The following is a 57671-nucleotide window of genomic DNA, read 5'->3' as shown; positions in this document are numbered from 1 at the left end:
TCTTCACTCAGGTGCTCACCTAGCACGGGCTGGACGCCTTCGTGGTTAGAGTGCTCTGGCAGGGTGCCGACAGCTTCTGTATCTCCCTGCATGAGATCGAGAAGTTTGATAGCAAAGGTGTTCAGCAGCCGACTTTGACGGTAGACAGTGTTGATTCGCCGAGGCTTGAGGCGCGGGGAAATCCACTCAAGCTGGTCAATGCGTTTCAGGCCATGTCCGGTGATTCGCTGGTTGAAGTCACCACACGCGAAGAACGATTCGGTCGACAGGTCAGTCAGGCTTTCCATACAGGCAAGCTGAAGGGTAGAGAAGTCAGTCGCTTCATCGACCAGCACTTGGTGCAGGAACTGGTCAGAAATCTTGGCTAGCTCTGCGAAGCGCGGATCATCAAGGTATCGTCTCACGAACTCCTGCCGAATGAGTTCGCGCGCTGACCGGAGCATCAGGAGCAGGATAGCGTCCAGCTCGGTCTCGTCGATGTGCGCGGGGGTGTCAGGCTTCTGGTAGTCATAGAGTTCAAGTGCGAGGCACTCTCGGCGGAACGCGCGATAGCTCGTAGGGACTTCCAGAACGTAACGTTTCCACGCATTCCTGAACCGCCGCAGAGCGTTCTGGAAGCACATTTCGCGACCCAGCGTTTTCAGCCATTCAGCTGGCGGAACCCTATCTCCGAGCCAGTCACGAATCCGGGCTGCCCGACTCGACTTCCCAAGGCTGCCGTTTCGATACAGGGTGCGCGCGTGGCTCTGCAGGAACTGCTGATACGCCTGAAACGCCCTGCGCTCCGCAGTGTGGTTAGGTGTGCTCGTGCCATCGGTGCCAGTGTCGTCGTCGAACTCTTCACCTTCTTCGATTTCATCCTCGCTTTGCCCCAGGCTTTCGAGGACGGTAGCGAGCTCAACGAAAACAGATTTATTCCTGTTGTAGAGCAGGCTACCTTGCTGCTGGATAAGCTTGTCGGTCGTCTTGCGGCTGGTTTTGAGCAGCGGCTCGATCCTCGCCTCGATTCTGTTCCAGATCGCGTATGCACCGAGCAACCCCTCGGGACTCAGTTCATCTACCGTGGTGAGCAGCTCTTCCACGACTGGATCCGAGAGGTTCGGCGCCGAATCTTTCAGGAGGCCAGCGCCCTCCCTGAGTGAGCTGAGCAGACGGTTTTGGTGATACGCCTTAAAGTCGGCAAACCATTGACGAGGATCATCACTGACCGAAAAGCTGGAGTAGCGGCGATCCTCCTTGAGAATGCAGCTACCGCTATTGCCGGTTCTCAGAATGCCAAATGTTGACCTGGCCAGATCATGCCGACGCTTGTTCCAGGTTTTGATGTGATCGTCAGACGCGGGAACATTCTCCCGGTTGAATGCCTCTTTGACGTAGTGCTTCAACAGGTCGGAGGGTGTGAACATCATCCAGCGTTGGCGGTTTGTCGATGATCCAAGCAGCCGTTGCTCATCTGGGCTTAATGCCTGCACGTCGAGTTTCTGCCCAAGGCGTTTGACCAATGTTGTGGTTTTGCCGGTACCTGGAGGGCCGAGAATGATCAGCTGATGATCAATCGACAGCCGGAAAATTTCGTCCTGGATTTTGTCGAGAATGGCCTGGTCTCGCAAAGCCATGGCTCTGCGTATTTCATGGACTACACCCTCCCGGATTTTCTCTTCCTCAGATGCGCCGTCCAGCATCGCAAGGAATGCATTGTCGTCGACGGGCTGAACGAGCTTTCGAAGGGAAGCGATTGTCTGTGGAGTTGCACGCTGGCGGCGCCAAATGCTATCGATGGCATCCCAAACGTCGTCTCTCTTTAGAGGCTTCAGCTCCAGCTTTTCGAGAATACGATAGCCTTTCTGCTTCCCAGCAACCTCAAGCTCGACACTTTCTCCAACATCGAAGACGGCCAGGCGGCCGATAGGTGTACGGTAGCCCGCCAGCATTGTCCCTTTGACCGTGATGTTGGTCGTGCGGCAGATATAGTAGGTGACCACCTCGCCTTCGTCAGTCTCGGCAACCACACGTGAGACTGCAGGTTCGCGGACGAGGCTGAGCAACGATTTGGTTGTGGCGTCACTAATAGATGCGATTTTGGCTACCGCTGCAGTGTTGGTGAACGTGTTGATCACTGCCAGGGCGTCGGACGCCTCACCGCTACGTGCCGCTAGAAGTCGCGCTGCACCATCCTCAATCTTGTGAAAGGTTTCCAGTGCCTCAGTCGCAACGTCGTGGGCATCACTGAAACTCATTGAGGCTCTCCTTGTTTCAATTGGGCATCGCCTGGCCGGCCAGGCGTGTCACAGTCCGTGTCCTGTGCTCAGGGTGGTGATGTTCTGTGGCTGACCCAGATGCTAAATCCTGGCGGCTTGAGTTGCCAGCAGATTGCCATGATAACCAACGAATTATCGGTGAGAAGAAGGTTTGGATTTGGCGTATGAGCCATGAAAACGCGCTATGCAATCACAATCCGGTGCGCAGTGCTGAATTCAGCACGGGCCACTCCAGCCCAGCGGTTAACGTTCTGCCCTACGCGTGCTAAATCTGAATGGCATACGTGGCAAGTCCCATCCATGACGTTTCCTGGCCGACTTGAAACCTCAACATGGTTTGGCAAGTGCGGAGCGGAACGATCACCCTTTCCAAGGCTATTGATGGTCAGCAGCATGGCTGCTGATCATCGTGCGCGTGAGCCTAATGTCGTACCCGTGCTAGCAGGCGATGTCCCAGGCTGAAGAGTCTTAACCAGGCCAAGGTTGGGCCGCCGTTCAAGGAGGAGGGAAGGCCTGTTAATCCATGGGCCTGATCGCGTCCGTGCTTGACGCTAGCCGAACGCGAGGCAACGGCCTCCGTTGCGTTAACGCTACACTAGGCATCTTATTACTCCTACATGCCGGCGGCCTGAGTATGTTGCCAAAAAAACCGAGCATGTCTTTACCCGTGCTTGGTCAGTAGATAAGGTAACGAACATCGCAAATGGAAGGTCGCGGTACAGCAGGGATGGTTTTCAATATGTGCTGCTGTCGCAGCCTTACAGTACACCTCCCCTCTGATCCCCGACAGTCTTTGATTGATTTTGATGGTACCTGTCAAGACTGGTGCCAGAGGGGGTTTGGTGCATGAATGAGTTGGTTGAGGCCTTGCTGGCCGCCGTTCCCTCCGATGGCTCCAGTATTGGAAACCAGTCGTTGCTAGAGCACCTCAGGATTCAGTTTCCACAGCTAAGAGATGAGTTTTATTGGCAGACGCGTGACGCCCTGATAGGACAGGGGGTGTTGCAGGCCGGTAAAGGTCGTGGCGGCTCTGTACGGCGTACTGACATTGAGGTTCCACCGGCAAGTGATTGGGTTCAATTCCTACGTAGCTATGGGCCGTCATCGAGCAATCTGGCGATGTTCGACGAGTACGTTTCGAGGGCGTTGGCACAGGCAGGAGTAAAGCCGATTAGCCTGTCGACACCTCTATTAGAGGACATGGTGGGGCACATTGAATCCAAGGCGCCAGGATCCATTTTGATAGCTGGAACAGCTGGTGATGGTAAGACGTACCATTGCCGTGCCCTGTGGGAGCGCATTGGGGGGGACCCCAAGGCTTGGGCCGCCAAGGGCAACGTGAAAGAGTTACATCTGGCGGATGGTCGCTTGGCTGTCTTTATCAAGGATCTTTCCGAGCTCAATGGCGACGAGAGCGATCTGCCATTGCGGCGACTGGAAAGATCGGTGCTAGAAGGCGATGATTCTGAGGTAGTGATTCTTGCCGCAAACCATGGCCAAATTCTTGATCGTCTACGTGATCTAGGCCGTCGCCAGGAGCGTGATCACCCACTTCGCAAGCCGCTGCAAGAGCGCTTCTTACAGGCCGGGCCAGCTCCTGAGCGCCTGGCTGTGTTCGATCTTAGTCGCTCGACTAGCCGCAAAACGTTAGATGAGGTGGCTATGGCTGTGGCGGGGCATCCCGAGTGGGACAACTGCAAACGCTGTGCACTTCAGGCCGACGGTAAAGTTTGTCCCATCGACGAGAATCGCCGCAGGCTTTTGGGTGAGGCGGATGGTGGACAGCTCTCTCGTCGCTTGGGCGATTTGGTTGAAGTCGCCAGGCACAATGGGCTGCATCTACCTATACGCGACTTACTTGCGCTTTGTTCAAATATGATCCTCGGTTGCTCCGATGCCAAGCAGGCCAAGGACAACCTGCTGACCTGTGCCGATGTCGCGAAGATTCAGGAAGGAGGCACTCTTGGGGCGGCTAGTGTCTATGCCAACGCCTTCGGAGCCAATCTCCTTAAGCGAAGGACCTCTGACCGCCCTATCTTCAAGGCGATGTCCAGCTTTGGCGTGGGCGATGAGTCCACCAATGCTGCTGATGGGTTGCTGGTTTATGGGAAGGACGATTTGCGGCTGCAAGCCGACTTCGAGCGTTTGGTCGCGATCGATCCTATCTATGGGGCCACGACTGCCTTCCGCGCTGCCCAAAATTCCTATTTGGAAGGGTATGAGGGGGCACGCTTGGAAGGAGAGGCGGCCGAGTTCCTTACGATGCTTCAAGACCAGCGACGCAGGCTCTTCTTCACACTTCCGGATGGGGAAAGAGGTTATCCGCATTGGTCGATGACAGCATTCTGCTTTGCTGGGGACTACTTGGAAATCATCGAAGCGCTCAAGGCGCAGAAGCCCGTTAGCGAGATAGTCCGCGGGCGCCTTGCTAAGGGCCTTAACCGCGTATTAACAGGTCTCCTTCTCGAAAACGAAGATCGCATCTTCATCGCTAGTTCGGGCGGTTTCACTCAAAGCCGAGTCAGCGTGCTTTGTGACCACGAGACGTTCTCCCGCAGGCAGGGCGGCGTAGGTATGGCGATCAAGCTTGTCGAGGATACGGGCCGCCCTCGACTCGACGTTTCGCTCGCTGCGGGCCCGGGCAATTCGGTTGCTTTCGACTTGACCCCTATCCGTCATGAGTTTCTCTCGCGTGTGGCTGAGGGGGCTTTGCCAGCGAGCTTCTCCAATGAGTGCCTCGAAGATCTGCTGGCTTTCAAGGCGAAGCTCTTACGGAAGGCAGAGATCGTCAAGAAAGCCAGCCTAGCAGGAGATGATGATGAAGTAGGTAGTGAGACCGCCATGCTGACACTCAACTTCATCGATATTGAGCCAGGTGGTCGCGGCTTTTCACGTCCTGTGACGGTGAGGATCTCGGAATGAGTGGAATAATCAAGAGGCCTGAGATTAAAAGCGTCGATTTTTGCGTCGACGAGAACATTTGGGGTCATCGCCTTTATGACGAGCAGCTTCCTCACCTGACTGTTCTAGAGTTCTTGGGCGTACTCGGCTCGAATTTGGATCAGCCGCTCAGGCCTCACCAGGATCAGGGCGGCTCAGTTATGTTCAAGCCGCAGCGGCAAGTCCGTTTGCGTGGGTTACTGTTCAACAACCCATACGTCGAATCGATTGCGGAGAGCGCCGCGTCTGATGAGGAGAAGTGGAAGCAGTGGTTTGAGCGCTTTGGACAGGGAGCCACAGGTAATGGTGATGAAGACATGACCTATCTGCGCCGCTCATTCACTAGCTTTGATGACTTCGCAAAGGCTATCGAACTGCTGCGTTCCTCGTCATTCGAGTCTCGCAGTAACAAGCGTTGGAGTTCCAAGTTCGTCTTTCCTTTCGGCCCAGACGCTCTTTATGAGGACTTGGCGATCAATGCAAAAGGAAATATGAGCAACGATCGTCGCTTCTTTGCTCGTACAGGCGAGCTGCTCTATCTCATGCTCACACGGGCTAAGCGTGGAGCGGAGCTCGGTGACAGCCTTGCCAAGCGCCTATTCGATAACGAAGCAACGATGAATCGTTTGATTAGGGCTCTGCAAGGTACGCCGCAGGGTGTCGAAGAGCCCCGGCTTTCGGGTTATCTACCCGAAATTGCCAATAATCGTTTCGATCAAATCTGCGACGACTGGTTGTCGATCTTGGACAGGGATATGCCGATCTATGATGCATTGGAGCATTTGATCGCGATCACTGGCCTGAACATGCTGCTCTATTTCTTGGAACGAGCTAAGCGGGTTGCTGGTGATGACGATCCGGTCGAGATTATCTGCGAAATCGTCTCCAAGGAGCGAACGAAGGTGCGAGCGCTTTCTGGCGATAGCTATCAATTCAATCAAGGGCTGCCAGCAAAGGCGGTGCGGGCTCATGTTGAGTCGATCCGGTTGAATGTTGAATGGGCTGCAGCTGAATCTGCAGAGTTTCCGGATGCTGAGCGTGTAAAACTCATGCGTGAGTGCTTCCAGTGGCCGCCGACTGATGGTGGCGACGACGAGGACTCCACCGATAAGAGTCCAGATGAGTTGGTTACCAAACTGGCTGATAATGCTTTGGCACGCCATCAGCAGCATGTCGGCAAAATTCATGCGTCATGGTCGCGTGCTATCGGGCTCAGCTCACGCAGACTATCGAGACGCACCCGCTATGCGCCGAACGATAGGTTACTCAAGTCGATTGTGGTTTCCATCGTGGAAGACAGGATGCAGTTCGATGAGTTTCTCGCCGAAGCCAAGTGCCGATATGGCCTGGTAATTGGTGACGCAGAGGGTGCGCGCTTAGTCAGCGCCAAGTTAGTAGACCAAGAAGAACTCAGCGAGAACCGAAACAATCTTGAGGCCCGTCTCGTCAGCTTGGGCTTGGTTCGCAGGCTTTCTGACTCCTGCTCATTTGTAGAAAACCCGTTTGCGTTTCAGGGAGAAGCGGCATGCTGACTGATCGCATTATTGGGCGTGTCGGCGCGAATATTCTCGCCCAACGCATATCTAATCCTGGCCAGTCTGGTGATTTGGCTGCGCTCTTCAGGCTAGACAAGCTTTCATCCAGTCAGATCGGGGCAGTCGCACGAGCCATCCTTGCCAATCCGGACCTGCTTGCCCGGGTAGAACTCATGATCCCGGAGGCCTTGGTAGAAGGCCAAGGCCTACCGTCTGACATTCTGATTCCACATAACGCAGGCTATGTGCGCAATAACGCTTTGACCGCCAAAGCGGCGATCCTGACTGCCAATGGCAACGAGCACAACCTCGCGGACACATTGGGTCATGTCATGGCCATTGGCGCCAAGGAGATGCGGGCTGACCCTGATCCGTGGGTCGAGGCCACGCTTCATTCGGGCGGTATTGCACCAGTCCTCGACGACCGATCGGTGTTCCATTCAGCCCTAGCCGGATTGTTAGCATCCTCGGAACTTTCGTTAGTGCAGCTTGGCGAGTTTTGTTCTGCGATTGTCGAGGCTATCGCCACGCACGGGCTGCCCATCCGTGATGCTGTTGGTTACGCCTTACCATGCGCGGGACTCCCCAGAGACAGCGCCTTCTTCTCGAATGCCAAAACTTTCTCAGCATCGCGTAAACCATGGCACAAGGCTTTCACCAAACTCTTTGCTCAGCGTGCGCCGCTGCTTAAAAAACTCCGCCAGAATGGCCAGCCTCTTGACTCGGAGGAGATTAATGAGCGAGTCGAGGCTAATACTGCAGAAATTTCGGAGGGGGCCCGCCAAGCCCTTGATGCATTCGTCGCAGCTCCTGCTGGAGATCAAGAGGCATCCGATGCCCTCGCCCAATTCGAGTGGGAAAGCGATGGCGTTTATCTTGCCTTTGACAAACCGAAAGAAAAGCAACTTGGCTTAGCAGAGTCCACGATCCGTTTCTTCGATCATGAGTGTGATCAGGAGGACTCACTCGATGCCGAGGGTCGCAAGCTATTGGAGGACTTGAAGGGGCGTGAGCGTCGCTCTGACTTCACGGAGGAGGACGAAGAATTTTTCGTTAAGCAGCGAAGGCTCTTGGAGCAAGACAGCAAACTTTGCTCGCGCTGGGAAAAAGCTCTCTATGGCAAGCCCATTGACTGCAATGACTTCTTCGAAGGCTTCGCTCGAGTGGTTAATAGCTTGCATGCCGGCCTGCGTGATTCGGAAGGAGAGCGGATCCTACGTTTCACTGTGACCAAAGGCCGTAAGGAGTGGCGCGAGCGATTCAACTACGACGCCGGCAGCTACTTCTCGGCTATGTACCGCGGCTTAAAGGAGCTCATGGGCTCCAAGGTAGAGTGGAAGGTCGAGCGGTTGGGCAATGCAAACTTACCCGATCCCCTCTTCGACTATGAGGCCTTCTTCGCTAAGGAGAAGGAGCTTCGCAATGATAAGAAGAGCAAGGTTCGTCCGAACCCGTCGCTATCGCGCCTAGCCCTGCAGATCAAGTTTGACGTTGCCTTGATCCAGATCGCTAAGGACAAAGAGGCAGTGTTAGCTAAAACGCAGCTCCTTTGGAGCTACAGGCCCACGTCAATTGGCTTGTCGATGGTCGCAGACATGGGCCGCCTCTTGGAGAAGGGCGCGGTAGGTTGTACCGAAGTCCCCCGCAAGTTAGTAAGCAAGAAGGGTGGGGTACAAAACGTCTCGTTGCTCGACACCGGGACGCTGGAGGCGACTTACTCGACTGATGCGGGGTCGCTGGTTTCTTCGGCCAGCAAGCTCCAAAGCCTGCGCCATGTGATTAAGACCCGGATCAAAGAGCTCGCCGAGCAGGGTAGGCTGACGGCTCATCAGCAGAGCGAGGTAAAGGTATCGTGGGATAAGTTCGAGGAGGATTACATCAAGGCGATGGAGGACTTCGTCACGACTGGGCTACATGGCGATGCCGTTATGCGTCAAGCGGAGTCTTACGCCGAACTGTTGAACACCTTGATGGTAAATGCTCGTGGTGATGTGTGTCGCTCGCGGCTGGTCGCTGAAATACTATCGGTCGGGACGGTGCGTGTTGCCGGCGAAAACCCAGCAGTTATCATCCCGCCTTGGCATCCAGAACGAATGAAGGCTCTTGCGGTAAAGACGCGACGCGTTGCCGGTTTCGCTACACACTTGCTCTCCAGCGCTAGCATTCTCTATGGTGACCGCGAGATTTTTATGCGGGAACTTACCGACGAGATCGCTCATCCGTTCTATCCAGAGATTGCGGTTCTCAATCGGGGCGGCGCTTTGACGCTTGTCTCGGAGAGCAGCACGGTTAACGGTTATAGTCTTTTGGAGTCACCGACGCGTGGCGCTGAGGAAGCCATGACCGATGTCGATCCAACGGCTGCAGCCAAACAGGCGCGCGAGCTCTTGGAGCGTTATGTTGGGCTGCAGCCCCACGAGGCAAGCAACCTTAGCGTTGTGCTTTATAACGCAGATGCAGCTGAGTTGCCGCTGGCCACAGTGCGCGAGCTCTCCTCTATACAAGAGGATGGCAAGCTCCAATGCAGCGTTTCGGTACGCCACTCAGATCAAGGAAAGCTGCGGCGAGTCTATGGCGAGCTGGTCAACAAGGCTGGTGATGATCCCGATCTGCCAGTAGTCAGCGAAACCAGCGAAAACTTCATCTCGAAGCTGCGTATTTCTGTAATGCCCCTCTCGGCGACTCCAAGAGAGAGTGCGCTGGGTTTTAAGGCTTTCGATGTGGCTTTCCTGCATGACGTGGTCGCGCGCGAGGCCCAAACAGAATGGCTCCCAGTGCAGTGGACCAACGATCGGCCGAACTTGGATCATGCGCCTTCCCGCTGGTCTTACCGGAGCGTGTCAGGTGAGAACGAGCTGAAGTCGACCACATTCCTAGTTTGCCCATGGCAAACGGCATCAGGTTGGGCGTACGTGTCGGCTGTCGCCGCAGTTTGCCGGCAGACGGACGCTATGCCAGGGGAGCGATTACTGCCTGCACGCCGCATTTCCCTTCAAAGCCCAGCTCTGGCTGAAATAATCAGGGACGCTCACGAGTTGGCCGAATGGGTAGCCACCTACGACGAGCTTCTCGACAAGCGCCAGCTTCAGCACAACAACATTACGGTGGTGCGCTACCGTAGAGGCTCGACTAATGGCCGCAATATGATTGTTAGCTCGACCTCGGAGCTTCGGTTGTTGAGCGTGTTGGTTCGTAGACGCTTGGATGAGTTGAATCTCCAGCTCGGATCCGACGAGATTCAAATCGCTGTCGACAAGGCGAAGCGCGACGCACTTTCAGTCTCCGGAGATATCGTACTGCGTGCAGCCAAGCGAGGTGTATCTGCAGGAGAAATGCTAGGCCTTGTGCTAAGTCGTTACTTGCTTGCAGAGGAGTTCCAAGCCTCAGCGAATGGTAGGCAGGTATTGACCGCCTATTTCCTACTCGACGATTACGCAAGCTGGCTATCTCAACCTGAAAGCCGTATCGCGGATATTTTGGCGCTCAACGTTGAGGAGTACGAGGAGACTGTTCGCGTCGTCATTTCAATTGTTGAGGCAAAATATGTTGGAGCCGATGGGGTGGCTCAGGCGCGACGAGGCTCCAAGGATCAACTATTAGCAACATTAGGCATGTTCCGTGAGGCGCTGTTCGGTGATCCTGGTCGCCTTGATCGGGATATTTGGTTGGCCCGCTTGGCCGATATGCTTATAGATGCGGACATCCCGCCCGGTATGACGGATTTGATGGAGCGTGCTCGCGCCAAGTTGCGAGATGGCGATGTAGAGATTTCCCTGCGTGGGTACTCGCACGTTTACGTTCACACCTCGGACGCAGGTTCCGCCTCGGCGTCTGAGCAGGAGCTTCTTGATGAGACAGGGGGCGTTATGGCTTGGCAGGAGGTTTTCGATCGGCCGGACTTGCGAAAACTCGCCGAAGCTTATGCTAAAGGCTCTGGAGGTCACGAGGTTCGATCAGGTATTGGGGCCCAGCAGCCTTGGGAAGGGCACTGTTTTAAATTGCCCGCCCCGCGAGTGCCATGGTTGGCCGCAATAGGTCAGCTATCAAGTGGGCAGATTGATACGTTTGCTGAAGAAGCCGCTTCGTTAGGTAACGACGCCGAGATGGCTGCGCCGAGTTGTCCAGTGGTTGCGCCTCCAGTACTGACAGAGGAGCCGGTTCTTGCATCCGTAGCTATTGCAGATTCAACTTCAGATCAGCTTTCTGTTACGAGCTCCAGCTTCGGGGGCGGGTTCTCTGATCTGGTCGCGTCAAAGTTCTCCGGTGGTGCGCAAGCCGATGTCGAACGGGAGGAATGGGCTCAAGAGGTCACAAAGAGGCTTAAATCTGCGCTTAATAGCTACGGTCTCCAGGCGGCTGTTCTAGGCACTCGCTTGACTCCAAACGGCTGCCTAGTTCGTTTGGCAGGTTCTGATCGCTTGCGTGTCGAAGATATCGAGAATAAACGAACACAACTCCTTACTACTCACGCCATCAACCTAGTAACTGTCCAACCTAAGCCAGGCGAGATCGTGGTTACGGTCGCTGGCGCAAAGAGGCAGGCTGTGTCCCTTTGGGAGCTCTGGTCGCGTCGAGACCTCAATAGAAATGTTGCGGGTATCAACACCTCATTTCTACTGGGGCTCCAGGAGATTAATGGCGCGTTGCTGTATCTGAATCTGGGCGCTGAGTTTGGTGGGCTTTCATCGCATGAACCGCACTCATTGGTGGCTGGAGGTACGGGCAGCGGCAAATCGGTGCTCATCCAGGCCCTTATATTAGATATCGCTGCGACCAATCCTAAGGAGCTAGCCCAAATCATCTTGATTGATCCTAAGATGGGGGTTGACTACGCGCCATTGGCCGACTTGCCGCACATGCGGGATGAAATCGTAACCACCAAGGAGAAAGCATCCGAGGTTCTTGACGCTCTGGTTGAGGAGATGGAGGACCGCTACCGCGCTTTTGCGAAAGCCAGAGCTCGCGATTTACCGACCTATAACTCGAAAGTATCGACCGAAGAGCGACTGCCAATGGTCTTCCTGATCCACGACGAATTTGCAGACTGGATGCTCGACGATGCTTATAAATCCGCAGTCGGTACGGCAGTTCAGAGGCTGGGCGTAAAGGCACGTGCGGCAGGTATTCATTTGATCTTCGCGGCACAGCGTCCAGACAAGGATGTGATGCCGATGCAACTGCGAGAAAATTTGGGCAATCGGCTGATCTTGAAGGTCTCCAGCGAGGCCACATCCAAGATTGCGCTCGACCGGCCAGGAGCTGAATTGTTGCTGGGCCGAGGGCATCTGGCCGCCAAGCTCAACGGCGAGCAGGGCCTTGTTTTCGCGCAGGCTCCTTTTTTGTCAGATCAAGATATCGAGGCGGCTGTGGCCGCAATCCGAGCTGATAACTCAAGCCAGTAACTTAGGAATTTATTTGTGGCGCAACCTTTCAAACACGATGCAGCTAGCCTTTACGACTTCTTCTCCCAGGGAGGGCGCGGCTTTTACGTTCCTTACTATCAGCGCAACTACTCATGGGACGAGGAGAACGCTACGAAGCTCATTGAAGACATTTTCTCGAGCATCAAACGCACATTGACAAAGCCCGAAAATAGCATCTTTCTGGGGACGGTCATTCTTCATGAAGAGAAGAATGTGCAGACAGGCATCCACTCCGACACTCCAAATTTGTTGACTAAGGTGGCTAACGTTGTCGATGGTCAGCAACGCATCACCTCGATCTCTATTCTCGCTTGCGCTATCGAAGAACAGATCAATCAGATGGTGCCTAAGCTCAAGGCGCTTGCAGGTTCCGCGCCGGAGTTCACTACGCTGGCCACCGAGTTGACTGATGAGCTTCCGAACATTCGCCCGTTTTACGCAGTTGAAATCACGAAGACCGGTGCGCAGCCGAAGTTGAAGCCGAAGATTATTAGAGCAGGCGACATCTCCTCGAATCCGGTTTCGGATCAATGGACTCTCTGCGGAGACATCAACCATTACTATCGGTCCAATACATCGAGTTTCCTCTCGAGTTTCATCGCAGGTATAGCTATCGATTCGATCTCGACAGACGAGCGGGTACGATCGGTATCGGAGGTTTTTCGACAGAAAATCAGCGAAGAGATCAAGGCGGCGGACGCATCGCTTGCAACTGGGTTGTTTTCGGCGAATTGTGTCACCGATGGAAGTCTGTCCAACTTTATGGCTTATCCCCCTATCTGGGCGAATATCCACACCCTTCCGCCAGATGAGCAATCTCTCTACTACGGTGGGATGTTGTTATTGGCAGTCTGTTCGTTCCTGAAGAATTCATGCCATCTGGTTGTGATCGAGTGTTTGGATCTTGGCTTGGCTTTCGACATGTTCCAGTCGCTGAATGCTACAGGTACTCCGCTGACCGCATTCGAAGTGTTCAAACCGCAGATTGTTAAAGCCTGGGACGCAGGTTACGCCACAGTTATCAAGCCGCAGGTAGATCGCATCGAGAGGGTGTTTGAGACCGAGAGCAATTCGTCAGACAAAGAGGAGCTGACCGACAAGGTTATCGTGTCCTCAGCCTTGGTATTTAATGGGATGGAGCGAAGCCGGCGCTTTAGTGAAGAGCGTGACTGGCTGACCGACACACTTGAAGGGTCTCTTGCCGCAGGCGTGCCGACGCAGAAGTCGGTCGATTTCATAACATCTATCGCGGATCAGGCAGAGTACTTCCTAACCTTCGTTAAGCCGCGGAGGTCTCCAAAAAACTCTGCCACATTCGGCTTGTGTAACCACTTGTTGACCATGGGGCTATCGCCACAGCAGGCTGACCGTGCTGCACTTTGTGTGTTCTATCTCAAAGACGCCGGTCATCAGTTCGCGCACGCTGTGCTGAGCGTCTTTTATTCCAAGCTGCTGCGCGCGCAGGCCAGTGCGGCCGCTAAGGTAGCTGCTGCGACTGAGTTCGTAACGGTGTGCGAGGCAACGGCTGCTTTCTTCACGCTCTACATGGGGGCGCAGCAGGGACGCTTCCCTGACTCAGATTACCGAGCCTTGTTCCAGTCGACCGCAGGGAACATCTCGTTCGCAAATGGCGCATCGAATCAGACGGCCGCTTTCGTTAAAGCAGGGTTCAGGCAGGCATTGGGAAATCAGAAGGTCTATGACGCAGCGGACCCAGTCGCAGCTCGTAAAATCTGGGTGGACCTGGCTAAAGAGAACGCCTGGTATTCTCGAAAGGCGGTTTGCCGGTTTGCGCTGTTTGTTTCAGCTCATGACGCTGCACCAGATCTTACGGCCGCTAACGAGGGGCTCTTCACCAATGGGATGCCGAACTCCGCCGATTTGATTAATTGTCGAGTCTGGCATTCTAGCGAATATGAGGTTATCGAGCACGTTGCTACTCGCGAGCGGCCATCGTTGATCAAGTTCCCTGCACACTTCTTTGCCACGATTTATCCTGGCAACTATTCTATCGTCGATAAAATCGGCAACCTGACCCTCCTCTCTGGGCCGGTAAATTCGTCAATCTATTCCGAGTGGCCCGACAAGGCATTCTATTACTGGAATCTCACAACACCAGGATCGACGGCAGCAGGCACCACAGGAGTCTCTCTCGCTGCCTCACTCGGAATTGGCAGCGTACCTCCAGCCCTTTCGTCTTTGGTCGGTGCTTCGAACTACCTCTCACACTTAGCTCCTCTTGCGTTGAGAGGACAGCATGGCCTCCATTGGGATGACGCTTTCATTGCGACGCGCTCCGAGCACTTGTGTCAGCGTGTGTTCGACAAGCTTGACGCCTGGTTGCGTTAAACCATCCCGGGGTTGCGCAGCACTCGGCTCGACCGCTAGTCATCATCGTCTTCATCGCGCTCGTGGTCGTAAAGGTCTTTGTGAAGAGCGAACTCGCTCTTCACATGAAGATCTTGGACGTATTCGAGCGTGCAGTTAGCTATAAAGCGATCGAACTCTTTGGCATAGGGTAACCGTCCGGCCAACACACCTTCCTGACGCCGTCGCATGAGGCGATGGTGTCCACCTAAATTTAAGTGGACACCATTTTTAGCCTTTTAAGCGGACGCCCATGCCACAAGAACGCCGTTCCTATTCCAAGTCCTTCAAGGCCCAGGTCATTGCCGAGTGCGCACAGGCTGACACCTCGATTGCCAATGTCGCCTTGACCCATAACCTCAACGCCAACCTTGTCCATAAATGGATTCGGGTGCATGCGCAGAAAAACCTGGCACTGCAAACCGCCTTTGTTCCGGTCAAGGCATTGTCGTCGACAGCGGTACCTCAAGTTCTTCCTGCCACGATTCGAATCGAAGTGCCTCATTCAAAAGGCGTAGTCGTGGTGAGCTGGCCGGCAGAAAATGCAGCGGCATGCTCCGCTTTCTTGCGAGACCTGCTGCGATGATTCGCATCGACTCCATCTGGCTCGCCACCGAGCCCATGGACATGCGGGCCGGCACTGAAACCGCGCTGGCGCGGGTCGTAGCGGTGTTCGGTGCGGCGAAGCCGCACTGTGCTTATCTGTTCGCCAACCGCCGCGCCAATCGTATAAAAGTGTTGGTGCATGACGGTGTAGGAATTTGGCTTGCCGCCCGGCGTTTGAATCAAGGACGCTTCTTCTGGCCTGGTGTGCGACACGGCTCCGAAGTTGAGTTGGATGCCGAGCAACTTCAGGCCCTGGTACTCGGCTTACCTTGGCAGCGCGTCGGTGCAGGCGGAATCATTTCAATGCTTTAACACCTGCCATGGCGTGCATACCAGCGCAATTGGCCCATCAGTCTATCGCCGCCATGAACCCTCTCTGGCAAAATCTGCGGCATGACTTCGCATCCGAATCTCGATCAATTAAACCCGGAAGAACTGCGTGCCTTGGCGACGCAGTTGATCCAGCGCGTCGAGACGATGGACAAGCAAATCACCCATCACAAGTCGGTCAACGAGAAGCTGGCCCACGAGATCGCGTTGCTCAAACGCTTCAAATTTTCCAAGCGCAGCGAACAGCTAAGTCCGGATCAAGCCAGCTTGCTCGACGACTTGATCGACACCGATATCGCCGCCATCGAAGCTGAGCTTGAAGCGCTGCAACCCGTGCCTCTCGAAGCCAAAATGCGCCAACAGCCCAAGCGCGCTGCGCTGCCACCGCAGTTTCCTCGCACGCTGATCCATCACGAACCGGAAAACAGCCACTGCCAATGCGGCTGCGCCCTCAAGCGTATCGGCGAAGATGCCAGCGAAAAGCTCGACTACACACCAGGCGTCTTCACTGTCGAGCGCCACATCCGTGGGAAATGGGCCTGTGAACAGTGCGAAACGCTGATCCAGGCGCCGGTACCGGCGCACGTCATCGACAAAGGCATACCGACGGCGGGCCTGCTGGCCCACGTCATGGTGGCCAAGTTTGCCGACCATCTGCCGCTGTATCGGCAGGAGAAAATCTTCGGCCGCGCCGGACTGCCTATCGCTCGCTCGACCTTGGCGCAATGGGTGGGCAACTGCGGCGTGCAATTACAGCCGCTGGTTGATGCGCTGCGCGAAGCCGTGCTGACGCACGGCGTCGTCCACGCCGACGAGACCCCGGTACAGATGCTGACGCCTGGCGCGAAGAAAACTCATCGCGCTTACGTCTGGGCCTATGCCACCAGCCAGTTCTCCGAACTGGCGGCGGTCGTTTACGACTTCAGCCCGAGCCGCGCTGGCGAACATGCCCGAGCCTTCCTTGGCCACTGGAACGGAAAGCTGGTCTGCGACGACTTCGCTGGCTACAAGGCAGGCTTTGAACTGGGCGTCACGGAGATCGGCTGCATGGCCCATGCACGCCGAAAGTTCTTCGACTTGCACGCGACCAACAAGAGCCAGATCGCCGAAAAAGCGCTGCACTACATCGCGGCCTTGTACGAAGTTGAGCGAGAGGTTCGCGAGCTGGAACCAGGTGCCCGGCAGGGAATACGGCAGGAAAAATCGGCACCGATCACCGATGCGCTTCATACATGGATGATTGCCCAGAGGCAGCTTGTGCCTGAGGGATCGGCCATCGCCAAAGCCTTAGATTACAGCCTCAAACGCTGGATAGCGCTGACGCGCTATCTCGATGACGGGGCCGTACCCATTGACAATAATTGGTGCGAGAACCAAATCCGGCCGTGGGCTCTTGGCCGCTCGAACTGGCTGTTCGCGGGCTCGTTACGCAGCGGTAAACGTGCGGCGGCGATCATGAGTTTGATCCAGTCGGCGCGGCTCAACGGGCATGATCCGTATGCTTACTTGAAGGATGTTCTTACACGCCTGCCGACGCAGCGTGCGAGTGAGATTACCGAACTGCTGCCGCACAGGTGGGCGCCCGCTTAATCACGCAAGGTGTGTTGGGCAGACGCTTACGGCATAGGCATCTCGGATGGAGTTGTAGTCATAGGATTCAAATCCTTGGGCGAACCATCTGAGGATGATCTGTATGTAGAGGGCTGAAACTCTGCATGCATGTTTTAGCATCAACACCAGCTCTTCGCTGTCCTCGTAGCCACCATAGTCCGCAGGAGGTCCCAAGGGGAAAGTGCCATGCGCGACATGATTTCGAAGGTTGCGCACTAGCTGCAGCGCATAGGTCAATCGGCTTTCGGCTCCCAAGTCGAGCCCGTGAACGGCAGCATTGTGCTCGGCTTTGTATCGAGCGAAGAGCTCGATGAAATTGCCGCAGTGATGTTGGAAGTCCTTTGGCGCAGCTGATACCCCTTTGCTATCAAAGAGATCATCCAGAAGTGCGACTGTCCGCAGGCTGCTCGCCCTTTTGAGCTGTCTTTTGGCTACGCCCTTGCGGACTGACAAGGGGCCATACAAGTGATCAATGAAGCGATAGGCCTCTTCCAAGCCATTGCAGACGAACATGAAGCGCGTGAGCCCGGTGGCATGAGTCGTGTAATGCTTCGCGTGGGCATCGATGTTGTCGCCCACGGTTTCGCAGTAAAGGCCGGCGTCCGGTGATTCGAACTTCTAAGTGTCGACTTCGACTTTCTCGAGCTGAGCGGCTAGCCTGAGCCAGTCTCCGATCGTCTCCGTTTTGATCGTTGCTGTTCCATGCTCGCTCACGTAAGACGACGTATTTCCAAGGTAGTCAGCAGCCAAGCCCACTTCGATCAAGTGTTCAGCAAGCCCCCTAGTCTCTGCGCAAATTGGACAGGGTTGTTGGATGTTGGGTTTCGGATCGTCTGAGTTCATCTGGCCGTTTGCCATGGATTTACTTGTGACAGATGAGGCAGGAGCTATTGCCTTCGTCGTCTCCGTAAACGTCATCGATGTCCTCCGGGAAACTTTTTACTGGGCGGAGTGGGTTTATAGGGATATTTTTACGAAGGCGCGCACGGCGAACTTCATATTCTGCTTTTATCTCAATAATCCGAGCGGGCTTTTCTAGATCCCAAAGCGACTCTCCCTTAGACCAAGTGAAAGGAGAGCCATGCTCCAATGCATCTTTCTCAAGTTCCTTGGCTTTTTCGTAGTCCTCGGGGTGACGCTCTTTGAGGCGAACCCATTCGATCTTCTGTTGGAAGAAACAGAATGTGCAGCCACTGCGAGAGCGCCATTCGTAGTACTTTGGATAACCCAATCCCGAGGACTCGAGAATATCGACGACACTAGCTTTGTCGACGCCCGCCTCACGGAAGGGAAATTTCACAAGCATGTTTTCGGCTTTTGCTGAGTACCCCTCGCGGTACTCCTCATCAGCCCGGATCGCTACATAGGAGAAAACTTTATCTCCTGCTGCCAGCCATGGTTTGACCCACTGTTCGAACGGTGCCAGTTTGAGCTGACGCGTACACCAGCGAGTCTGTGCGCTGGGGAGGAAATGGTTGTATTCACGCAGCCAAAAGCGGAAGTCCCGACGGGGATTAAGTCGCTCTATGGGCTTGCCTAAATAGCCTTCGAGTCGTCCCAGGAACTCGTAGACCTCGGGAAGCTCCTCGCCGGTATCCGTAAAGAAGTAGTCGATATCCAGCTCGGGATGGTGATCACGCATCCACACTGCCAAAGCTGCACTATCTTTTCCTCCGGATAAACCCAGTACGTGTCGCTCAGTCATCCATCTGTTCCTCTTCGATAACCAGATTCATTCCGACTTTGGCCAAGATGGCAAGTAAGATGTCAGTATCAAGACCTTGATCCTCCAGCATTTTGGCTATTTCACTGGCCTTTTCTTCTACTGTTTTACGGTGACGTTCTGAAATAGAAAAGGATCTAGAAATCGTCGTTGTTTCCGCTCCTACGCCAATGACAACTGCGATTGCTTCACTTTGTGCTGGACGATCTTTGACAGCGACGAAGGCCTCAGCCTCGCGGAAACGTCTTGCGAATTGGACGAGTTCGAGCACCGCAGCGTCGATATGGCGGTCAACCCAGTCGCGTGGTGGTTTATCGGCGGCTAGGCTCAGAATACCTTCCAAGACGGAGCGGCTGCCATCGTAAGACGCCAGTCTTGTCGAGAATGCATCGAGCCTGAAGTTGCCTGAAACGCCTGCTACGGCCCGTGCTCTTTCACGGAGTGATTCCAAGTTGTCGAGAGGCGCATCGAGCGCTTTAAGCATCTTGGCTTCTACTTCGGATAGCATCATTGCATAAGCTGTTGCGATTTCTTTCAGGGGCGCGCGCAGAGCATTCACGTAGGCTTTGCCATCGGCTACCTCCAGCAGCGTTGGTAAGTCGACGAACAGAACTTTGTGCGGGTCGCTGGCCTTTAGCAGCATGTCACGAATTGCTTTGGCAGTTTCACCCAGCCGCTGTGTGCGCCGAGACCACTCTGGCAAATTAAAAATTAACGCCACAAGGCCACGCGCCGCCTCTAGAGGATCAGCAGCTCCTCCTATTTCCCCAACTTCCTCGAGGAGATGAGAGATGCCATCTAAAATTCGGCTCTTATCCTCATCAATCGCGATCCAGCGGAGCGTAAAGCGGGTCGGATCTTGGAGGCACTCGTCGATGTCAGCATCGCTGAGTCGAGAGATGAACATGCCTTCCTTGTATACGGCGATGTTGGCTTTGTGCACCAACAAGAATGCTGTCAGAAAAACTGGCAGTATGCCCCGCTTCATGCCGTACGGCGGCATGCTCCAATGGTCATAGATGGTGCTAACGCTTACGCGGGCGCTGGTATCGGCAAAGAGTTGCTGAGTGAACGCCCAGAACTCGGAAAAGCCTTTGGGTGAGGCCTCGCATGGCTCGCAGACGCGCCAAGCCTCTCCCTCTTTACGGTATAGATGTGATGCCACGAGCAGTGTTTCGAAAAGGCCGCGCTCGGCAGGGAAGCCTTCAATACCTAACCGCTCTTGGCCTTCGGCGTTGATCATTGCGTGTAACAGATCACGGCGGGCTTTAACGCTATTGCTCGACACACTATCGCGATTAACTAGCTCGCTCCACACTCGAGGACAATGCTCATAGAGGTCGTCGGCGAGGTCTGAAGCAATAGGTGATAGCTTTGCACCAGGCTCAATAACCTGGTCGTTACCATCATGCCATTTGCACAGTGAGGCAGCAGCTTGAAGTTGGTCCTCAAGGTCGGAGCGAGTAGCGGCCAAGCGGGCGAATACTTCGCGGCGGGCGACAGGGTCTCCTCCGAGCTCGTGGCGTTCCTTTACCTGCTCTAATGCAACCAATTCGGTCGATAGTTCCGCGATGCGGGCATGATTATCCGGGATGCCTACTAGCACCGGCCAAGGTTCTTCGTAAGCACAGGCCTGAGCTCGCTTTCGAGCCTCACGAAGAGGCATGTCTCGGCCGGGAAGCGCAAGGATGAACTGGCCGAACTCTCCCCGCTGGGGTTTGTAAGTACTTGCAATCTTTTCCGCTTGCTCGATGCTTCGCAGAGAAATTTCCATCCAGCGCATTGAGCCCGTTTCGTGGTAGTGCCGCTTGGCGACCACTGGGTGCATTCCCATAAGCTGGGATAATTTGGCGTAGTCAATGCCAGGAGATGACGCTACAGCTTGGGCAATAGCTGCATCGATATCGAAGTCGCTACCTTCGAAAACTGACCAAGCTCCGGTATAGCTCTTGAACAGAGCCACTTTGAGCGAGGCCAGTTTCTTCAGTGCGGCCTCGATCTCATCCTGTGGCACGCTGTGGAAAAGGGTCGACAAGACTGGTAAGTCGGCGGCAAGCCCTGAACCAGTGCGGAAGAGGTCGATGACGGCGATGTTTTTAATCAGAGACACCTGCAGCAAGTCACCAGATTTGGCCTCAGCGCGCTCCACAGCTTCTACAGCTTGGGACCAGCGGTGCCCATCTGCAGAAGCTAGGATGGCAGGCTCTAGGTTCGCACGCAGATATTCCCAATAGTCGCTAGGGCGATACCAGTTCGAGTGGTTCAGCGGAGTCGATTGTAGGTAGGCGCGAAACCCATAAGGCTCGACTGAAGATAGGAAGCCAAAGGTGCTCCGCTCATTTTGACCGAACTGCCGCTTCGATATTGGACCCAACAATGCAGCCATGGTTGGATGCAGCGGCCAGCAGCGTTCTAAAGCAACAGCGAAATCATTGCCGACGGCTGGGCGACGTGACCTGACGGCATCGGCAATAGAATCAGAGGCCCCCCGTATCCACTCGGGTCGCCGCTTTGCATCAATTGCACGGCCGATAAGCTCGACAACCTCGTCGCTTGCCGCCACGAAAGGGAGGTCAAGGTAACGGCCTTGAACCTTGCCCCAGTCGTCACGAGTGTCGATACCAAGACGGTTGGCGTACTGTGCGAAAGATTGATGCAGCACTCCAATCACAACCAGTCTGCCTTCAGCGCGGGCAGATGCTTCTGCGAGCTCTTGGAAGAAGTAGACATCGTCGCCCACGCCTAAGGCCGAAGCTTCAAGGAACTTGCCCATCTCATCAATGAACACCAAGACACCATCGTTCGGGCGGTCTTTGGCTTCGGCGATCAGTTCATTGATGACGTGCTGTGCATTGGGTTTGTTGCGACCTTCAAAACCCTTGTCCTGAGCCTTGCGAAGGGCTAAGTCCAGTTCCTTGACGACACTACCGCGCCGGCCAACCACTGGGATTACGAGCCACCCGTCTTGAACTGGAAAGGCACTGTCAAAGTTTGGCTTCGAGTCCAAATTTAGTGTAGATCGGGCTTTTGCGCGAAGGCTCTTATCAGTATGGAGGGCGCTCGCCAAAGCTACGGCCAGAGATGATTTTCCGCCGCCGAAGGGGCCTGTCCAAGTGAAGCTGCGCTGATTGGTTGCGGCAAGCTGCCTACTCATGCCCTCTACCACAGTCGCTGCGGTCGAATGGAAGATATACCCGTCGAGTGCGTCGGATCGGCCAATGTCCGCATCAATACGGATTGATCTTTGGTACTGGTGAGAAATCTGGACGATGTCGGCGAGCACTGCCTCTCTTACCTCAGTCATATGCGCGCCTAACCATGTCTTGTCGATCGTCATCAGAGAGGTTTTTTTTGTGGACTTGGCGAAGGCCAGCGGAGTCGGACCACGCTAACTTGCCTCCGGTCAGATCGGCCAAAGAGATCAAGCGCTGGGCTATCGACTCTTCGTCGAGCTTAAAGACTCGACCTGGAGAGCCTTCTGCATATGCGATGGTCTCGAAAGCTAGCGAACTTTGGCTGTCTGCAGTTCTGCGCCAAAAATCCATGAGGGCATAAGTGAAGACACCATCATGAAGTGCAGCCTTGGGGCCGCGTCGGAATGCATATTGCCCCTTGTGTACTTCTTGCAGCAGCCCCAATTCCCCGAGTAAAGGCTCGGCAAAATCCTCTGGAGAACCGGTTGCTGCCCGTGGCGCGTAGCTACGTAGACAGGTCTCCAAGTCACGCGAAATAGTTGCTGAAGAAAGGCGGTGCTTGGGATCTAGGCTTCGGGCATACAGGGCCAAAGGCTCTTCGAGTTCTTGGCGTGTAAAGGTTGGAGCTGTCACGTGATTGAAGAGCCAATACCATGTGGTCGAGCGGTGGTGCCGCCCGGCGAGGCGCCAATGTACGAGCCATGCTGTAGACGGGTTCTCCGCATAGGGGTCGAGACCTCCATTTCGCAGTATCTCCATTGCCAGGCTTTTTACGCGGAACGCATCGCCTTCTTCGGCCATGATCCCGCATGACAATGCCCAATGCCGAATCGATGAAACCATGTTTTTACCAACACCGAAGGCTGCGATTGCAGACTCATCGGTGAAGGTTGATTTGGTAATCAGTCCGTCATTGCTCGCTTGATCGAACGCTTTCTTAAGCCACATTTGGCGAAGAGGAAACGTTTCATGTCCGGAGAGGTGCACGGATGCTATTCGGTTAGGTTTGGTGTTTGTATTCTTCATGATTTCAAGCTTACCGCGAACTGGTGGATTACTCCAGTTCGAGACTCTACGAGTTTTAGCTGTATGTGTATACAGTTATTTGGCGTTCATCCGCAACCGATCCTCAGCTCTCGGTGAGGTGCCGGATCGGCTGAACGCGTCGCCCCCCTTTGGAGGAGTTGCTAAGGCAAGGGTATGTCGTCTCATGATCTGAAGTTAGGCCTGGAGTTTTGAGATTGTGTGCTTGGATGACCAAAAAAGAACGCGTTCAATGAGTGAGCAGCCTTGAGGCTGCCCGCTCATTGACTGATAGCTCAACGGCTTCGTTTCTGTTTGAGGTGCTGCAAGGTGATGAAAATAAAGGACGCAAGCAATATCGCCACTAGCACAACAGGCACGCGTAGCAGCATCAGCAGCATAAGCATCACCGCTAGGCAACCAGCCAGGACTCCGACAAAGGCGAACACAGCAGCGAGAAGCTTGAGTACCTCTAACAGCAAAGGTTTCATAAGTGCCCCCGCACGGCCATCGGCACGCAATCCTCGTTCCCGATCACGATGTGGTCGCGTGTCCTGACATCTACCAGGTAGGTGCCGGTGGCTTCTCCGGCTTTTAGCTTATGCAGTTTCATCTATTGCTCCTTGGGCCGGTTTAGGTAGTAACGGATTGCGCCTGGCATTGGGTTGCAAGCTTTTCAGCTAGGTCTGGTTTGCTTGAATGCTGCGGTGGAGGTTTGGACGGGTGTTGATCGGCATTGGCTTCAACTGAAAAGAACTCTTCAATCACGGCGCTACTGTCTTCCTCGTTGTCCTCGAACGCACCGTTACCAAAGCAGCGTCGTGCTGCCTCATCCAGCGCAATCTGATTGAAGCCAGCAGTCTGCCGTTGTGCGTCCAGTTCGTTGGCAGTCAGTAGCGCCTCGGCCATATCCATGCCGGTGCGTACGGTGAGATCGACGTAGAAGATTGGCGTGCTATGGCTCTGCCGAGTTGACTTGCCGCGCAGACGCAGCTCCAGCGGCAGGCAGGCTAGTCGGTTACCCGACATAGCCTGGAAGTAATGCAGGCGTGCGGCCAAGGTGCGGATGCTGTTAAAGCCGGTGGTGCGGAACACAAAGCTTCCGAGCGGATCGTCATCGCCGATCAGTACATTCAGCCGGCCGTAGGGTTTGCAGGCACCGCCTTTGGCCAGCGGGCAGGCATCAGGCGATGGGCAGGGCAACGATTGCATGCCGTCTCGGGTGACACGCTTGCAGGTCTCGCCATTGCCCACGCACAGCGGCCGCCCGGATTGCCGGTCGAACAGCGTGTAGTCGGCGCGAAAATTCAGTTCAGGTTCGTTGAACAGCAGACGTACCGGGATGCTGCGTAGCTTGTACTCCTGGCTTTTGCGCAGCTCATCGTTGAACGGGTGCAGCAGCCAGCCGTCCTTGCCTTGCACCTGTGAAGTGATGGTGAACTGGTCATCTTTCTCCGGCAGGCGTTTGCCGTTCTTCTCGATGACTTTGCCTATGGAAATTCGCCCGAGTACCGGCGGGGTGATAGCCAGACCTTTGAGCATGGTGGTTCTCCTACAAACGAGAAAAGGCCAGCCACGCAGCGTTAACTGTATGGGCTGGCGAAAGGGAGGAAATGGTTAGGCGTGATTGGATTAGCCGACCAGAAAGCGCCTGCTGCCTTCCTTGAGCTTGGTGTAGCGAACCCGCAGGTAGGGTTTGTCCTTCAGCATGCGTTCAACATCGAGCACGTTGCTGTCTTTGGATTTCTTCCAGCTGATAAAGCCGTGGCTGAACTCCGCGCGGGTGGCATCTCCCATGGCCTGTTGCAGCAACTGCTTTAGCTGGGCTTCGCGCGTTTCCTTTTCGCTGATGGATTGGCGCACAGCTTTGAGCTCTAGGTAGGCCGCTACCAAACCAGCGCGGCCACTGAAATCAGCGGTCTGGCCGTTGTCCTTCGGATAGAGCGCACGCAGTGCCATTTCAGCCGAGGCTGAACCATCAGCAGGCGGTGGTGTGTCTGTCTCGACGTAGTGCCAGAACTTACGCTCCAGCTCGATCAGGCGGGCAATCATCAGCTCGTCCCGTTCGATGCGGTGGATCTCTAGGGTCTGGCCGCCCAGCAATACAGCGACATCCGCAGCTTGCTTGCCGGTGACTGCAAGCTGGTGCATTACCTGCAGTTGCACATACTCGGGCACGCCTTCTTTCCAGAGGCGTGCGCCGTTTATGCCGGCTGTCTTGCATTCGAGGATCTGCACATCGTCAGCACCGATTACCTCTCGGTCGATGTTGGCCAGCATCCAGGACAACTCAGGGTTTGGATGCTGCAGTACGGCGTTGATGCGCCGTACGCGTTTGCTGGTGCGCTTGCTGTAATGCCAAGCCACGATCGGCTCCAGCACATTGCCCCAGTACATCGGGCTTTCCTCATCGTGCGGATCGGCCTTAGGCAACGTGGTGTCGCGACCTGTTTTCTCCAGCCACAGCTCTAGCTGCGACTTGTAGGGATTTAGGCCTACTGCAGCGCCAGCATCCGAGCTGCCGATGCCCTGTTTACGCACCATCAGCCAATCTTCACGAGGCAGTTCCTTGGTACTGATTAAACGCAGCGCCGGGCGCGGCTTGCTGGCGCGGCTCAACGAAGTAGCTTTCATAGCGTTCACCTTGTGGAAATAGAAACGCCCGATCAGCAACCAGGCTGATCGGGCGTTATGGAGTGGAGGAGGTAAGCGGTTAGGTCACCAGTTGCAAAGCGGTGTCCAGGGCGCGTTGCTTGATCTGCGCACCTTGGCCGAACCAGGCCGAGTCCATGCGGTATTCGTTGCTGCGGGCGCGGCGCTCGTGATCGACAAACTCGGTCACTGCATTGAGCAGGCCCCATGCAGTGCCACGTGCCGAGTCGAGCTGACTGCCCCGACCACGACCCTCGTACAGTTCCTGAACCTTGCGCAGAGCGCGTTCGTTGGGCAGTACCTCCGGCAGTGCGCCGGTTGGACTCGTCTCACACAACACGGACATGAAGAACCCCAACGCCTCATGCCACTGCACCTTACGCTCAGACAAGGCCCGCATGCGGTACATAAACTCATCCCACTGCGAGACGGCGATGCCGAGCTGCTTCTTCACTGCTTTCGGATCGAAGCGGGTGTTGTGCGGCACCTTGATCGCGCGGCTGTTGCCGTCCAGGGCGATAGTCAGGGTGTTGTTGCACACCACTCGCACGGTGGTTGGTGTTGCTGTGGTGGCCAGGGTGCCGTCGCAGGATGTAGCCAGTAGCAAGTAGCCGTTGACCTGATCGTTACCCTTGAGCGCTGCGCCTTGCCCGGTACGCGCCAGCGCCCAGAATTTTCGACCACCCTTGAGCACGCCGGCGGTTTCCAGCTCATAGCCGGAAACCTCGGTAAGGTCACGATAAAACTCCAACACTTCCCGAGGCTGCACGGTGTGATAGCGCTGGGAGACCACCGACAGCGGTGCCTTGGTGTCCGAACGGAAGAGTACATTCTGCTCGGAGAAGGAATGGATCGCGCCCAGGTGGCCGACGGTCTCTGATTTGAAAAGTACGGGGCTTTCCTGGATCGCCCAGTCCATGCCGGCTTCGCGTTGCCAGACTTCGATGGGTTGTTTCTGGGTGAGTTGATTACCTAGGCCATGCCACGGTGCAGCGCCAGCGTAGGCCATAGTTTCGACGAGATGGGCCATGGTTGAGATTCCTTTGGGTGCAGGCCGGCATAAAGCGCCGCGCCCAGCGCAGCACCGTCCGGACGATATGGATAGAAAAGGTGTGGTCCTGCCAGATCAGGCCGGAAGGTTAAAGCGGTGACCGCAGAGCAAGCAGACGTTGTGGGCTAGGACGTGGCGATCAAGCGACTCACCCAGTTGGGCGCCGAGAGCGCAGCCGCCGACACCGCCGGCCAGTCCGCCGAGGATGGCACCTGACACTGAGCCGAGAGTTATGCCGACGGGCCCGGCAATAGCGCCGATTAGCGCACCAGCCTGACCACCTGCTAGAGCTGCGCTGACGCCACGCGCGGCACCACCTACTGTGCCGATGGCCGCGCCGACTTTCATAGCGTGATGGAAAGAAGCAACTTTTGGGGAGTGACAGCGAGGACACTGCAATGACATGGGATGAACCCTCCTGGTAGTGGTGTCATTGCTGTTATGTAGAGTTGAGATTTTTTTGAATCGAATCAATACGCCTTTGGGCGCGTGTTTTGGTCGCTATGGCAGCGAACGCATCCAGCCGCCTGTATTGGACCGCAATTATGATGAGTTGTGTCTGCTAAGCGAGGCGACACACATTGTCGTACCTACCAGTCAAGCTAGCGCCATTCGACAGCCGTAGGACATCGCTATGCCAATTTCCCCGCGCCCGTTCACCCTTGTCTGTGCTCACTGTTCTTGGAGAAAAACGGTTCTGCCTCACAACGATTTGGCATCGCTCGGCCCAGCTGCGTTCATCCTTTGTCCTGAGTGTCATACCCCTTCGTTGGAGGGGCTGGAGGCCAATCGACATGAGATCCTCAGAACCCGCCTGGAACAATTCCTAAGCCTCAACGATTGACGTTTAAAGTCGCGACACCTTTTGTCGCTCTGCCCCGGTAAATGGTCAAAAAGACCTAGGAGGTTACGATTATGAAAAACCTGTTTGCCGTCATAGGACTTTGTGTGGTGCTAAAGAAAAGCTATGAACTGTATCGCGAGTACAGCGAACTGAAGCGCGAAAGGAACGCGCGCCAGTCTTCTCCCTCCTGAATTAAGGGTAGAACCTCAAGTTCCGCACACCACTGCCGAAAGGCTTATGCCTTATGTCGATTACAATTGATGGCAAAACGCTACTTTAATCAGTAGCATCGACGCCAAATTGACGGCAGCCTCCTGGCTATCAGTTGACCCGCAGAACAAGGTAGTCATCATGTCCCAAGCGAAGGATACGCTGCTCAGGCTATTCGCATTACTGCGCCTGATCCCCACAGAACCGCAGCGAATTGCAGCTCCGACCCTGCTTGAAAAGCTTCGCGATAGAGGGTTTTCCGTAACACTTCGCTCGGTTCAGCGTGATTTGAACCGGTTGTCGACGCCTTTTTCGTTGCAATGCGACGAGAGCGAGATCCCGTTTCGTTGGAGCTTCACGCGGGATGCGCCGCTCAGATTGGAGGATATGGATGCCTCCACCGCACTGGCCTTGTATCTGTCGGAGAGCCATCTGACTACTTTGTTGCCGCAGACTGTTCTGGACCAGCTCGGTCCACAATTTCGACGCGCACGTAACTTCCTGGGTGATCTGGGCCACAACGGATTGGCCGATTGGGCGCGACGAGTTCGGGCGATTCCCAATGGGAGAACCTTGCTGCCTGCTGCGATCGATCCCGACGTCTGGGGGCAAGTGTCTACCGTTTTGCTGGAGCGCCGGCAACTGCAAGTGACTTATCAGAGTCGGAGCAAGGGCGAACTCAAACAGTTTCGCCTTCATCCGGCAGGCCTGGTATCGCGGCATGCCATCAGCTACTTGCTGGCTTCCGTAGATGGCTACGGCGACTTGCGCCAGTTTGCCCTGCACCGTATTCAGCATGTTCGTGTACTCGATGAGCCGTCCGTTTTGCATGCGGCCTTTGATGTGGACGATTACATCGCGACCGGCATATTCAGCCATCGTCAAACCGGCATAGAGGTAGAGCTGATCGCGGATGTTCATCCGCAGATTGCTTTCCTGCTTGGAGAGACTCCGCTGAGTCATGAGCAGACCTTGAGCGATATCCCCTCGCATACCTGGAAGCGTTTACGCGCCCAGGTGCCGCTGGATCGTGAAACGCTGTGGTGGATCTTTGGCCTGAACGACAACATCCGCGTGCATGGGCCACAGGTGTGGGTCGATGAGATAGGGGCCAGGTTGCACGGTATGCAAAACCTCTACACATCAGTTGACCACGCGACATGAACTGTCGCATGGCCATGGAAGACTGCGGCCGTTTGATTGCCAATGGATTAACGCTTGTCAGGTGCTCAAGGCGCCGGGCGAAAGGGACAGAAACTGATGACGCGCTCAACCGTTACGCCCCTCAAATCCCGAAAAGTCGGAAGCTCGGTGTCTGCTGGCAACGCCACCTTCGATGTATTGGTGTTGGCCACAATGAGCGCAGGCAAAACGTCGTTTATCAACGCATTGATTGGCCAGGAACTGCTGCATACCGCCAATGAGGCCACCACTGCCTGTGTGACCCGTATAGAGCATCGTCAGGGCGCGCGGCGATTCAGTGGTGCCTGCTATTGCTACAACGACACCGAATTGGCCTCCCAGCCTTCGCCGTCAGTAGCGCTGCTGCAGGACTGGAACGCCAATGTCGAGGTCAAGCGCATCAGCCTGGCGGGAACCTTCAACGTGGTGCCGCGCCCGGCACCCGGTTTGGTGCTTCACGACACGCCAGGGCCAAATAACAGCCAGGATGAAAACCATGCCCGGTTGACGCTGGAGGCAATCCGCAACGTGTCGTTTAAGGCGCTTTGCTACGTGCTCAACGCTAGTCAACTGGGGACTCGTGACGATCGGTTGCTACTCGAACAGTTGCGCGAAGAACTCGCCGCCAAGCCTGCCCAGCCTATCTATTTCATCCTCAACAAAGTGGATTTGCTCGATCCGGAGAAGGGCGAAAGCATTGAGGGCTATGTGCACAACGCTCAGCGTTATTTGCGCGATATCGGTTTTGAACAGCCGATCATCATTCCGACAATGGCCAGTGCAGCGCTGTACGCGCGCAAGGCCCTGAGTGCCGAAACACTCACGCGTGCGCAGCGCTCTAAGTTGCGCCAAGTGCTCGATGACCTGGATGTCAACAAGTGCGCTTTGCTCAATGCCACAGTCGCACCAGACCTGATCAAGCGTCGCGTCGGCAAGGCGCTCTATAACCTCGAACGCAAACTGCAGGCCAAGGAATTCGATACCCGAGCCTACGATAAAAACCGATTGCAGCAACTGGTCACCATCAGTGGGCTTAAAACCGTTGAAGCCCTTATCCATCATCAGCGCCGATTAGATGAGCAACCATGAATACTATTGAAATTATCCATAACCCTTTCATCGTCGAGACTCAGTTCCTGATCAGTGGCCAACCGCCGGCCGAAGGCTGCAAGCTGTCGAGCTATAAAGAATCGCGGTTGCAAGTGTGGATTGAGAAGCTGTTTGATGAGTTGAGCCAGTTGTTCAATGGTGACAATAACTTTGAGGTCACTTTCAGAGGCGTCGAGTCGGATTATCTGGACGTGGTTGACGCCGCAAAAGTGGCGATGGGCAAAGGCATGCAGGTCACCCTGCAGTTTATCGAAGCGGACCCGGCCGAAGAGCGCCTGACCCGTATTCGTGAGCTGATGGAGGAGGCCAAGCTCCATCCTGAATTTGAGCATTTCATTCGCGAGAATGCCGATGTCAGCCAGTCCTTTGAAGAAGCGTTCAATAAGGATTTTGACGTGTATGTGGTGGCGACTATGTCCTCGGGCAAGTCGACGCTGATCAACGCCATGCTTGGCCAGGACCTGTTACCGGCGGCCAACGAAGCCACTACCGCAACCATTGCGCGGATCACCGACAATGCATTAATGGGTCAACGCTTCGCAGCCCAGCGCGTGACGAATGATCACCGCGTTGCGGAAAACAGCGACAACGTAAGCCTGGAAGTGCTCCAGGCATGGAACAACCTGCCCGATACGATGCGCATCGATATCGAAGGCAAAATTCACGCGATTCAAGACCGTGACAGCGTACGCCTGGTATTGACCGACACGCCGGGCCCGAACAACAGCCAGGATGCAAAGCATCAGCTCAAAACGATGAGTTTCATTCAGGACTCTCAGCGCAACCCGCTGATTCTGTATGTGCTCAATGCCAGCCAATTGGGCACCAACGACGACAAAAACCTATTGGGGCTGGTCGCCGAAACCATGCGCAAGGGCGGAAAGCAGAGCAAGGATCGGTTCATTTTTGTCATCAACAAGATGGATGTGTTCGACCCTGAGAAAGGCGAGGACCTGCCATCCGTGCTGGCCCGCGTCAAAAACTACCTGGTTGAAAACGGTATTTTCAATCCGCTGATCTACCCGGTATCGGCCAACCTGACGCGGCTGCTGCGCAAGCCTCAGCACTTGCACTCACGCAAGGAACGCGGTGAGTTGAACTCCATGATGGACATGTTTGGCGAAGAGCCGAGCATGAACCTGCTGCAATACATGCCGATTACCGAGCGGGTCAAACGTAGCCTGCAAGAAAAGAAACTTCCCGAGATCGTGCTGAGCAGCGGATTGCCGGCGGTGGAGGCGATGATTGACGAGTACATCGACAAGTACAATTTTCCACATCGGGTCAAGCGCGCCTATGACGCGATGATCAAGGCCATTGCAGTCGGACTTAACGAAACCCAACTGATCGAGCAACTGGATCAGGACGAAAAGACGCTGGCGCATATCAATGAAGAGATCCTGGCGCTGGAGCTTCGGCAGGAGCAGGGGTTCGATACGCAGGCCTACAAGGACAAAATAGCGCGTGAAGGCAAGGTGTTGCCACGGGCCACCGAAGATGAACTCGCGACCTTGGAAAATGCTTCGGGTAAGTATCTCCGGTCGGTCAGTGAGCGGTTTATCGGGGAGGTTGAGCCGCGGATCGCTGAAATGCGGGTCAAGGAGGTTGAAGAGGAACTCCAGTTCCAGTACCGGAAACTCATCAATGCCTACGAGGCCGTATTTATCACGAGCCAACAAGTCATCCGTGATGATCTCCAGGCGGAGTATCAGCGTTATATCGTGGATCTGTTCAAGGACTGCCAGCATTTGAAGTTGCCGATTTTGGACAGCCTTCAAAAAGCCGCGGGTGATATCTCCTTCAATCTCACCATCAAGAGTGATGAGGTGCAAACCAAGCGGGTTGTGATTGACCGTTACGAAGTCAGCGACAGCAGTTGGTACAACCCTTTTTCATGGGGCTCTACCCGTACGGTTTACAAATATGGCGAAGAGAAGTCGGTTGACCTGGCCAAGCTCTGGAATCCCCGCAGCACCCGTATAAATACTGAGTTTGCTCGACTGGTCGTGGCCGCTCGCACAGAAATCGACAATGGCAAGACCGTCCTGATTGATCAGTTCATGGCCTTCATGGGGCGTGAGTTCGAAACCAAGTTCAATGAATTGATCGACTCGCTCAAAGAAAAAATGACCGATCGCGACGTTCGTAAACAAGCCCTTGAAGAGGCTCGTGAGTTGCAAGCGTGGATCAACCAATTCAAAGAAAAACTCGACGAAACCCTAGCGGTTTGACCTCGGAGCTTCTATGACGACTAACACCGCAATGATTGGAAAAGTCCGTGAGCAGTTCTTGGCGGCGCTCGATGACACACAGGTCGGCACTGAACTGTTGCAACAGATGGTGGATGCAGCGCGACAGCGCCCAGGAGTGATGGACGCTCACGAGGTGGATCGCATCACTCGCGCTATCGATGTGGATCCGGTGAGTTGGACCCCGGACTATTTCAGCCGGCAAAAGTTTTTCGCCGCCCGCAATTTCTCCGCGGAGCGGCTGGAACATTTAATTCAGGTTCGCGATGTGTTTCGTCAAAGAAACGAAAAGGGGTTCACACCCACAGATTCCGTTTCACCAGCGAGAAAAACACCGATGAACAATGCCTCCCTTGACTACCAGCCTTCCAGCAACCTCAAGCAGTTTGTCGACGAAGGCGACTTGCTGACGATCCGAACGGCGTTGCATCTGGAACTCAATGATCGTCGTCTGGATGGCGCCGATTTGCATGCTGCACTTGTGTGGATCAAAGGCAAAGTCCCCGGAATTTTCGAGACCTACGCAGAGGGGGCTTTTGCGCGCGAACCTGTTGCAGATCAGAAACAATGGACCGAGGATTACTACGACCTCCAGGTTACATACCTGAAAACTAACTTTTCAGAACAGCGATTTGTGCATTTGATCGAAGTTCGCGATCTGTTGCGCAATAGTGCTGTCGAGGGCTTTGCTTCGACTAAGGCGGCAGCGCCAAAACAAACTACCGGTGCATATTCCGCTCCTGCGGTGGCTCAAGCATCACCTCGCAGCTCCCGCCAGGCTATTCCCGACACCGCACCGGATCGCAACCCCGCCTTCAGGACCGCACTGCTAATTGGCGGTGCGATTGCCGCGGTGGTCGTGTTCCTTGTGGCATTGGTTCGGTGAGCGTATGACAACTTCTATACTGACCCGAACCGCACTGCAGGACATACGTGAAAACGCTGGCCTGACCCTTGAGGCAGGGCGCGCACTGATCAATCGCAGTTACCTGTCGGAACTGGAACGTTATCCGGTCCATGCCTTCGCGGAGAAGGGGCTGCGGTTCAATGCGGCCAGTGATGCGCGGATTTTCCGCGTCGAGCGCATCGTCCAAGACAACAAACAATCCGTGCTTGAAAGCACGACGGCCGCTTACACCGCACTGGGTGCTGCGGGTTACTCGGTTTTCTTGATATTGCGTTCTAACGGTATTGAAACCGACCTATATATCGGTACCCGGGGGGAGCCCGGCAAAACTCTCGGGCACAGTTCCGGCGAGTTGCTGCGGGAGACTTTCAAGGGACACTTCTCGGGCAGCTCATTAGTGCCGCTGCAGCAACAAGAGGCTGACGTCTTGCTGGGGGCGGTCCAGGCCGAAAAGGCTAACCCTTCGGCGAGTATCACGGCGGTCACAGGTGTTCCTGCGTTGTCGACGGAGAACCGCGAGCACTTCATGCAAGGGCTCGAGCGCTTTATCGATGCGGCTGAGCGCCGTGTGTATCATGCGATAATCCTTGCTGAGCCGGTTTCGTCACAAAACCTTGACCTAATTCGTGCCGGTTATGAGCAAGTGGCCACACACCTTTCGCCCTTGCTCAAGCAACAATTATCGTTCGGCGAGCAGGACAGCGATTCCGTTGGGCTGAGCATCAGCCAGGGCTTAAGTGACTCCCTTGGGCACAGCCTTGGGCTGACCGAGACCAAGGGTACTTCGACAACGCTGGGTACATCTACCACTGACACCACCGGTACCAGCGAATCGTTTAGTGCGCAGACCCTGACCTCGAAAACGGTCGCTATCGGTGCCAATGTGCTCGGTATGGTGGGTGGTGCGACATTGGGGCCATTCGGCGCGATGCTCGGTAGTCAGATCGGCTCGGCCGCTGCAGCGCTGCTCAACGAACAACGCACCACCGGCACCAGTCAGTCGACGTCCACAGGTCGCAATGAAAGCCACGGCACGTCCTTCAGTGAGGCCGCGTCGAAGACCACCTCGACCACACACACCACCAGCACCACCGACACTCATTCGTTGAACAAAACCCTGGGCTCTAATCGGCAGATTTCGATTGAGACCGTGGACAAGACCATCGAGCAGTTGCTCAGCAAAATCGATCACCACCTCGAGCGTATCGACGAAGCCAAGACATACGGCGGCTGGAATTCGGCGGCGTATTTCATCGGTGACAGCACTGCGTCGTCCGAATCGTTGGCGAGTATCTTTCTTGGGCTGGTACGCGGCAGCAAGTCCAGCCATGAAGACTTCGCCCTGACCACCTGGAAATCTGCCAACAAGTCCGCTGTGCTGGACTGGCTCACCGCGTTCAGCCATCCGCAATTGAAGCCGGGGTTTTCGAAAAAGGTCCCGATCAGTTACCTCACGCCCGCCACGCTGGTGTCTGGTAAGGAAATGGCGATCCAATTGAGCCTGCCCCGACGCTCCACCTCCACGGTGGCCGTGCTGGAAACCCAGGCGTTCGGCCGCAAGGTGCAGCGCCTGGATGGTCACAGCAGTGAGCCAGGCAAGGGTAAGACACTGACCTTGGGCAACATCCGCCACTTGTGGGAAAACCTGCCGCAAAAGATCGAGTTGAGCCTCGATCGATTGGCCAGCCATGTGTTTGTCAGTGGTTCGACCGGTGCCGGTAAAAGCAACACGCTGTATGAAATGCTCAGCCAAATTAGCGCCGCCGGCGTGCCATTCCTGGTGATTGAGCCGGCCAAGGGCGAGTACAAACACGTCTTTGGTCATCGCGATGACGTCAATGTATTCGGCACGCATCCGGCCCACTTTGAATTGTTGCGCATCAACCCGTTCCGCTTCCCGTTGGCCATTCATGTGCTGGAGCACGTTGATCGGCTCGTGGAAATCTTCAACGTTTGCTGGCCGATGTATGCCGCAATGCCTGCCGTACTCAAAGAGGCAATCCTGCAGGCGTATCAGCAATGTGGTTGGGACTTGGACGCGTCGATCAACCGTTACAGCGATGCATTGTTTCCGACGTTCAGTGACCTGCTCAGTACCCTGCAAAGCGTGATCGAGGCCTCCGCGTACTCCCAGGAGCTCAAAGGTAACTACATCGGTTCGCTGTCCACGCGGATCAAATCCCTGACCAATGGCTTGAATGGGCAGATTTTTACCGCTAACGAAATCGACAGCGCAGTGCTGTTTGATCAGAGCGCAATCGTGGACCTGAGCCGCGTCGGCTCGTCCGAGACCAAGGCCCTGATCATGGGGATCCTGGTGATGCGCCTGAGTGAGCACCGAATGGCCTGTGGTGGCATGAACCAGCTGCTGCGCCACGTCACAGTCCTTGAGGAAGCGCACAACATCCTCAAGCGCAGCCCGTCCGAAGGCGGTGCTGAAGGGGCAAATGTGGTCGGCAAGTCAGTGGAGATGCTGACCAATGCCATCGCCGAAATGCGCACCTATGGTGAAGGTTTCATCATTGCCGACCAGTCGCCCCATGCGGTGGATATCGCCGCGATTCGCAACACCAACACCAAAATAATCATGCGCCTGCCGGATGAAATGGACCGTCGTTTAATCGGCAAGTCGGTGGCGTTGCGTGATGACCAGCTTGAAGAAATCGCCAAGTTACCCAAAGGCGTCGCCATCGTTTATCAAAATGACTGGCTGGAGCCGGTGCTGTGTCAGGTGAAGAAATTCGCCGGGTATGAAACCCCTTATGTGTATACCGCCAATGACAAGCGCGCCGTGCGTAGCCAGGATTTCAACCTGCAGGTACTCAATCTGCTGCTGAGCAACCGTATCCGCACGCCAGTCGCCTTGGATTTAGCGTTGCTGGAAAATGGCTTGTGTGAATTGCCGTTGCTGGCTCGCAGCAAAATTGCGCTGTTCGAGGCGCTCAATGCCCACAAAGAAGAGAAGCCGTCGGCGCTGTGCAAGCCCGAGGCATTTGCCTACGCCGCACAATTGGTGGTCGATGTGCTCGGTTGCCGGCAGCAGGTTCAGCAGATCATTCAAACGGCGACCGATTACGGGCAACTCAGCAATCAACTGGACCAGCTGCTCCACGAGCGAGCGACAGCCTTGAGCACTGAGCTGGCCCTGGCGACCCAGCAATGCTTGATGAAGGATTACAGCCTCCAGCACGAGAGCCATATCGATATTTATTCTGCATGGCGTGCGCGCCTCGAAACAGGGAGCGTTCTGTGAACTTTGAAAATTTCTTTGCTGGAAAAACCGAGGTTCCGTCCAACCTGGCGTTACTGGCGCGCGAAATGCCGGACCGCTGCCTGATCGTTGTCGAGCTTGATCGACCTATCGTGCTCACCCAGGAAACCCGCCTGGAGCTACCGCAAATGTCGCCGGAAACCCGTGAGCGGCTTGAACTGCTGGGCGTTCCAAAAGAGGTTCTGGATGCTATCGGTAGTGAAGCCGAAGCGAAAATCTATGAAGGCGCGAATCTGGAACCGGCCGAGGTCAATGGCAAGGATGCACTGATTCGTACCGACATCGATTACGATCAAAAAGATTATATGGGTACCACCAACCTGGACCGGATGAAGTCGGGAAGGGCTCCGCTGGATGCCAACGGAAAGCCGATCGAGTTACATCACATCGGCCAGAAACAGGACTCGCCATTGGCAGAATTGACCAGCGCTGAGCACCGTGGCAACGGAAACGATAACGTGCTGCACAACAAACAGAAGGAGTCCGAGATCAATCGCGAGGACTTCGATAAAGAGCGAAAAGACTACTGGAAGGCGCGAGCCGAACAGATTGAGAATCAGCGCTGAGGGCGAATCTTATGAAAAAACTTGAACAACTCGTTGATCTCCATCAGGCCAACACCCGGCCAGTAGATACCGCCAGCATCCAGAATCTTGAGGAGAAACTGGGATTCGCACTGTCTGACGAATACAAGCGCTACCTGTCGGCTTTTGGAGTCATTGTCTTTGACGCCTACGAAACTTATGGCCTAGGCGTGCCTGACGACTATTACCTGAATGTCTTTGCCGCATTCTCGGACCTGGGCCGTGACCCGACCTACCCGAAAAATACTGTGCCACTGCTGGAGATTGGTGATGGTCAATACTACCTGTACGACAACCAGGCACGAAAACTTCTGGTTTGGGCTACACCGAATGGCGGCATTGTGCGTGTCTTGGAAGACGGGCTGGAAGCCTTTTTGATCAAGCATGTCTTCGCAGGCTAGTTGAACGCAGTTTGCAGACATAGACGTTACTCTTTTTCGTACGGCTATGTGCTGCAAGTTCTATTCGATGAACAGTGTCTTTAGATGGCTGTATCGCTTGAGTCGGCTGCTTGGCACCCTGAGAGGTGGGGGAGCAAGCCCGATGCACAATCCAGGAGACGACGGTCATGGTCTGGTGATTACTTATCACCTGTTGAAGCTACTTCGTTAGCGTATTGAGACGACCTTCGTGTCTCGGTTGCTCTGGATGGCCGAGATCGAAAGATTGCCGGTAGCTGCTTCTTGGATGTGTTCGCTCCACCACTTCATCATTGGACGCCTGCGCTCGATGTAGTCCGCTCGGTTATAGGCGCTGCGGACCTCGTCTTTATCGACGTGTGCAAGCGCTACCTCAATCAACTCAGGATCCCAGCCGTGTTCGTTGAGAGTAGTGCTGGCCATTGATCGCATGCCATGGCTCACCAACCGACCTTCGAAGCCCATGCGCTTTAGCGCCATGTTGGCGGTCTGGCTGTTGCAATGTGTCCGAGGGTCCCGGTCTGCAGGAAATACATACTCTCGGTGTCCGCTGTAGGGTTTGATTGCCTCCAGCAGTCCCAATGCTTGATCTGTGAGCGGCACGATATGTACGCGGCGTTTCTTCATGCGCTCAGCAGGAATCGTCCAGATCTTCTTCTCGAAGTCGATGTCGACCCAGCGCGTGGTTGCAGCCTCCGCTGGGCGAGTCATGGTATTGAGCTGCCATTCAATCAGACAGCGCGTAGTTCTTTTTATGCTGGCATTAGCAATTGCCACCATGAGCTCTTTCAGCTCATCTGGAGCAAGTGCCGCCATGTTTTTCTTTTTCGGCTTCTTGAAGACGGAGCGAATCCCGCTGAGTGGGTTCGCGTGTATCAGTCCTGAGTTGACCCCGTAAGTCATGATCTCATTGAGTCGCTGTGACAGCCGTTTAACGGTTTCAAGGCTACCTTTGGTTTCGAGTGGTCGAAGAAGGTTGATGACTTGTGGTGCGCTGATTGCTGAAATCTGTGTGGTGGCCAAGTCTGGAAAAACGTGCAGCGTCAACGAACGCCAGATGTCCTCGGCATAAGCTGGTGTCACCGCATCCTTCTTCAGTTCATACCAGGACGTCGCGACATTCTGGAATGTGTGCTCGGTTTCAGCTTGCTTTGCTTGCAGCACTGCATCCCGTTGTTCTTTGGGATCGAGGCCTTGGGCAAGTATTTCCCGAGCTGCAAGGGAGCCTTTTCGTGCCAGCGCTAGCGAGACTTCAGGGAAGGTACCGAGGCCCATGTTGATTCGCTTCTTCGTCACGGGGTGTCGATAGTTGAAGTTCCATAGCTTTGAGCCATTACTTCTCACTCGCATTTGAAGTCCGCCGCCGTCAAACAAGACGTAGTCCTTTTCAGAAGGCTTGGCAGATTTGATTTTGAGCTCAGAGAGGCGAGTAGCTTGTGCGCACATTGGCATTCCAGAATGGTGTTGGCATTCCAAAAATTAGCACTGTTGGGCTTGGAATGCCATTTGGAATGCCACAAAGCGTGGCTGCTCTTGGACGTCTGTGGACGTTGATGGCGCTGAAAGCCCCGTATTTACTGGATTTCAGGCACAAAAAAAGACGTCCGTGGACGTCTTTAGATGATGAAATGGTGGAGCCGGGGGGATTTGAACCCCCGTCCGCCAGTACTCCGCTGTCGGTACTACATGCGTAGCCGTTTCTATTAAGTTAACCCTCAGCGACCCGAAGGGCAGGGTGCTTTGGGCGAGTTGTGTAAGTTTTAGCCGCTTCGTCCACAACGTACTGCACGGCGATTCTGTTCTATATGACAATCACTTTGGGTTTACAGACATCCCCTGGTGATTGCTGGACCCGAAGGTACCAGAAGCTCAGGTCTAAGGCTGCTTACGCAGCGATAGCGAATTCCTGGCCGTAGTTTTCGTCATTGGCAACTATAAGTAGTTGCAACAGTGGATTTACGAGTTCTGTTACCAACTCGGCATGCACCTAAAGTTTCGCGACCGGCGTCGAATCCTAAACGGCCCCGTGCTTGTAACTCGTTGTTTCTAAGTGAGTGACAAGCCTGTGCAGTGTACGCCAAACGGTCACCGAAGGCCAACCCGAAGGTTGGCCCTATTGCTTACTTGCCGCCTTTGTTGCTGTTTTGCAGGTCTTGCAGGGCTTTGTTGGTGACTTCGATGCACTGCTTATCATCGCCAGACGCGTGAAATGCCATGGCCTGGGAGACGACCGTGTCGATTTCGCCACTTTTGCCGGTGGTGTCGGTGGCGAGCGTCGCTTTGGCGTTGTTGAGTTTATCCAGGTTGATCTGGCACAAGTCTTTGTCACTGCCGGCCGCGAAGACCGGGGACGCCAGCATCGCAGCGGTAATGAACAAGCCAGCAAGAGCGGAACGCTTCATAGGGTATCTCCTTGCGCAAAGGGCTCGACGCTGCTGGCGTTGAAGGGCTGCCAGCGACATCACTGATTGGCCTCGTTCGTTGAGGCCTATTCAAGTGACTGCATTGGCGCGCAGGGGTTCTGTTTTTTTTCAGGATTAGTGGGCTCGGGCCTGGGTGACGCGGTCTACGAGGTACACCAGCCCGTGATAATCAATGCCCCCATGCTGGCTCAAGCCGATTTCGCAGGTTCGGCTGGTGGAGATGCCTTCACTGCAATGTTGCACGGCCTCCTTGAGGGACCGCAGTGAGTGGGCATTGAGTTCTGGCGTGGTAAAGCCCTTGTCGCCGGCAAAACCGCAGCAGTGGATGCCTTCCGGGATCACCACCGTTTTGGCGCAGCGGCGGGCAAGGTCGATCAGCGCCTGGCTTTCTCCCAGGTGTTGGGTGCTGCAGGTCACGTGTACGGCGATCGGTGCTTCCTGGGGCAGGAAATCCAGGCGGTCCATCAGGTGTGTGCGGATAAAACGGACGGGGTCGTAGAGGTCCAGGCGGGTTTCGCCCAGGTCTTGCACCAGGCGCAGGGTGCATGGGCTGGTGTCGCAATAGATCGGGTCAAGGCCACCACGGCTGGCGTGGAGCAGGGCGCCGATCAACTCCTGGCGCTTGTGCTCTGCTTGTTCGGCGTAGCCTTTGGAGGCGAAGGGCTGGCCACAGCACAGGCTGTCCTGATTGTCGGGAAAGACGACCTGGTAACCAGCTTTTTCCAGCAGGCCACGGGTTTTGTCGTACAGCGACATTTGCTCTTTATCACCGGCCGCCGGGCCCATTGCACGTGAGACGCAGGCGGCCAGGTAGACCACCCGAGGCCGCTCATCCGTCACAGTTGGGCTGAACCGAATGGCTTTTTCCGGCTGTGGCATGGCGTTGCTCCACTGCGGAATTTGCCCCTTGGACAGTTTGGTCACGCAGGCAGACAGCTTCGCCAGGCGGGGTGCGCCGAGCAGCATGCGTGCACCATTGGCGACATGCAGGGTAAAGCGCGCACCTTGCAATGCCGTGGCGAAATGGGTGGCGAGCCATTCGGCGGTTTTCGTACGGTCGGCGTCACGGCTGCGAAGCTTTTTCACCAGCTCGCCGGTATTGATTCCCACGGGGCAGCGCTGGGCACATAACCCAGTGGCGGCGCAGGTGTCGATGCCTTGATAGTGGTAGGCGGCTTCCAGTTCGGTGGTGTCGACGCCGGTGCGTTTTTTCGCCTGTATGTCGCGCCAGATCACGATGCGCTGGCGCGGGCTCAATGTCAGGCCTTTAGAAGGGCATACCGGCTCGCAAAAGCCACACTCGATGCATTTATCCACAAGCTCGTCGGCCGCAGGCAGTGGCTTAAGGTGCTTGAGGTGGATCTGCGGGTCGTTGCTGAGCACCACGTCCGGGTTGAGAATGCCGTTGGGGTCGAGCAGGCGCTTGAGCTGCCACATCAGTTGGTAGGCATCGCTGCCCCATTCCAACTCGACGAATGGCGCCATATTGCGGCCGGTACCGTGCTCGGCTTTCAGCGAGCCGCCGAACTCCACGGCCACCAGTTGCGCGACGTCATCCATGAACGCTTGATAGCGTGTGACCTCTTCCGCGCTGTTGAAGCCTTGGGTGAATACAAAGTGCAGATTGCCTTCCAGGGCGTGTCCGAAAAGGATGGCTTCGTCGTAGTGGTGTTTGTCGAACAGTTCGATCAGGCGGTTCACGCCAGTGGCCAGTTGCTCGACAGGAAACGTCACGTCTTCGATGATCACCGTAGTGCCGGTTTTGCGCACAGCGCCGACGGCGGGAAAGGTGTCCTTGCGGATTGCCCACAGGCGGGCGTTTTCTACAGGGTCTTCAGTGAAGTCGACTTGTTTCTCTACGGGGAAAGCGGCCAGGGAGGCCATGATCAGCGCCAGTTGCTCGTGCAGTAAAGAGGGCGATGCCGCGCGGGACTCGATGAGCAGCGCACAGGCATTTTCCGACAGGTGCTGTACGAAGGCGGGCATGCCCGGTTTGCTCTGCACCGAGCGCATGCTGCGTCGATCCAGCAACTCTACGGCTGAGACCGGCTGGGTTTTCAGCACGGTTACCGCGTTGCAGCACGTCTCGACATCGGGGAACACAATCAAGGCCGACGCTTTGTTCGGATGATCGATCACGGTGTCGTAGGTCACTGCGCTGATAAAGCCCAGCGTGCCCTCGGAACCGACCAGCAGATGGCTGAGGATATCCAGGGGTTCATCGAAGTCCACCAAGGCATTGAGTGACAGCCCAGTGGTGTTTTTCAGACGGTATTTGTGGCGAATTTTTGCGGCGAGTTCGACATTTGCGCGTGTCTCGCGACCTAGTGTCGCCAAGCGTTCAAGCAGCGCACTGTGATGCTCACGAAAAACCCTGACGCTGGCCGCATCTTCGGTGTCCAGGCAGCTGCCGTCGGCCAGCACGAGACGAATCCCGGCCAAGGTGTGATAGGTATTTTGTGCGGTGCCGCAGCACATGCCGCTGGCATTGTTGGCGACGATTCCGCCGATCTTGCAGGCATTGATCGACGCCGGGTCGGGGCCGATCTTGCGCCCGAACGGCGCTAGCCAGGCGTTGGCCTGGGCGCCGATCACGCCGGGTTGCAGGCGAATCTGAGTGCCTTGCCCGCGAATCTCGCGGCCGTTCCAATTGTCCCCCAGCACGATCAGTACCGAATCGCTTATCGCTTGCCCGGACAAGCTGGTGCCGGCCGCGCGGAAGGTCACCGGCACGCGCTCGCGCTGGGCCAGTTGCAGGAGTGCTACCACCTCGTCTTCCGACTCCACGCGGATCACCAGTTGTGGGATCAATCGGTAAAAACTGGCGTCGGTGCCGAATGCGAGGGTGGAAAGCGGGTCGTCGAAACGCCGATCTTTTGGGATCAGTTGTGCGACGTCAGCAAGGAAAGCAGCAGGCAGGCTCATTGATCCTCCAGAAATGGCTGACGCCGGAATCGTCATCCGGCGTCGGTTCTTACCCTATTACGTGTAGGTCTTAGTGCACCAGCATGCCGGTAAACCAGTAGGCCTGAGCCAGTGTGATCAGCCCGACGATCGTGGCGAAGAACAGGCTGTGCTTAAGGGTAAAGCGGAACAGGTCGGACTCCTTGCCCACCAGGCCGGTAGCGGCGCAGGCCACTGCGATCGATTGCGGCGAGATCATCTTGCCGGTGACGCCACCGCTGGTGTTGGCGGCTACCAGCAGCGTGTCATTGACGCCGATCTGGTGCGCCGTAGTGGCTTGCAATGAGCTGAACAGGGCATTGGACGACGTGTCGGAACCTGTCAGGAAAACCCCCAGCCAGCCGAGGAACGGCGAGAAGAACGGGAAGGCTGCACCGGTGCCGGCCAACACCAGCGCCATGGTCGACGACATGCCGGAGTAGTTGGTGACAAAGGCGAATGCCAGCACCATGCCGATGGACAGGATTGGCCAGCGCAGTTCGTAGAACGTTTCTTTTAAAGTGGTAAGACCAATATTTATGTTTATTTTCAGCACCAGCATCGAGATCAGTGCGGAAAAGAAAATCGCGGTGCCGGTTGCTGAAATAGGGTCCAGCTTGAATACCGCTGGAATGGCAGTCGGGTTGGTCACGATGGGGGCGACCTTGACCACCAGTTGATCCAGGTGCGGGATCGCGAAGTTGAATACCCAGCTGTACATCGAGCCGCCGGCGGCGAACATCGCCTTGAACGGCTTGAGCGTCCAGATAGTGACCAGTACCGTGAGGATCAGGAACGGCGACCAGGCCTTGAATATCTGACCCAGGCTGTAAGGCGAGGCGACGGTGCTGCGTGGCAACCCGAAGCCGCCGGCACTGGCGGTAATGGCTACGCCGGAGGTGGCGCCCGCTATCTGCGCGCCGGCGGTGCGCTTGGGTTGCCAGACTTTCAGGAACAGGGTCAGGGAAATCAGGCTGGCCAGGGCCGAGGTGATGTCCGGCAGTTCCGGGCCGATGAAGTTGGACGTGAAGTATTGGGTGATGGCGAAGCTCAAGCCCGCGACCAGCGCAGCCGGCCAGGTTTCACGAACGCCGCGCAGGCCATCCATCATGAACACCAGCCAGAACGGCACGAACAGCGACAGCAGCGGCAACTGGCGGCCGGTCATGGCGCCGATCTTGAAGGCATCGATTCCAGTCACCTGCCCGGCAACGATGATCGGAATGCCCAGGGCGCCAAAGGCGACCGGCGCGGTGTTGGCAATCAGGCACAAGCCGGCGGCGTACAGCGGGTTGAAGCCCAGGCCTACCAGCAACGCAGCGGTAATTGCTACGGGAGCGCCGAAACCGGCAGCGCCTTCCAGGAACGCGCCAAAGCAGAAGCCGATCAGCAATACCTGAAGACGTTGGTCGTCAGTGATCGACAGCACCGAGCTGCGGATGATCTCGAACTGGCCGCTCTTGACTGTGAGTTTGTACAGAAACACCGCTGCAACGATGATCCAGGCGATAGGCCAAAGACCGTAGGCAAAGCCGTAGCCGGCTGCGGCCAGCGCCATGTCCACTGGCATCTGGAAGGCAAAGATCGCCACCAATATGGACAGTGCAAGGGTAATGCTGCCGGCCACGTGGCCTTTGAGGCGAAACACGGCCAGGGCCAGGAAGAAAAATACGATGGGAATAACGGCGGCCAATGCGGACAGGCCGAGGCTGCCGAGCGGGCTGTAAAGCTGTTGCCAGGTTTGCATATGGGGTGGCCCCTAATTGTTGTTGGTCAGGCACATCTAAGTCGACTTGGATAATTGGTATTACCAATTTACAATCGCTGGAGGCTAGGTTAAAAGCCTTCAGGGGGATGTGTCAATTTGCCGCTCACGAAACTTTGGTCGTAGGTTGGAGGGCGAGACCATCTGATCGGATGAATCGAGGCTGTTCTGATAGGTGCTGGAAGGGCGGTGATAGGCCAGAATAGAGGGCCCGGCGAGTGGTCGGGATGGTGGAGAGTGAGTTATGGGGTTTGATCAGGTGCGTCAGCGCCGTTTGTCTGACGATATTGTCGAGCAGCTTGAGGGGATGATCCTTGAGGGCACGCTGAAGTCGGGTGAGCGTTTGCCGGCTGAGCGCGCTTTGGCTGAGCAGTTTGGCGTGTCGCGTCCGTCGCTGCGTGAGGCCATTCAGAAACTGGCCGCCAAGGGGTTGTTGGTGAGTCGCCAGGGCGGAGGCAATTATGTTGCCGAGTCACTGGGTTCGACGTTCAGTGATCCGCTGTTGCACCTGTTGGAAAACAATCCCGAGGCGCAGCGTGATCTGCTGGAATTTCGCCAGACCCTCGAAGCGTCCTGTGCTTATTACGCCGCGTTGCGTGCAACCGAGGTCGACCGTGAGCGGCTGACCGCTGCATTCGAAGCGTTGCAGGATTGCTATACCCGCGTTGATGAAGTGAGCCGAGTGGAGGAGGGGGCTGCGGATGCGAGGTTCCACCTGGCCATTGCGGAGGCCAGTCATAACGCAGTGTTGCTGCACACCATTCGCGGCTTGTTCGACCTGCTCAAGCGTAACGTGGTGACCAACATTGGTGGTATGTATCAGCAGCGTACAGAGACCCGAGACATGCTGATCAGTCAGCATCGGGAGTTGTACCAGGCAATTATTGAGGGGCGGGCCGAGCAGGCGCGAGACGTCTCGACGCGACATCTAGAGTACGTGCAGGAGGTACTGGCGGAGGTGCGTCAGGAGGTTCAGCGCGTGGCGCGTGCGGAGCGGCGAAAAGGGATGTAGCCGACGGACTTATTCCGAGGCTACATCACTGCAAGGACTACTCTTCCTTGCCTTTGTTGCGCACGGCGCGATGCAGTTCGCGATTGGAGTCGCGTTCGCGCTCGGTATCACGCTTGTCGTATTCCTTCTTGCCCTTGCCCAGTGCGATCTCGCACTTGACCAGGTGCTTGCTCCAGTACCAGGACAGGCAGATACAGGCGTAGCCTTTCTGCTGTACGGCGGCGGCGAGCTTTTCCAGTTCGCGCGCATTGAGCAATAGTTTGCGCGTGCGCACCGGGTCGGCAATTACGTGGGTGCTCGCGGTAGTCAGCGGGGTGATATGACTGCCCAGCAGCCATGCCTCGCCATCCTTGAGCAATACGTAGCTGTCGACCAGTTGCAACTTGCTGGCGCGCAGACTCTTTACTTCCCAGCCGGCCAGGACCAGACCAGCCTCGAACCGATGTTCGATGAAGTAATCGTGTCGCGCCTTTTTATTTTGCGCGATGGTCCCTGTGGGGTGTTTCTTTTGTTTAGCCATAGGGGCGGCATTATAGGGAGTTGCGAGCGTGTCGGCTACGGTCAAGCTGCGTGCTTGAGCGTGTTGGTCGAATCCCGGACAATGCGGGCAGTTCTTTGGTTTTTTTCTCTCGCGGATTGGGCTGTTCTTTCGCGATGTTTGCCGCTCAGCTGTGGAAATAACGCACACATGACGACGCATATTCAACGTTCGGCCCTGCTGCCCTATCCGGCTCAGGCGCTCTATGACCTGGTCAACGACGTGGCGCGTTACCCGGAATTCTTGCCTTGGTGTTCTAAGGCTGAGGTGCTGGAAAGCACTGATGAACACATGGTCGCCAGCGTCGGGGTGGCGAAAGGTGGGCTGGGCCAGCACTTTGTCACGCGTAATGTGCTGGTGCCGGGCAAGTCCATTGAAATGAATCTGCAGGAGGGGCCTTTTACCCAGTTGCACGGTGTCTGGGTATTCAAGGCGCTGACCGACAAGGCCTGCAAGATCAGCCTCGACTTGTCGTTTGATTACGCTGGCCCGCTTGTGCGGGCTACATTGGGGCCCTTGTTCAACCAGGCGGCCAACACACTGGTAGATGCGTTCTGTCAGCGGGCCAAGCAACTGCATGGTTGAGATTGAGGTGGTGTATGCCGCTGCAGATCGCCAGGTTTTGCTGGCGTTGACGGTGGCGTCCGGCACAAGTCTGCGAGCGGCGGTGCAGGCGTCCGCAATTACAATGCTGTTTCCTGATCTGGATCTGGCTGATTGCCCTTTGGGGGTATTCGGGAAAGTTGTCGCGGATGCTGAAGCGCGCGTTGTGCAGTCAGGTGATCGTATTGAGATCTATCGCCCCTTGCTGGTTGATCCTAAAGAGGTGCGTAGATTGCGGGCGGCCAAGGCGGCGATGACCAGGCAGCAGAATTCATAAGCTTGTTAAACATCAGGCAACAAAAAGCCCGGCATGCCGGGCTTTTTTGCAGGCGCCGCACTGTTACTGCGGGCTGGTGTCCAGCGGCTGAGGTGTCGGGACCGGAACGGTTTCCACGCCATCGACGTCTTTCTGGATCTTGTCGAGCAGCGAGCCTGGCTTGGCCGGTACTTCGGACTTCGGCTTCTCGCTCTCCTGCGCAGGCGCAGTCACGTTGGTGCCGTTGTCTTTGCCGAGCAGGGCTTCATCGCGGCTTACGCCGGGCATGAAGTCACCGGACAGGCTGACAAGCTGGTCATTGCCATTAAAAATGACGCTGACGCGTTCCTGTTGGCGTTCACCGCCGCCAGGCTGCAGGCTGTAGAGATAATCCCAGCGACCGGCATGGAAAGTGTCAGTCAGCAGGGGGTTGCCCATAATAAACCGTACTTGCCGTCGGGTCATTCCCGGACGTAACTGGTCTATCATGTCCTGCGTGACGACATTGCCCTGCTGGATGTCGATTTTGTAAACCCCGGGGAATGAACAACCGGCGAGTGCGAGCAGTCCCACAAAGGTGAAACTGGTTAGCAAGAGCTTGGTGTTTTGCATCGGTGGGCGACTTCCACTATCTTGGCTGGGACAACGTAAACGCCGATCATACCCGTATTAAGAGAAGCTGCGAAGCAGCATCCGCGAGAAAGCTAACCATGGTTGAAAATAGCGAACTACGCAAAGCCGGTCTTAAAGTGACTCTGCCACGAGTCAAGATTCTACAAATGCTCGATTCTGCTGAGCAGCGTCACATGAGTGCCGAGGATGTTTACAAGGCGCTGATGGAGTCTAACGAGGACGTCGGCCTGGCCACGGTTTACCGTGTACTGACCCAGTTTGAAGCCGCAGGGCTGGTGGTTCGTCATAATTTCGACGGCGGTCATGCAGTGTTCGAATTGGCTGACGGTGGTCATCACGATCACATGGTCGACCTGGATACCAATGAGGTTATCGAGTTCACCAGCCCGGAAATCGAAGCGCTTCAGCATAAGATTGCTGAGGAGCATGGCTTCGACTTGGTCGACCATAACCTTGTGTTGTACATCCGTAAGAAAAAGTAAAAACGACGCAGAATGGCTCTGCGAAACGATCGAAGGCGACCCTAGGGTCGCCTTCGTGCTTTCTATATCAAGAAAAGTTCGGCTCAAGCCTTGGTGGCGACAACCATTTTCTTCGCGTGCGCCAAAGACTCCTTGGTCAGATCGATCCCGCCGAGCATTCGGGCTACTTCTTCCACGCGCTCCGACTTGTTCAGCTTGGATACCGCAGTGTGTGTTGCATCATTGCCACGCACCTTGTGCACAAATAAGTGTTGATGGCCCTGTGCGGCCACTTGTGGCAAGTGGGTGACCGTCAGTACCTGGCCTCGATCTCCCAGGCGACGCAACAACTGACCAACAATTTCCGCAGTCGGACCTCCAATGCCTACGTCCACTTCATCGAACACCAGCGTAGGCACCCGTGACGTCTGCGCAGTAATCACCTGGATCGCCAGGCTGATGCGCGAAAGCTCACCACCGGACGCGACTTTTGCCAGAGCCTTGAGCGGTTGCCCAGGGTTGGCGCTGACCAGTAGTTCAACCTGCTCCAGGCCGTGAGGTTGCAATTCATTATTGGAGTTGGCGCGCAGCTCGATGGTGAAGCGTCCTCCCGGCATGCCCAGGCGCTGAATTTCCTGTTCAACGGCGTGGGCCAAGCTGCTGGCGGCTTGCTGGCGTAGATCGCTCAGTTCGCGGGCCTTCTCCTGATAGTGACGGGCAAAAGAGCCGAGTTCTTCGCCTAGTCGCTCAATGGATTCGTCATTCGCGTTCAGGGTTTCGATTTCATCCAGCAGCTTTTGCTGCATGGTTGCCACTTCGGTGGGCTGGATTCGATGTTTGCGCGCCAGGGTATAGATGGTATCGAGGCGTTCTTCTATTTCCTGCAGGCGCGCCGGGTCGGCATCGAAGTGATCCAGGAAGCGGTTGAGTTCACCGACGGCTTCTTCGACCTGGATTTGTGCACTGGTCAATAGGGTGGTGGCCTCACTCAGCGAGCCTGAAGCATTGTTAACGCTGGACAGCCGGTTGAGGCTGGCCGTGAGCGCGTTGAGCACGTTTCCGGAATCGCTCTCGCTGCATTGCTCTACCACTTGACGGCAGATACCCAGCAGGGTTTCGGCGTTGGTGAGGTTTTTGTGCTCCTGCTCCAGTTGTTCCAGCTCGGTCTCGCCAAGGCCCAGGCTTTCGAGTTCTTCAAGCTGATAACTGAGCAGTTGGTGGCGAGCACGTTGCTCGTCGCCGGAGTTGGATAGGCGTTCCAGCTCCTGGCGGGTCTGCCGCCAGCGCTGGGCAGCCAGTTGCACCTGCCGGGCAAGGTCTGTGGCGCCGGCGTATTCGTCGAGCAGGCGGCGGTGGGTGTCGGTTTTCAGCAGGGACTGGTGTTCATGCTGGCTATGGATGTCGATCAGCAATTCACCGAGGGCTTTCAGGTCGCCAAGGGGGCACGGTGTTCCGTTGATATAGCCGCGTGAGCGGCCTTCGGCGGTGATGACTCGGCGCAGAATGCAGGGGCCGTCATTGTTGAGGTCACGCTCGGCCAGCCAGGCTTCGGCTTCTGGGATGTCCGCCAGGTCGAAGGTGGCCAGGATGTCGGCCTTGTCGGCACCGGGACGCACCACGCCACTGTCGGCGCGGTCGCCCAGGGTCAGGCCCAGGGCGTCGAGCATGATCGACTTGCCGGCGCCGGTTTCGCCTGTGATTACGCTCATCCCGCGATCCAGTTCGAGATCCAGATGTTCAACGATGGCGTAGTTATGTACGGACAGGTGCACGAGCATGACGGCCGCTCCCAGGCTTTAGGTCTGGTTATTTATACAGTGTTTTGTTTGGGGCTGACAATCCTGATGCTTAGCTCGATTTGCTCGGTCGATGAGGTTTTTTAGTGCAAAGAAGAATGGTGGTGCGGGAATTGATCTGCAGCAGGCGAAAGACTTTTGGTAACGCTTGCGCCCTTGAAGCTGGAAATTGTGGCCCCATATACCGGAACAGAAGCGCGAGTTGAGTTCGCGCATGATTTTGAAAGGAGAAATCTATGGCTGACGAACAGACGCAGGATACGCAAACTCCAGACGCCAATTCGGCTGTCGGTGATGAACTGGCGACCCGTGTGCAAGTGCTCGAAGAGCAATTGGCCGCAGCGCAGGATCAGTCTTTGCGTGTTGCCGCCGATCTGCAGAACGTCCGCCGCCGTGCCGAGCAGGATGTAGAGAAAGCTCACAAATTCGCGCTTGAAAAATTCGCCAATGACTTGCTGCCGATCATCGACAGCCTGGAGCGTGGCCTTGAATTGTCCAACCCGGATGACGAAAACATCCGCCCGATGCGCGAAGGGATCGAGCTCACCCTGAAAATGTTCCAGGACACCCTGAAGCGTTATCAGCTCGAAGCCATCGATCCGCAAGGCGGTGAACCGTTCAACGCTGAGCATCACCAGGCAATGGCCATGCAGGAAAGCCATGACCTGGAACCCAACAGTGTGTTGAAGGTGTTCCAGAAGGGTTACCAGCTCAACGGTCGCCTGCTGCGTCCGGCAATGGTAGTGGTGAGCAAGGCTCCTGCACCTGTTGCACCTTCTATTGATGAGCAGGCTTGAAATTCGCCGCAAGGCCCCCATTTATAAGTCAAGCGTTTAAGTGCTACCGCAGTTAGCCACCACTGCTGCGGCAACCAAATTCAAGTTTCGGGAGAGTAAATCATGGGCAAAATTATCGGTATTGACCTGGGGACCACCAACTCCTGCGTCTCCGTGCTGGAAAACGGCGTTGCAAAAGTAATCGAGAACGCCGAAGGCGCGCGTACCACGCCGTCGATCATTGCTTACGCCAATGACGGTGAAATCCTCGTTGGTCAGTCGGCCAAGCGTCAGGCTGTCACCAACCCGCACAACACTTTGTACGCGGTAAAGCGCCTGATCGGTCGTAAGTTCGACGAAGAAGTCGTACAGAAAGACATCAAGATGGTTCCGTACAAAATCGCCAAGGCTGACAACGGTGACGCCTGGGTTGAAGTGAACGGCCAGAAAATGTCGCCGCCACAAATTTCGGCTGAAATCTTGAAAAAGATGAAGAAAACCGCCGAAGACTACTTGGGCGAAGCAGTGACTGAAGCGGTAATCACCGTTCCAGCCTACTTCAACGACAGCCAGCGCCAGGCGACCAAAGACGCCGGCCGCATCGCTGGCCTGGACGTAAAACGTATCATCAACGAGCCAACTGCAGCCGCTCTGGCTTACGGTATGGACAAGGCCAAAGGCGACCACACTGTGATCGTTTATGACCTGGGTGGCGGTACCTTTGACGTTTCCGTGATCGAAATTGCCGAAGTTGACGGCGAGCACCAGTTCGAAGTGTTGGCTACTAACGGCGACACTTTCCTGGGCGGTGAAGACTTTGACATTCGTCTGATCGACTACCTCGTTGACGAATTCAAGAAAGAAAGCGGCATGAATCTCAAGGGTGACCCGCTGGCAATGCAGCGCCTGAAAGAAGCTGCTGAAAAAGCCAAGATCGAGCTGTCTTCCGCTCAGTCGACCGACGTCAACCTGCCTTACATCACTGCAGACGCTACCGGTCCTAAGCACTTGAACGTGAAGATTTCTCGCGCCAAATTGGAAGCGCTGGTCGAAGATCTGGTTCAACGCACCATCGAGCCTTGCCGCATTGCGCTGAAAGACTCCGGTATCGACGTTGGTGCAATCAACGACGTGATCCTGGTAGGCGGTCAGACCCGTATGCCGCTGGTTCAGAAGCTGGTTACCGAGTTCTTCGGCAAAGAAGCGCGTAAAGACGTGAACCCGGACGAAGCAGTCGCCATGGGTGCTGCCATCCAGGGTGCGGTATTGGCTGGTGACGTGAAAGACGTGTTGCTGCTGGACGTCAGTCCGCTGACCCTGGGTATCGAAACCATGGGTGGCGTGATGACCGCGCTGATCGAGAAAAACACCACGATTCCTACCAAGAAATCCCAGGTGTTCTCGACTGCCGATGACAATCAAGGCGCTGTGACCATTCACGTGCTGCAAGGTGAGCGTAAGCAAGCTGCCCAGAACAAGTCCCTGGGCAAGTTCGACCTGGCTGAGATTCCACCAGCACCTCGTGGCGTGCCGCAAATTGAAGTGACTTTCGACATCGACGCCAACGGCATCCTGCACGTCGGCGCGAAAGACAAGGCTACCGGCAAAGAGCAGAAGATCACCATCAAGGCCAACTCCGGCCTGTCTGATGAAGAAATTCAACAGATGATTCGTGATGCTGAAGCCAACGCTGATGCAGATGCCAAGTTCGCAGAACTGGCCGGCGCCCGTAACCAGGGTGATGCACTGGTGCACTCGACACGTAAAATGATCGCCGATGCCGGCGAGAAAGTGACCGCTGAAGAGAAAACTGCAATCGAAGCCGCCGTGGTTGCCCTGGAAGCCGCTGTTAAAGGCGACGACAAGGCTGCTATCGACGCCAAGATTGAGGAGCTGTCCAAAGTCTCCGCACCGGTTGCCCAGAAGATGTATGCCGAGCAAGGCCAGCCAGCTGAAGGTGCTGCGCAACAGGCAGAGCCTGAAGCCAAGCACGACGACGCTGTCGATGCCGAGTTCGAAGAAGTCAAAGAGACTAAGTAAGTTGGTCGCCCGGTTGACCGCTATCAAGCGGTGACTGGTAGGATGTCGCCGCGCGGGAGCTTGCTCCCGCGTTGGCGTGTCTGGGGTATGTGAATTTTTACAGCATGCGACAACGCTCGGATGCTGGCGGTGTGATCGGGGATGCTCCTGCTTTCCGAGCATTAAATACCGCGTTTTTGGCCGGGTCCCTGGCTAAAAGGTAGTAATGACCAGGATCGTTGAATTGACGTGAGTTGGGTCCGGGCCTGTATTGGGGCTCAACGAGTTTAGTCAGGCTCAGGAGGGTCTGGCTGAACGTCCTTAAGAGTGCAAAGACTTATGGCAAAGCGTGACTATTACGAAGTGTTGGGTGTGGAGCGCGGCTCCAGCGAGGCGGACCTGAAAAAGGCTTACCGTCGCCTGGCGATGAAGCACCACCCGGACCGTAATCCGGATAGCAAAGAATCCGAAGAAATGTTCAAAGAGGCCAACGAGGCCTACGAATGTCTGTCTGATCCCAATAAGCGTGCGGCCTACGACCAGTATGGCCATGCTGGTGTCGACCCAAGCATGGGCGGCGGCGGTGCCGGTTTTGGCGGTCAGAACTTCTCCGATATTTTCGGTGACGTATTCAGTGACTTCTTTGGCGGTGGTCGGGGTGGTCAGCGCGGTGGCGCCCAGCGTGGCAGCGACTTGCGCTACACGCTGGAGCTGAACCTGGAAGAAGCTGTTCGCGGCACAAGCGTCAACATTCGCGTGCCGACGCTGGTCAACTGCAAGCCGTGTGATGGTTCGGGTGCCAAGAAAGGCTCCTCGCCGATTACTTGCCCGACGTGCGGCGGTATTGGCCAGGTCCGTATGCAGCAGGGTTTCTTCTCGGTGCAGCAGACCTGCCCGCGTTGCCATGGCCAGGGCAAGATCATTTCCGATCCGTGCGACTCCTGCCACGGCGAAGGCCGTGTCGAAGAGTACAAGACCCTTTCGGTGAAAGTGCCGGCGGGCGTGGATACCGGTGATCGCATTCGCCTGTCTGGCGAGGGCGAGGCGGGTACTCAGGGCGGTCCAACGGGTGATCTGTACGTGGTGATCAATGTGCGCGAGCACTCGATCTTCCAGCGTGACGGCAAGCACCTGTTCTGCGAAGTGCCGATCAGTTTTGTCGATGCTGCCTTGGGCGGTGAGTTGGAGATTCCGACCCTTGATGGTCGAGTCAAGCTGAAGATCCCTGAGGGGACGCAGACGGGTAAGCAATTCCGCATTCGTGGCAAGGGCGTAGCGCCAGTGCGCGGTGGCGGTGCTGGCGACCTGATGTGCCGTGTGGCGGTGGAAACTCCGGTCAACCTGGGTCGCCGTCAGCGTGAACTGCTTGAAGAGTTCCGCAGTTCGTTGGAAGGCGATGACTCTCACTCGCCGAAAACCACGGGCTTTTTCGATGGTGTGAAGCGCTTCTTCGGCGATCTGTAAGGAAGTGAATATGCGACGTATAGCCGTGATGGGCGCTGCCGGGCGCATGGGCAAGACGCTGGTCGAAGCGGTGCAGCAGCGTTCTCCAGCCTCCGGCCTGACTGCGGCGATTGTTCGTCCTGGCAGCACATTGATTGGTGCGGATGCGGGTGAGTTGGCTTCACTGGGTCGTATCGGTGTGTCGTTGTCCGGCAACCTAGAGCAGGTGGCGGATGAATTCGACGTGCTGATCGACTTCACGTTGCCGGAAGTGATGCTGAAAAATCTCGCCTTCTGCCGAAAGGCGGGCAAGGCGATGGTGATCGGTACTACGGGTTTGACTGCCGAGCAGAAGCAGTTGCTGGTGGAGGCGGGCAAGGATATCCCTGTCGTCTTTGCTGCCAACTTCAGTGTCGGCGTGAACCTGTCGCTCAAGTTGCTGGATCTGGCCGCGCGCGTGCTGGGTGATGAAGCGGATATCGAGATTATCGAAACGCATCACCGTCACAAGATCGATGCGCCGTCGGGTACCGCGCTGCGCATGGGCGAGGCTATTGCTGATGCGCTGGGACGCGACCTGTCCAAGGTGGCGGTTTACGGTCGCGAAGGCCATACCGGTGCGCGCGCCCGTGACACTATTGGTTTTGCGACCGTTCGTGGTGGTGATGTCGTAGGTGATCACACCGTGCTCTTCGCTACTGAAGGCGAGCGCCTGGAAATCACGCACAAAGCTTCCAGTCGCATGACGTTCGCCAAGGGTGCGGTGCGCGCTGCGCTCTGGTTGGAAGGTCGTGATGCGGGTCTGTATGACATGCGCGATGTGCTGGAACTGCACTAATCAGTAGCTAAAACGGGGCCTCAGGATTATCCTAAGGCCCCGTTTTTACCCGCTAAGCGACGTCCTGTCGCATTCTCCTGCCTTTAAGGCTCATTAGCGGTGGACCCAAAAAGCCTTTTTCTGTAAGCTACAGCTTTAGTGTGTCCACTAAAAGCGCGCAGAATAATTCAGTGAAGAAGCGGGGTGACGTGTCCATACGTCACTCCGCTTTTTTACAACCTGCGATCGCCCTTTCAGGCTTTATTTACGGGAGGTCTTCTTGACTAAGCCAGCCATACTCGCCCTTGCTGATGGCAGCATTTTTCGCGGCGAAGCCATTGGAGCCGACGGTCAAACCGTTGGAGAGGTAGTGTTTAACACTGCCATGACCGGCTATCAGGAAATCCTTACCGATCCTTCCTACGCCCAACAGATCGTTACCCTGACCTATCCACACATCGGCAATACCGGTACTACACCGGAAGACGTCGAGTCTGATCGTGTCTGGTCGGCCGGTCTGGTGATTCGTGACCTGCCACTGGTTGCGAGCAACTGGCGTAACACGATGTCGCTGTCCGATTACCTGAAAGCCAACAATGTTGTGGCAATCGCCGGTATCGATACGCGCCGCCTCACACGCATCCTGCGTGAAAAAGGCTCGCAGAACGGCTGCATCATGGTCGGTGACAATATTTCCGAAGACGCGGCGATTGCCGCAGCGCAAGGCTTCCCTGGCTTGAAGGGCATGGACCTGGCGAAGGTCGTCAGCGTCAAAGAGAAGTACGAATGGCGCTCCACTGTCTGGGACTTGAAGACCGACAGCCACGCGACCATCGAAGCCAGCGAGTTGCCTTACCATGTGGTCGCGTACGACTACGGTGTGAAGTACAACATCCTGCGCATGCTGGTTGAGCGCGGTTGCCGCGTGACTGTGGTGCCTGCGCAAACCCCTGCTAGCGATGTGCTGGCCTTGCAGCCGGACGGTGTGTTCCTGTCCAACGGTCCAGGTGATCCGGAGCCTTGCGACTACGCCATCCAGGCCATCAAGGAAGTACTGGAAACCGAGATTCCGGTGTTCGGTATCTGCCTGGGCCACCAACTATTGGCACTGGCTTCCGGCGCCAAGACCCTGAAAATGGGTCACGGCCATCACGGTGCCAACCACCCAGTGCAAGACCTGGACACTGGCGTCGTGATGATCACCAGCCAGAACCACGGTTTTGCGGTGGATGAAGCGAGCTTGCCGGGCAACGTCCGCGCAATTCACAAGTCGCTGTTCGACGGCTCCCTGCAAGGCATCGAACGCACCGACAAGAGCGCGTTCAGCTTCCAGGGCCACCCTGAAGCGAGCCCGGGCCCGAACGACGTAGCGCCGCTGTTCGACCGTTTCATCAATGAGATGGCCAAGCGACGCTGACTGAGCGGCCTGCGGGCGGCCCCGAATCCCGGTGGCCCCTGCAGGCTCTTCAAAGATTGTTCAAGACGGCTTGCCGACTGACCTGCGGATTTGAGTGACAAACCCATGCCAAAACGTACAGACATAAAAAGCATCCTGATTCTCGGCGCTGGCCCGATCGTGATCGGCCAGGCCTGCGAATTCGACTACTCCGGCGCCCAGGCCTGTAAAGCCCTGCGCGAAGAGGGCTACCGCGTCATCCTGGTGAACTCCAACCCGGCCACCATCATGACCGACCCGGACATGGCCGACGCCACCTACATCGAGCCGATCAAGTGGCAGACCGTTGCCAAGATCATCGAAAAAGAGCGTCCGGACGCCCTGCTGCCAACCATGGGTGGCCAGACCGCACTGAACTGCGCGCTGGACCTGGAGCGCGAAGGCGTTCTGGAAAAGTTCGGCGTAGAGATGATCGGCGCCAATGCCGACACCATCGACAAGGCTGAAGACCGCTCGCGTTTCGACAAGGCCATGAAGTCCATCGGCCTTGATTGCCCGCGTTCCGGTATCGCCCACAGCATGGAAGAGGCCAACGCGGTTCTCGAAAAGCTGGGCTTCCCGTGCATCATCCGTCCGTCCTTCACCATGGGCGGCACGGGTGGCGGTATTGCTTACAACCGTGAAGAGTTCGAAGAGATTTGCGCGCGTGGTCTGGACCTGTCGCCGACCAAAGAGCTGTTGATCGACGAATCCCTGATCGGCTGGAAAGAGTACGAGATGGAAGTTGTCCGCGACAAAAAGGACAACTGCATCATCGTCTGCTCCATCGAAAACTTTGACCCGATGGGCGTGCACACCGGCGACTCGATCACCGTTGCTCCGGCACAGACCCTGACGGACAAGGAATACCAGATCATGCGTAACGCCTCGTTGGCGGTACTGCGTGAGATCGGCGTTGAAACCGGCGGTTCCAACGTTCAGTTCGGCATCTGCCCGGACACAGGCCGCATGGTCGTGATCGAGATGAACCCGCGTGTATCGCGTTCTTCGGCGCTGGCATCGAAAGCTACCGGCTTCCCGATTGCGCGCATCGCAGCCAAGCTGGCAATCGGTTACACCCTGGACGAATTGCAGAACGAAATCACTGGCGGCGCTACGCCGGCGTCCTTCGAGCCGTCGATCGACTACGTCGTCACCAAGCTGCCACGCTTCGCTTTCGAGAAATTCCCGAAAGCCGATGCCCGCCTGACCACTCAGATGAAGTCGGTCGGTGAAGTCATGGCCATCGGCCGGACCTTCCA

At 56.0% G+C, this 57671-nt stretch carries 42 protein-coding genes and 1 other RNA gene (2 of these 43 cut by a window edge); 24 read left to right on the top strand and 19 right to left on the bottom strand.

The genetic code is table 11. The features are described from left to right. On the bottom strand, nt 1–2237 hold the 5' portion of the coding sequence (locus tag NDJ82_RS08115) for an ATP-binding domain-containing protein (protein ID WP_250925281.1). Its footprint begins 427 nt before the window's first position; the window shows 2237 of its 2664 coding nt (coding positions 1–2237); its start codon is at nt 2235–2237; its stop codon lies off the left edge, out of view. A gap of 867 nt (nt 2238–3104) precedes the next feature. Here NDJ82_RS08115 and NDJ82_RS08110 point away from each other — a divergent pair. From NDJ82_RS08110 to tnpC, 7 genes are all read left to right on the top strand, one after another. Then, the gene (locus NDJ82_RS08110) at nt 3105–5180 is read left to right on the top strand and encodes an AAA family ATPase (RefSeq protein ID WP_250925280.1); all 2076 of its coding nucleotides are present in this window, start codon (nt 3105–3107) and stop codon (nt 5178–5180) included. Beyond that, a complete protein-coding gene (locus NDJ82_RS08105) occupies nt 5177–6730 on the top strand; it encodes a hypothetical protein (RefSeq protein ID WP_250925279.1) in 1554 nt (517 codons plus the stop codon). Before NDJ82_RS08110 ends, NDJ82_RS08105 begins: the two co-directional genes overlap by 4 nt. Then, entirely contained in the window at nt 6724–12135 is a 5412-nt protein-coding gene (locus tag NDJ82_RS08100; RefSeq protein WP_250925278.1) for an FtsK/SpoIIIE domain-containing protein, read from the top strand. The genes NDJ82_RS08105 and NDJ82_RS08100 overlap by 7 nt, the downstream gene beginning before the upstream one ends. A gap of 15 nt (nt 12136–12150) precedes the next feature. Further along, entirely contained in the window at nt 12151–14505 is a 2355-nt protein-coding gene (locus tag NDJ82_RS08095) for a DUF262 domain-containing protein (protein WP_236277579.1), read from the top strand. A gap of 271 nt (nt 14506–14776) precedes the next feature. Then, nucleotides 14777–15109: an IS66-like element accessory protein TnpA gene (gene tnpA, locus NDJ82_RS08090; protein ID WP_065925101.1), complete on the top strand. Its 333-nt coding sequence runs from the start codon at nt 14777–14779 to the stop codon at nt 15107–15109. Further along, nucleotides 15106–15441, top strand: a complete 336-nt coding sequence (tnpB, locus tag NDJ82_RS08085) for an IS66 family insertion sequence element accessory protein TnpB (protein WP_250925277.1) — start codon at nt 15106–15108, stop codon at nt 15439–15441. The genes tnpA and tnpB overlap by 4 nt, the downstream gene beginning before the upstream one ends. An 81-nt stretch (nt 15442–15522) precedes the next feature. Then, nucleotides 15523–17049 (top strand): IS66 family transposase, encoded by a 1527-nt coding sequence (tnpC, locus tag NDJ82_RS08080; protein ID WP_250925276.1) that lies wholly within the window; start codon nt 15523–15525, stop codon nt 17047–17049. Here the strand turns inward: tnpC and NDJ82_RS08075 are convergent, their stop codons facing one another. From NDJ82_RS08075 to NDJ82_RS08035, 10 genes are all read right to left on the bottom strand, one after another. Next, the gene (locus NDJ82_RS08075) at nt 17050–17649 is read right to left on the bottom strand and encodes a hypothetical protein (protein ID WP_250925275.1); all 600 of its coding nucleotides are present in this window, start codon (nt 17647–17649) and stop codon (nt 17050–17052) included. 283 nt (nt 17650–17932) lie between these two features. Then, nucleotides 17933–18775 carry a phosphoadenosine phosphosulfate reductase domain-containing protein gene (locus NDJ82_RS08070; protein ID WP_024657948.1) on the bottom strand — a complete coding sequence of 281 codons (843 nt, stop codon included), beginning with the start codon at nt 18773–18775 and terminating at the stop codon, nt 17933–17935. Beyond that, nucleotides 18768–22130 (bottom strand): ATP-binding protein, encoded by a 3363-nt coding sequence (locus NDJ82_RS08065; RefSeq protein WP_250925274.1) that lies wholly within the window; start codon nt 22128–22130, stop codon nt 18768–18770. The genes NDJ82_RS08070 and NDJ82_RS08065 overlap by 8 nt, the downstream gene beginning before the upstream one ends. Further along, nucleotides 22090–23013 (bottom strand): DUF4007 family protein, encoded by a 924-nt coding sequence (locus NDJ82_RS08060; protein ID WP_192552859.1) that lies wholly within the window; start codon nt 23011–23013, stop codon nt 22090–22092. Before NDJ82_RS08060 ends, NDJ82_RS08065 begins: the two co-directional genes overlap by 41 nt. 293 nt (nt 23014–23306) lie before the next feature. Further along, on the bottom strand, nt 23307–23501 hold the full coding sequence (locus tag NDJ82_RS08055; RefSeq protein WP_192552860.1) for a hypothetical protein: 195 nt from the start codon (nt 23499–23501) through the stop codon (nt 23307–23309). Further along, nucleotides 23498–23623, bottom strand: a complete 126-nt coding sequence (locus tag NDJ82_RS27425) for a hypothetical protein (RefSeq protein ID WP_263974438.1) — start codon at nt 23621–23623, stop codon at nt 23498–23500. Before NDJ82_RS27425 ends, NDJ82_RS08055 begins: the two co-directional genes overlap by 4 nt. A gap of 20 nt (nt 23624–23643) precedes the next feature. Beyond that, complete coding sequence (locus NDJ82_RS08050) at nt 23644–24552, bottom strand: recombination directionality factor (RefSeq protein WP_250925273.1); 909 nt, start codon at nt 24550–24552, stop codon at nt 23644–23646. A 90-nt stretch (nt 24553–24642) separates the two neighbouring features. Continuing rightward, complete coding sequence (locus NDJ82_RS08045; RefSeq protein ID WP_250925272.1) at nt 24643–25644, bottom strand: YqaJ viral recombinase family nuclease; 1002 nt, start codon at nt 25642–25644, stop codon at nt 24643–24645. A gap of 79 nt (nt 25645–25723) precedes the next feature. Next, nucleotides 25724–26692, bottom strand: a complete 969-nt coding sequence (locus tag NDJ82_RS08040; RefSeq protein ID WP_250925271.1) for a DUF932 domain-containing protein — start codon at nt 26690–26692, stop codon at nt 25724–25726. A 96-nt stretch (nt 26693–26788) separates the two neighbouring features. Further along, entirely contained in the window at nt 26789–27061 is a 273-nt protein-coding gene (locus NDJ82_RS08035) for a hypothetical protein (RefSeq protein WP_250925338.1), read from the bottom strand. A gap of 847 nt (nt 27062–27908) precedes the next feature. Here NDJ82_RS08035 and NDJ82_RS08030 point away from each other — a divergent pair. From NDJ82_RS08030 to NDJ82_RS08000, 7 genes are all read left to right on the top strand, one after another. Beyond that, the gene (locus NDJ82_RS08030) at nt 27909–28931 is read left to right on the top strand and encodes a helix-turn-helix transcriptional regulator (protein ID WP_250925270.1); all 1023 of its coding nucleotides are present in this window, start codon (nt 27909–27911) and stop codon (nt 28929–28931) included. A 96-nt stretch (nt 28932–29027) separates the two neighbouring features. Continuing rightward, nucleotides 29028–30038, top strand: a complete 1011-nt coding sequence (locus NDJ82_RS08025) for a dynamin family protein (protein WP_250925269.1) — start codon at nt 29028–29030, stop codon at nt 30036–30038. 113 nt (nt 30039–30151) lie between these two features. Then, nucleotides 30152–32290 (top strand): dynamin family protein, encoded by a 2139-nt coding sequence (locus tag NDJ82_RS08020; protein WP_250925268.1) that lies wholly within the window; start codon nt 30152–30154, stop codon nt 32288–32290. A gap of 13 nt (nt 32291–32303) precedes the next feature. Continuing rightward, entirely contained in the window at nt 32304–33194 is an 891-nt protein-coding gene (locus NDJ82_RS08015) for a hypothetical protein (protein WP_250925267.1), read from the top strand. Nucleotides 33195–33198: 4 nt separating this feature from the next. Then, on the top strand, nt 33199–36468 hold the full coding sequence (locus NDJ82_RS08010; protein WP_250925266.1) for an ATP-binding protein: 3270 nt from the start codon (nt 33199–33201) through the stop codon (nt 36466–36468). Further along, nucleotides 36465–37052, top strand: coding sequence for an HNH/ENDO VII family nuclease (locus NDJ82_RS08005; protein ID WP_057406260.1), 588 nt, complete (start codon nt 36465–36467; stop codon nt 37050–37052). The genes NDJ82_RS08010 and NDJ82_RS08005 overlap by 4 nt, the downstream gene beginning before the upstream one ends. Before the next feature lie 11 nt (nt 37053–37063). Further along, nucleotides 37064–37471, top strand: a complete 408-nt coding sequence (locus NDJ82_RS08000) for an SMI1/KNR4 family protein (protein WP_024657960.1) — start codon at nt 37064–37066, stop codon at nt 37469–37471. 207 nt (nt 37472–37678) lie between these two features. On the opposite strand, the gene NDJ82_RS07995 is transcribed toward NDJ82_RS08000, so the two are convergent. The 5 genes from NDJ82_RS07995 to NDJ82_RS07975 all read right to left on the bottom strand — a co-directional run bounded on the left by NDJ82_RS07995 (nt 37679) and on the right by NDJ82_RS07975 (nt 44602). Next, complete coding sequence (locus NDJ82_RS07995; protein ID WP_250925265.1) at nt 37679–38935, bottom strand: integrase domain-containing protein; 1257 nt, start codon at nt 38933–38935, stop codon at nt 37679–37681. Between the two features lie 183 nt (nt 38936–39118). Continuing rightward, nucleotides 39119–39515, bottom strand: a transfer-messenger RNA (tmRNA) gene (ssrA, locus tag NDJ82_RS07990). A gap of 94 nt (nt 39516–39609) precedes the next feature. Further along, entirely contained in the window at nt 39610–39891 is a 282-nt protein-coding gene (locus NDJ82_RS07985; RefSeq protein ID WP_122307113.1) for a PA2433 domain-containing protein, read from the bottom strand. 135 nt (nt 39892–40026) lie between these two features. Then, entirely contained in the window at nt 40027–42837 is a 2811-nt protein-coding gene (locus tag NDJ82_RS07980) for an FAD-binding and (Fe-S)-binding domain-containing protein (RefSeq protein ID WP_250925264.1), read from the bottom strand. A gap of 70 nt (nt 42838–42907) precedes the next feature. After that, on the bottom strand, nt 42908–44602 hold the full coding sequence (locus NDJ82_RS07975; protein ID WP_250925263.1) for a lactate permease LctP family transporter: 1695 nt from the start codon (nt 44600–44602) through the stop codon (nt 42908–42910). Nucleotides 44603–44864: 262 nt separating this feature from the next. Here NDJ82_RS07975 and NDJ82_RS07970 point away from each other — a divergent pair, with 262 nt between their 5' ends. Continuing rightward, complete coding sequence (locus NDJ82_RS07970; RefSeq protein ID WP_099584779.1) at nt 44865–45632, top strand: FCD domain-containing protein; 768 nt, start codon at nt 44865–44867, stop codon at nt 45630–45632. A 37-nt stretch (nt 45633–45669) separates the two neighbouring features. Here the strand turns inward: NDJ82_RS07970 and smpB are convergent, their stop codons facing one another. Further along, a complete protein-coding gene (gene smpB / locus NDJ82_RS07965; protein WP_003176160.1) occupies nt 45670–46152 on the bottom strand; it encodes an SsrA-binding protein SmpB in 483 nt (160 codons plus the stop codon). 168 nt (nt 46153–46320) lie between these two features. Here smpB and NDJ82_RS07960 point away from each other — a divergent pair, with 168 nt between their 5' ends. Both NDJ82_RS07960 and NDJ82_RS07955 read left to right on the top strand, forming a co-directional pair. Continuing rightward, nucleotides 46321–46755, top strand: coding sequence for a type II toxin-antitoxin system RatA family toxin (locus NDJ82_RS07960; RefSeq protein ID WP_112196770.1), 435 nt, complete (start codon nt 46321–46323; stop codon nt 46753–46755). Continuing rightward, nucleotides 46748–47050, top strand: a complete 303-nt coding sequence (locus NDJ82_RS07955) for an RnfH family protein (RefSeq protein WP_250925262.1) — start codon at nt 46748–46750, stop codon at nt 47048–47050. Before NDJ82_RS07960 ends, NDJ82_RS07955 begins: the two co-directional genes overlap by 8 nt. Before the next feature lie 63 nt (nt 47051–47113). Here NDJ82_RS07955 and NDJ82_RS07950 read toward each other — a convergent pair whose 3' ends face one another. Continuing rightward, nucleotides 47114–47641, bottom strand: a complete 528-nt coding sequence (locus tag NDJ82_RS07950; protein ID WP_250925261.1) for an outer membrane protein assembly factor BamE — start codon at nt 47639–47641, stop codon at nt 47114–47116. A gap of 98 nt (nt 47642–47739) precedes the next feature. Here NDJ82_RS07950 and fur point away from each other — a divergent pair, with 98 nt between their 5' ends. Then, nucleotides 47740–48144, top strand: coding sequence for a ferric iron uptake transcriptional regulator (gene fur, locus NDJ82_RS07945; protein ID WP_003194220.1), 405 nt, complete (start codon nt 47740–47742; stop codon nt 48142–48144). Nucleotides 48145–48227: 83 nt separating this feature from the next. Here the strand turns inward: fur and recN are convergent, their stop codons facing one another. Further along, a complete protein-coding gene (recN, locus tag NDJ82_RS07940) occupies nt 48228–49901 on the bottom strand; it encodes a DNA repair protein RecN (RefSeq protein ID WP_112196768.1) in 1674 nt (557 codons plus the stop codon). Between the two features lie 254 nt (nt 49902–50155). On the opposite strand from recN, the gene grpE reads away from it, so the two are divergent. The 6 genes from grpE to carB all read left to right on the top strand — a co-directional run. Next, on the top strand, nt 50156–50716 hold the full coding sequence (gene grpE / locus NDJ82_RS07935) for a nucleotide exchange factor GrpE (protein ID WP_094951702.1): 561 nt from the start codon (nt 50156–50158) through the stop codon (nt 50714–50716). Nucleotides 50717–50818: 102 nt separating this feature from the next. Beyond that, nucleotides 50819–52735: a molecular chaperone DnaK gene (dnaK, locus tag NDJ82_RS07930; RefSeq protein WP_099584783.1), complete on the top strand. Its 1917-nt coding sequence runs from the start codon at nt 50819–50821 to the stop codon at nt 52733–52735. Between the two features lie 318 nt (nt 52736–53053). Further along, nucleotides 53054–54178 (top strand): molecular chaperone DnaJ, encoded by a 1125-nt coding sequence (dnaJ, locus tag NDJ82_RS07925; RefSeq protein ID WP_015885930.1) that lies wholly within the window; start codon nt 53054–53056, stop codon nt 54176–54178. Between the two features lie 10 nt (nt 54179–54188). After that, on the top strand, nt 54189–54995 hold the full coding sequence (gene dapB / locus NDJ82_RS07920) for a 4-hydroxy-tetrahydrodipicolinate reductase (RefSeq protein ID WP_099584784.1): 807 nt from the start codon (nt 54189–54191) through the stop codon (nt 54993–54995). 259 nt (nt 54996–55254) lie between these two features. Next, nucleotides 55255–56391 carry a glutamine-hydrolyzing carbamoyl-phosphate synthase small subunit gene (gene carA, locus NDJ82_RS07915; protein WP_099584785.1) on the top strand — a complete coding sequence of 379 codons (1137 nt, stop codon included), beginning with the start codon at nt 55255–55257 and terminating at the stop codon, nt 56389–56391. A gap of 105 nt (nt 56392–56496) precedes the next feature. After that, on the top strand, nt 56497–57671 hold the 5' portion of the coding sequence (gene carB / locus NDJ82_RS07910; protein WP_250925260.1) for a carbamoyl-phosphate synthase large subunit. The gene runs 2047 nt beyond the window's last position; 1175 of the gene's 3222 nt are visible here — the first part of the coding sequence; it begins with the start codon at nt 56497–56499; the stop codon falls past the right edge of the window.

The sequence above is a fragment of the Pseudomonas sp. SR18 genome (assembly GCF_023701505.1).
Classification (GTDB): Bacteria; Pseudomonadota; Gammaproteobacteria; order Pseudomonadales; family Pseudomonadaceae; genus Aquipseudomonas; species Aquipseudomonas cyclaminis.
This window is presented reverse-complemented; position numbering and strand designations above follow the sequence as displayed.

Bases quoted from the DNA above. Each gene is read 5' to 3' on its own strand.
- NDJ82_RS08110 (WP_250925280.1), top strand. From the start codon at position 3,105: ATGAATGAGTTGGTTGAGGCCTTGCTGGCCGCCGTTCCCTCCGATGGC.
- NDJ82_RS08105 (WP_250925279.1), top strand. From the start codon at position 5,177: ATGAGTGGAATAATCAAGAGGCCTGAGATTAAAAGCGTCGATTTTTGC.
- NDJ82_RS08100 (WP_250925278.1), top strand. From the start codon at position 6,724: ATGCTGACTGATCGCATTATTGGGCGTGTCGGCGCGAATATTCTCGCC.
- tnpA (WP_065925101.1), top strand. From the start codon at position 14,777: ATGCCACAAGAACGCCGTTCCTATTCCAAGTCCTTCAAGGCCCAGGTC.
- tnpB (WP_250925277.1), top strand. From the start codon at position 15,106: ATGATTCGCATCGACTCCATCTGGCTCGCCACCGAGCCCATGGACATG.
- tnpC (WP_250925276.1), top strand. From the start codon at position 15,523: ATGACTTCGCATCCGAATCTCGATCAATTAAACCCGGAAGAACTGCGT.
- NDJ82_RS08070 (WP_024657948.1), bottom strand. From the start codon at position 18,775: ATGACTGAGCGACACGTACTGGGTTTATCCGGAGGAAAAGATAGTGCA.
- NDJ82_RS08065 (WP_250925274.1), bottom strand. From the start codon at position 22,130: ATGACGATCGACAAGACATGGTTAGGCGCGCATATGACTGAGGTAAGA.
- NDJ82_RS08060 (WP_192552859.1), bottom strand. From the start codon at position 23,013: ATGAAGAATACAAACACCAAACCTAACCGAATAGCATCCGTGCACCTC.
- NDJ82_RS08055 (WP_192552860.1), bottom strand. From the start codon at position 23,501: ATGAAACCTTTGCTGTTAGAGGTACTCAAGCTTCTCGCTGCTGTGTTC.
- NDJ82_RS27425 (WP_263974438.1), bottom strand. From the start codon at position 23,623: ATGAAACTGCATAAGCTAAAAGCCGGAGAAGCCACCGGCACCTACCTG.
- NDJ82_RS08050 (WP_250925273.1), bottom strand. From the start codon at position 24,552: ATGCTCAAAGGTCTGGCTATCACCCCGCCGGTACTCGGGCGAATTTCC.
- NDJ82_RS08045 (WP_250925272.1), bottom strand. From the start codon at position 25,644: ATGAAAGCTACTTCGTTGAGCCGCGCCAGCAAGCCGCGCCCGGCGCTG.
- NDJ82_RS08040 (WP_250925271.1), bottom strand. From the start codon at position 26,692: ATGGCCCATCTCGTCGAAACTATGGCCTACGCTGGCGCTGCACCGTGG.
- NDJ82_RS08035 (WP_250925338.1), bottom strand. From the start codon at position 27,061: ATGAAAGTCGGCGCGGCCATCGGCACAGTAGGTGGTGCCGCGCGTGGC.
- NDJ82_RS08030 (WP_250925270.1), top strand. From the start codon at position 27,909: ATGTCCCAAGCGAAGGATACGCTGCTCAGGCTATTCGCATTACTGCGC.
- NDJ82_RS08025 (WP_250925269.1), top strand. From the start codon at position 29,028: ATGACGCGCTCAACCGTTACGCCCCTCAAATCCCGAAAAGTCGGAAGC.
- NDJ82_RS08015 (WP_250925267.1), top strand. From the start codon at position 32,304: ATGACGACTAACACCGCAATGATTGGAAAAGTCCGTGAGCAGTTCTTG.
- NDJ82_RS08010 (WP_250925266.1), top strand. From the start codon at position 33,199: ATGACAACTTCTATACTGACCCGAACCGCACTGCAGGACATACGTGAA.
- NDJ82_RS08000 (WP_024657960.1), top strand. From the start codon at position 37,064: ATGAAAAAACTTGAACAACTCGTTGATCTCCATCAGGCCAACACCCGG.
- NDJ82_RS07995 (WP_250925265.1), bottom strand. From the start codon at position 38,935: ATGTGCGCACAAGCTACTCGCCTCTCTGAGCTCAAAATCAAATCTGCC.
- NDJ82_RS07985 (WP_122307113.1), bottom strand. From the start codon at position 39,891: ATGAAGCGTTCCGCTCTTGCTGGCTTGTTCATTACCGCTGCGATGCTG.
- NDJ82_RS07980 (WP_250925264.1), bottom strand. From the start codon at position 42,837: ATGAGCCTGCCTGCTGCTTTCCTTGCTGACGTCGCACAACTGATCCCA.
- NDJ82_RS07975 (WP_250925263.1), bottom strand. From the start codon at position 44,602: ATGCAAACCTGGCAACAGCTTTACAGCCCGCTCGGCAGCCTCGGCCTG.
- NDJ82_RS07970 (WP_099584779.1), top strand. From the start codon at position 44,865: ATGGGGTTTGATCAGGTGCGTCAGCGCCGTTTGTCTGACGATATTGTC.
- smpB (WP_003176160.1), bottom strand. From the start codon at position 46,152: ATGGCTAAACAAAAGAAACACCCCACAGGGACCATCGCGCAAAATAAA.
- NDJ82_RS07960 (WP_112196770.1), top strand. From the start codon at position 46,321: ATGACGACGCATATTCAACGTTCGGCCCTGCTGCCCTATCCGGCTCAG.
- NDJ82_RS07955 (WP_250925262.1), top strand. From the start codon at position 46,748: ATGGTTGAGATTGAGGTGGTGTATGCCGCTGCAGATCGCCAGGTTTTG.
- NDJ82_RS07950 (WP_250925261.1), bottom strand. From the start codon at position 47,641: ATGCAAAACACCAAGCTCTTGCTAACCAGTTTCACCTTTGTGGGACTG.
- fur (WP_003194220.1), top strand. From the start codon at position 47,740: ATGGTTGAAAATAGCGAACTACGCAAAGCCGGTCTTAAAGTGACTCTG.
- recN (WP_112196768.1), bottom strand. From the start codon at position 49,901: ATGCTCGTGCACCTGTCCGTACATAACTACGCCATCGTTGAACATCTG.
- grpE (WP_094951702.1), top strand. From the start codon at position 50,156: ATGGCTGACGAACAGACGCAGGATACGCAAACTCCAGACGCCAATTCG.
- dnaK (WP_099584783.1), top strand. From the start codon at position 50,819: ATGGGCAAAATTATCGGTATTGACCTGGGGACCACCAACTCCTGCGTC.
- dnaJ (WP_015885930.1), top strand. From the start codon at position 53,054: ATGGCAAAGCGTGACTATTACGAAGTGTTGGGTGTGGAGCGCGGCTCC.
- dapB (WP_099584784.1), top strand. From the start codon at position 54,189: ATGCGACGTATAGCCGTGATGGGCGCTGCCGGGCGCATGGGCAAGACG.